Genomic DNA, 49,200 nt, shown 5'->3' on the forward strand with positions numbered 1-49,200 from the left:
AAGACTTGAATATTCGCCAATTGGTAAAAAATAAACGATTATCCAAATCTGTTTCTGATGCCGGTTGGGGAATGTTTCGAAATATGCTTTCCTATAAATGTGAAAGAAATGGCGGATTACTAATCAAAGTCAATCCAGAATTCACATCACAGGATTGTTCGAATTGCGGGACTCGTGTAAAAAAATCCCTATCGATTCGCACCCATATTTGTAAAAGCTGTGGAACGATTCTCGACCGTGACTATAACGCCAGCTTGAATATTCTTCGGAGGGGACTGGAACAATTGGACGAGTTGCAAGTAAAAATCTAGTATCCGGATGACTGTAGGGCAAGGTTGTGTCCGATCAGTATAAACAAAGCCTGCGGAGACTGTGTAAGACTTCTTGGAGACCCCGGGATGCACTGGTCTGTGAAACAGGAAGCCCCATCTTCAAGCATTTGAAGAATGGTAAGGTGGGGTCATTCACTGAACTAGAGGATGATGTATCGTTTATTGAATTTGATGAAGATGTCATTAAGACAATCGAAGCTGCCAAGGAAAAGTATGGCGGTAAAGTGATTGATAAAAAAATTAATACATTTATTCGTGAAATGCTTTCACTGCTGGATTTGGAAGAGGAGTCATAAAGGGATTAGATAGAATTTGCACAAATTTAATTCGCACTTCACAAAATGTGACTATTTATTTACTAATAATTTAGATTGCAAGAAAGTTAATGAAACTTTTCATGTTTCGATTCGTATAAATAATTAGAACCAGAATTATTTTAGGATGCTGTTATATTGGATTTTACCTGCAAACTGTTTAAGGAATCCTTAAATCTTCTGAAAGGGGGATTATCGTTTTGCCTATATGGGTTTTCATTTTAATCGTATTCGGTGGATTGCTTTTAATCGGCATCATTGTTGACATCATCATGAAATTTAGGGGCAAGAAAATAAATCCAGAACGGAAAAATAGGAAAGTCACTGAATCCGAAAGAATTTATGCAGAGAGTTTTAAAGAGCAGGTCAGGAATAACATGCATGATAATTTCTTCTAAAAGGCTGTTTTTTTAGCCTTTTTTCGTATAAATAATGATATTGGAATTCTAACAAAAAGAAGGAGAATTCTTATGCCAACATGCCAGAATTGCAGCCATATATGGACCTGGAAAGAAACAGTCAAAAAATCATTTACATTGGATACGGGAATGAACTGTCCGAACTGCTGGAAAAAACAATACGTCACTTCACGATCAAGAAAAAAGACCGCCATGTTCAGTTTTTTAGCACCAGCATTATTACTTATGAATCTATTTTTTGGTTCTTCAGTTGTAATTTTAATACTATTGATCGCTTCTATTCCATTTTTCTTCGGGATTTATCCTTTTTTCCTTGAACTATCCAATGAAGAAGAGGCGCTTTGGTAGGTTAATTCTATTTATAATTCCGTTATTCCATATTGATAAACGGGCCATCAAATTCAAGCTCTCCTTTAATTCGTTTGATATTGGTATTATTTCCTTCAAGCCATTTGGTAAAATCAAAGATCACCGGCTTGCGATCTGGACCAATCACAAACCATGCTTTCATTTCTTTGGGAAAGTAAACAGAGGTGTGTATCGTTCCGGCAGCGGCGTCGTATTTTTTTGAAAATATGTGATGTGCAGGATTGTTCATAACTTTAAAAGCCTGAAAGGGATTTGCTGCATATCTTTGCTGGTCCTCGATGTTTTTCTCGCGATTCCGGGTTTCTTCAATCCGATAGCGGTTTTCTTCATCAAGCAAGTGAAAATGGTTCGTGCATACATTGGATTTCCGCGCCACAACTTTTCTTGGTGAAGCCTCCACTACAAAGCTTTCTCCAGATGGGTCCAATAGAACATAGCTGAACGAATGACGATGCGGAATTTCTTTCAGCAGAGAAACTGCCTCACCCACACTTGCACAGGTTTCTAAAATCAGGCGGCCAATCATATTACACAGAAATCCATCTGATGACTTTCGGCTGTGCGTAAAATTATACCCCATGACAAGACCCTTCTCATTCATTCCATCAATCCTGCCAGTAATCTGCATGGAAGGTCCGATGATGGCATAGCCTTGATCGGTTGGCTTATAAAATATATATCGCCCTTCATATCCCCGTGGATGGCTGTCATAATTGCGTACCATGAAGTTCGGATCTGTATAAATGGAACAGCCGCTGCGGGTGAATTCCAGATAATAGCCGCCAAACAGCTGGAATGCTTTTTTCATTTCCATTTGAAGAGCATCTGCCAGGCCTTGGATTTCATCGAGAATTGCTGGCGCAAATGTATTCATGATGCTTTTATATTCTTCTGGATTGACCAAAAAATGGCGGTCTTTCTTTGGTCCCCATTGCTTCTCGCGATTAGGTAAAATTGGAGAATTTTTCAGAAGCTGCCCCTGGAAATAACCGAAGTCATAATGACTGCCTCTGAATTGGAACACATCACTGTAAAATTGTTTCATTTCTTTCATTCCTTTTCAGTCTTCAGCTACTGTCAGTGTACGATATCATCATGCAAATGGAAATTTTTATGCTTTTGTATTTTCAACTCTCTTCCATAATAAAAAGGAAATCGTACCAAATTGTCGAAATTAGGAAAGTATTATATTCCAATTGTAAAAAAATATAGTTGATAAATGGAAACGTTTTATAAGATGCAGCGTCAAATCCTATAAAAGGGTGAGATTATGAGGGGAATTACTGTAATTATCATTTGGTTAGCGGTTTTTATTTTAGTAGGCTGTAACGAAGAGGCAGAGGATGTTTTGTCAGGGGACCGTCCACCTGATGCCTATATTGATATTGATAATGAAAAATACCCTGCGAAATTAGGCAGCTACTGCTGGCAGTTAGATGGAAAAGGAGAATGTGTCGATATGGCTGGTCCAGTTGAACTTTTAAAAGGAAAAGAACCAGTAGAAGTGGAAGCAGGTGAAACTGTGACGTTTGGAATGGACTTTCATCCAAAGCCAAATGAAGTTTATGTCCTTCAGATAGAAAATGGCAAGGAATCTGAATTGGATGTAAATGGCAATAGCTTCAGGGCACCTAAAAAAGAAGGAATTTATTATTATTCCTATGGTGTATGGTGGATGGATGAAAAAGAAAAAAATGTTTCAAACGGGGATGCATTTTACTTTTTTGCATTAGATGTGCAACAGTCTGAGAAGCAGGAGTGATTATGGATGAAACAAAATAAATATGATGATATAAATTTCTTTTCGTCATATGAAAAAATGGCACGTTCCGTTAAAGGATTGGAAGGTGCTGGTGAATGGCCTGTGTTAAAAGCATTGCTGCCTGAGCTCAAGGGTAAACATGTTCTTGATTTGGGATGCGGTTTTGGCTGGCATTGCCGTTATGCCCGCGAGCAGCAGGCAGAATCGGTGATTGGGGTAGATATTTCTGAAAAGATGCTACAGGGGGCTCGAGAAAAAACGGATGATCCAGCCATTACCTACATGCACATGCCGATAGAAGATGTCAGTTTTTCAGAAGCGCAATTTGATCTGGTTTTCAGTTCATTGGCTTTTCATTATATCGAGGCATTTAAAACAGTCCTCCGTAAAATTTACGACTATTTAAAGCCTGGCGGATCATACGTTTTTTCAGTTGAGCACCCAATTTTCACATCTCGTAATGAACAGGATTGGCATTACGATGGAGATTGCAATCGCCTCCATTGGCCAGTGGATAACTATTCATCAGAAGGCAGGCGGGAAACCACGTTTCTCACTGAAGGTGTAATCAAATACCATCGTGCGTTTTCCACCTATATCAATGACCTGATTCATGCAGGCTTTACGATTAAAGCTGTCAAGGAACCGATGCCGACAGCAGAAATGACAGATAAAATCCCAGAAATGAAAGATGAAAACCGCCGGCCGATGTTTTTGATTATAGCAGCAGAAAAGCAGGAGTGAATTAACGATAAAAGAAAAATGGCTTTGTACAAGAAATTATTTTGGATTTTCTAGCTTTCGGAAGCCCAGTTTCGCTTAGCAACGTGGAATCTCGACATAAATAAGACCCGTCCAACACAACCCAGTAGATGGGTCTTTCGGTAAAAATGCAGTCTTAATAATCAATTTTTTAACTATAAGATCCATGCCAGAAGAACGACTGCTGTCAAGGTGAGGGAACGGAATGGATATCGATGAATGCATGCAGTGTATTTTCAGAGAAAATTGCTAGCAAAGGATCCGAAATGTCAGCAGGGAACATTAATAAGTGCTGGAAAGAACATGACACTGCGTAAGGTGTTTGAATAAAGTGAGGCATTTCTTGAGATAAAAAGGATTCACTAATTGAAGGTGAAGAAATCATGGAGAGAAGGGTTATTTTAGTAAGGTATATTTGAAAACTTCTCGAAAAATGACATTGACCATTTTTGAATAACCACTTATAATTACTATTGTAAATTCAAATCTTAAGGAGGATTATTAAAAAATGACACACGCAATGAGACTTCGTTTCCCAGCTTTGAACCAGTAATTGAATAGGGTCAAAGGCTCTGCTTGTCGAGCAGAGTAAATGGGATTAGTCTGTCCTTTTTTAATAAACTTCATTTCAAATACAATGATTCGATGTGAAGGAAGGCAAAATTTTGTCTTTCTTTCTTTATTTATTGTGAACCCTTTTTGTTCAAATAAAGGGGTTTATTCGTGGAAAGAATTTCAGCTTTTCACTTAATCGAAATGAATAGGGCATTTTCCCTTTACTCACAAATCACAGGCAGCCGGTCTGTGTTTTTTTATTGTCTAAAAATATGTAATCATCTTTATGCAGTAATAGCATGGAAAGCAAAATAAGGGGAGGATATCATGCAATTCTTATTATTTTTCTGATGCGGGCCTGAATTCAAAAGCCCGTATCGATCCAGCTATCGATACGAAATCAATTTATTTCGGGAGGTAGCAATAATGGAACAAATAAATTTTGAATTAGAAAACGTAGAAGTATCTTATTTAGATAAAGAGATATTAAAAATAGAACGATTAGCGGTACATCAGTTTGACCGCATTGGCATTGTTGGAAAAAATGGAGCAGGAAAAAGCACGTTATTAAAATTACTTGCAGGAGCCATTCAGCCAACAAAGGGTAAAGTAAACCGCCATGCAGAATTCGGCTATTTTGAACAAATGGAAGCACCTGGTTCCAGCAATGCAGACCCTAAGCTGCTTGGAAAATTGCATGTGTCAGATTTTGAGAATGGGCTTAGCGGCGGGGAGCAGACAAGACTGAAGCTTGCACAATTGTTTACGCACTATCATGAAGCCCTGTTAATTGATGAGCCTACAACACATCTCGATAAAGATGGCATTTCTTTTCTGCTTGATGAACTTAAATATTACTATGGTGCACTTGTGCTTATCAGTCATGACCGCGCAGTACTGGATGAACTTGTTACAACGATCTGGGAAGTAAATGAAGGTATTGTAAACGTATATTCAGGGAATTACAGTGACTACATGGACCAAAAGCAGCTAGAACGTGAACAGCAGGCCCAGGCACATGAACAATTTTTGAAAGAAAAGAGCCGGCTTGAAAAAGCAGCTGAGGAGAAAATGAAAAAAGCTGACAAAATAGCCAAAGCTGCTTCGATGTCAAAAAAAGAAACGAAGGCAAAAGCGAACCGGATGTTTGAAACGAAATCCAAGGGCACAAGTCAAAAGGCAGTCCAGCGTGCGGCAAAAGCGATTGAACACCGGATGGGAAAATTAGAAGAGGTGGAAGCCGTCCAAACGGAAAGGAAAATTGCATTCAGGCAGTCAAAAGCATTGGAATTGCATAATAAATTTCCAATTATGGCAGACAGACTAACACTAAAGATGGATGAAAAGCTTCTATTGGATGAGGTAAGCTTTCAGATCCCGCTTGGCATGAAAATTGCGATTACCGGCAGTAATGGCAGTGGGAAAAGTACACTGCTTCACCACATCATGAATCAAGGTGAAGGATTGACAATTTCACCAAAAGCAAAGCTTGGCTGCTATCGGCAAATGAGTTATCAGTTTGACAGTGATGAAACGGTGCTGCAATTCTTGAAAAACCGGTCGGAGTATGATGAAGGATTTCTGCGAAGTGTCTTGCATTCCATGATGTTTACTGGAACAGATATACAAAAAAGCTTGAAGTCATTAAGCGGTGGAGAAGCGATACGCCTCCATCTCTGCCAACTGTTTCTGGGAGAGTATAATATTCTGCTGCTTGACGAGCCAACGAATTTTCTTGATATCCATGCCATTGAAGCATTGGAAAGTTTTATAAATTCGTATGAAGGAACAATACTACTTGTATCACATGATAAGCAGTTTATAGCAAACACTGCAGATTTGGAATTTCAGATAACTGATAAAAAAATCGTGCGAAAGTGATATACTATTAAACCACCTGTGCCAAAGGGATGTAAAACCTTTTATTATGATAAGCCACTATGACACCTTTCACCAAAAATCTATTTTTCATTTAGTGAATGGAGGAAAGTAAACGGCTTATCATAATAAAGGTATCCCTGTACATATCTTATTCTTTTACAAAAGGGGGAAAGTAAAGTGAATCAGACGATAAATATTTTAGTAGTTGAAGACGACAATGATATTAATGAATTATTATGCAAAGTTATAAAAAAGAGTCAATACCATCCACAGCCTGCTTATTCCGGCACCGAAGCATTAATATATTTGGAAAAGCAGAAGTGGGATTTGATTTTACTTGATTTAATGCTTCCAGGAATGGCTGGGGAAGAAATTCTTGCAAAAATAACGGAAAATGAATCTATTCCAGTAATCATTATCTCTGCTAAAAGTGAACAGCAAACAAAAATTGGGAGTTTGCGATCAGGTGCGGATGATTTCATTTCTAAGCCCTTTGATGTTGAGGAGGTGTCGGCTCGGATTGATTCTCTGCTTCGGAGATACAAACATACAAAAGAAATGACTAAACAAGAGTTAAACCATAAAGATATTTACATTGATCTCGAATCAAAGACTGTTCAAGTAAATGGAATAAATATTACCTTGACAGCCAGAGAATACAGTCTTCTCGTACTTCTCATGACATCACCCAAAAAGGTATTTTCCAAGTCGAATGTATTCGAAAGTGTATGGAACGAGCCTTTTCATGGCGATGACAATACAGTTAATGTTCACATGAGTAACTTACGGAATAAACTCAGCAGGGCAAACCCGAATGAAGAATATATTGAAACAATTTGGGGCATGGGTTATCGTCTTAAATCTTAAGGTTTTCTTAAGATTTGTCTTTACCCTTTCTTATGGTTTAGCTTCCATAATAACGTTATAGCAATCAAGGGAGGTAAAACCTGTGAATGAATATATCTTAAGAACACATCAACTTTCTAAAAAATACAGAAATGATATCGCACTTGTAGATATCAATATATCCATTAAAAAGGGAGAAATTTACGGATTCATTGGACAAAATGGTGCTGGTAAGTCAACGATGCTGCGGATCGCGACGGGACTGGTATTTCCATCAAACGGATCCATTGAATTATTTGGGAATGACAATCCAAATAAGTTAACAGAGGCACAGAAAAGAATTGGGGCGATTATTGAAAGTCCTGCACTATTCCCGAATATGACGGCCCGTGAAAATTTAGAAGTCCATCGCCTGCATAAAGGAATTCCAGGAAAAGACTGTATCAGGAAAACACTGGAGCTTGTTGGGCTTAGTGATACAGGAAAGAAAAAAGCGAAAAACTTTTCGCTTGGAATGAAGCAGCGGCTGGGTCTTGCTATTTCCTTATTAAGTGACCCGGAATTCCTGATTCTTGATGAGCCGACAAATGGATTGGATCCAATGGGGATTGTTGAACTAAGAAAATTAATTAAAAAATTGAATCGTGAAAAAGGACTGACTGTTCTAATATCAAGTCATATTTTAAGTGAACTGCATCAGCTGGCAAATCATTATGGCATTATCCATAAAGGAGAACTTTTAGAGGAAATCTCTGCAAAAGAGCTGGATGAAAAATGCAGGCAGCATTTGCGGATTAAAGTCGATCAGCCGGCTAAGGGTGCCACAGTACTCGAAACCAGTCTTTCCACTGCCAATTTTGAGGTGATGCCTGATGGCACAATGAAACTTTACAGCCATCTGGATGAGGTACGAAAAGTTTCAAAGGCTTTAACAGAAAATGGCCTTATTATTGAACATCTTGCACAAAATGGTGATAGTCTTGAAAGCTATTTTTCAAAGCTGGTTGGGGGTGAGGAGCATGCGTAATCAGATTAGGGCAGAATTGTTTAAATTACAAAGGAATAAGACATTTTGGGTGCTCCTATTAACCATGACAGGCTTAAGTGCATTGCTGCATTATTTAGTGATCATTGAGTGGTGGCAAGTGAGTGGTACTGCTTTTGATAGCGCTGGTTTAAGTGAACTTAATGCCATATCCACATTTACAATACCATTATTTTTTAACTTAATAGTCAGTACGTTAGCCGGTTTCTTTATCTCAAATGAATACTCACCAAGTGGTGTCATCAAAAATCAAATAATAAGCGGCAGCAAAAGAAGCCATATATTCCTGTCCAAGTACCTTGTTTTTACCCTGGGGTCAATCATAATTACGATACTCATTCCCCTGATGACAGGTATTATCGAGATTATATTTTTTGGAAATGCAGAGATATTGAATCCTTCTAATATGCTTTATTTAGGTAGAGCATTTGGTTTATTTGCACTTCAATTTTTAGGGTATACAGCAATTATCCTTTTGTTAGCTATTGTGACAGAAGATAGTGGGAAAACAATTATATTATCTATTCTGTTTACGATCGTAATGTTTGCGATTGAAAAACTTCCTGATTTACCTATTTTAGGTGTGATTTATAAGTGTTCAATCTTTTATCAATTCAGCGCAGTTTTCGAGTTCTCCATGACTTATGGCGAAATACTCAAATCTATTTCAATTGCGCTTATAACACTGATTATCGTAACCATCTGTGGAATAGCTATTTTTAACAAAAAAGAAATAAAATAACGTATAAATAAGCGGGTGTAAAAATGTTGCCATATCTATTTATAATTGTAATCCTTATAGCTGTTTTCTTGTGTATTCGTTTATTTTCTTTCCGGAAAGAAGTGAAGAAAATAGGAAGGCAGCTGCAAAAATACAATCATCAAAAAACAAATAAAAAAATAGATATGGCACTCCTGAATCGTAATATTGAGGGGTTGGGAACAGAGATAAATCACCTTATTGATATGCATGTAAAAGAGAAAAGAGAAAGAATCCGTTTTGAAAATGAACTGAAACAGGCCGTTGCAAATATGTCACATGATTTGCGGACTCCATTGACTTCTATTTTAGGATATATCCAGATGGCTGAATCAAATGATATTACTGCAAAAGAGCAAAAGGAATATATATCCATTGCCAAAGATCGAGCAAAAAGATTGGAAACATTATTAAATGATTTCTTTGAGCTGTCTGTTATTGAATCCGCAGATTTTCAATTAAAGTCTGAACCAATCAATTTAAAGCCTTTAACTATAGATATGCTAATGAGTTTTTTCGATCGTTTTAACGATAAAAACATGGAACCAATCATTAACATGCCAGAAAGGGATGTATTTATTAAATCGGACGAGTCAGCGGTATCCAGAATCATTGAAAATCTCATTTCCAATGCCATTACGCATTCAGATGGAAATATAAGAATAACGCTTGAGGAAATAGATGCAACAGTCAGATTGATCGTTCAAAACAATACACATGCTCTAACTGATAATGATGTCGATCACCTTTTTGATCGATTTTATATGGCAGACGGGTCTCGTTCAGGCAAAAGTACAGGGCTGGGATTGTCAATTGTGAAAAGCTTCATGCAAAAAATGGATGGGAATATCACTGGTAAATTAAATGATGGTCAGTTGTCGATTATATGTGAATGGAAATCCTCAGGGAAATAACTGTAGTTAAAATTGATTGGAGATTAACCTATGGGTAAGAAACCGGGAATTATTATACCATTAACTACTAACAATCAGTGGGGATGGAAGAAAACCCCACTGATTGAAGTTTCACTTTATTATCGATTAACTGTAAATAAAAATGATTATATAGGAAGTTAAGGGCTAATCTTACCACCTTTAATTAAATGGCCCAGTTGGTTTGTAAACTTCAACAAATCAGAATCGAGAATAGGATTAGGATTCGGATGTAAAGAACAATTTAAAGTGTTTCTTTTTGAAAGAATTTATTTACTCAAGAATGAAATAAGGAGTTGCTGTCATAGTGGCTCCTGTTTTTTATGCAAAATTATTGAGAGAGACATAGCTTTTTATCTAAACAAAATTAAATATTGTGATAAAATTAAAAATGATAAAGAAATGATGAGGGTGTTTTGCAAGTGAAAAAGTGCATATATCTAAGTATAGTACCTTTGCTATTTTTGCTTTTAATACAATCTGGCTGTAACAATCAAGAAACTGCGTACAACTATTATTTGGCACTGAAGGGTGAAAGTGACAACTGGAATTTGAACGGGTATGAAATCGAGATGACGCAAGAAAAGTTCAAAGCAGGAAATGGAACGTTAAAAATGAAAAGTGAAAATGAATATAAAACAGATTCTTTTCATTTCAATACACATGCAGTTATTAATAATGAAGATATAACAATTCATTCAGGTTCAGATACTGGGCTGGGAATAGACATAGCAGAAGAAACGACTGGAACAATAGAAGCTGCAACATATCTGAATAAAAATGGAGATCCAATCACACTTGATGAGATAAGTGATATCTACATAATCGTTGAGTGGTGGGATAGGAACAAAAGCAAAAATGTTAAAGAAAGAATAAATCTGTATAGAAAAACTGATATGGAACTGAATTCGTAAAGAGGCGAGTTGATTTTTAGATCATGAGAGCTGCTTTCTTGCTGACACGATAACTTAATACGTTTGAACAGGGTGCTATTCTTATACGGAGCGCCCTTTTTACATTATAAAAATTAATTTTAGGGAACCGATATGATATTGCCTTCGTCTAATTGGATGAAAGAAAGGGGGGAGATCCTATGCAGGAAGAATATGAGCACCAAAAAGACCAATCTAATAGGGAACTGTTAGTAGAATTAATGGAAAAGTACGGCGACATGGTACTTCGTGTGGCATTTACATATGTAAAAGAAAGACAGCTGGCAGAAGATCTTTCACAGGAAGTATTTATCCGATGTTACCAGTCTCTTGATGCATTTGAAAATTGCTCTTCCTACCAGACGTGGCTCTATAGAATTACAGTGAATTATTGCAAGGATTATGTGAAAAGCTGGTCTTTTCGTAATTTAATTCCTTACTCACTAATTAAAAGGAACGGTCAGGAGTTTGATTCCGTGGCTTCCATGGTCATGAAGAAAGAGGATAATGATGCACTTTTTCTGCAAGTGTTAAAACTTTCGGTAAAACTAAGAGAAGTACTGGTTTTGTATTATTACGAGGATTTAGCCGTTGAAGAGATTGCGGATGTTCTGGACCTGAATCCGAACACAGTGAAAAGCAGATTGCACCGTGCACGGAAAAGCTTGAAATATCATATGGAAGGAGGAGTGATCCTTGAAAAATAAATGGAAATACCCAGTGAAAGTAGAGCAGATGCGTTTTACGGAGAAAAATCAGCAAACAGTGCTTAATGAACTTGACACACCTCTCCAGAGAAATAAGTCCAGAAAGCCTATTCGCAATGGATTAACAGCTGCAGCAATTGTATTATTGTTGCTTGGTGGTGCTTTATTTGTGCCGTCAATTGAAAATGTTGTTGCAAAGATTCCGTACATTAGTCAGTTTATAAAACAAGAAGAACAGCGCATGAATCAGATGGATAGCATTTTAGATGAAGTTAACGCTGTTGCTGAGGAGAACGGAATGAAACTTAGGGATTTGCGGATGGACAGTAAAGAAATGGAAGTTCATTTAATTGGACTATCCGGAAACAATGAAAGTATTACTGAACAGATCCAGTCGAAGCTGGATGAAGCGGGATTTACTGGATATGACGTAAAAGTAGTTGCATATGAGGAAGAGGAACAAGAGATAGAAACCGAACGAAGTAAAGAGGAGATAGAGCAGGATTCCCGGGATAGTGAAGCACTTAAGGCTGCATTAAAAGAGCGCCTGGAGGCACAAGGATATGAACTGATGTTTCCAGTTTCAGTACGTATAAATAATGTAGAAGGTATATACATGAATGTCATTGTACCTGAATCAGAAGAACGTTTGGAGCAGCTAAAGGAAATAATGAAAGAAGAGGCAAAGGTTTATGGAGATGACTATAAGCTGGATGTAAGACAAGTGCAGAAAATCGCAAGGGAGCAGGAAATACGCTGGCAAAAAACAGGTGCAATCAGCAATATCGGAAGAGCGTTAATGGAGGCTGACAACTTGCACGTTAATGGTTTTTCTTACTCATTCCACCCATATCCACTTGAAATCAATGTTAAAACTTCCCTGGAGCTTGATAATCCAGAAGCTGTGGAAATCGCTAAAGAAATTCACTCAGAAATTGATTCGTTTATCCAATCAGATGAAGAGACAAAAACGATTCGTGATGATCAGTACAATGTGAAAGTACTAAGTAAGGATAAAAAAGAAATAGGAGTCGAATAATGTTTGACAGTCGCATGCCCGGTTGCATGCGGCTGTTCTATGTGAACTGATAATAGCCATATTTCAGGAAGGAAGTGTGGCTGTTTTTATAGAAGTAAAGACTATGGAATAGAAAAGCGGGAGTGACTAACTAAAAGGAGAAAATACATGAACTTAAGACTTGAATTGTTCGTAGAAAGTTTAGAAAAATCTGTGGAATTTTATAGTAATGTTTTAGAATTTAATTTACCTGAAGAAATTAATAAAAGTTACGTCTCTATCAGCAATGGTGATGTTGTTTTGGGTTTAGGTGAGATGAAAAACCTCCCTGAAAGTCACCCACTTAAAGTTTCTCATGAACAGCAAATTGGATTAGGAGTAGAAATTGTTATGGAAGTTGATGATGTAAAAGAATTTTATGACAAAGTAGTTGCAATAAGGTATCCAATCCAGACTGAATTGACAAAAAGACCATGGGGGTTGGAAGATTTCAGAATCATTGATCCAGATGGATATTATATAAGGATAACAAGCAGTCGAGGGATAGGAACAGATAGTGATAAGAAGGAATAAGCACTTTAATTGTCGAATTAACAAAAGTAGAATTGTTAATTTTTGTGGAACATGAAATTGATAGGAAAAAGGAATATATAATTCTATCTCAATTTAATAAAAGGGATGCGGAGATATGAAGTTTAAAATTGTTCATGTGCTATTAATAATCAGCCTGGGAGTAAACTTATATTTTCTTGGGAAATGGTTTCTGATTGATCAATGGTATGAACCCTCAGAGGAGGAACAGGTTATATTAAGTGAAATGGTTCAGAAAACAGTTGAAAGTGAAGGTTATAAAAATCTGGCTGAAAAAGAAAATATTATCGCCATCGACTCAAGTATGGATAAGAATAAAGGCGGAGTGTTTCCATATTATTTCGAAGTGAGTGTCCGTACGGATAAACAGACTTATCTTTTTTATTGCAGTGATGCCAATTGCTCGGAAATGGAAAATGAAGGATGGACATACTCCATTTATCAGGATGAAAATCCACGGCTTCCATTTTGAAATCATGATACTATCATTTTTATAAAACAAAGGAGACAGGATCCGATGAAATTAGGCACCCCGGTGGCAAAGGGTAATACGGCACAAATCTATCATTATGATAACAAGATTATTAAAGTCTTCAATGATAATTTACCCAAGACCGAATCTCATTATGAAGCAACTATACAAAAGTATGCTCACTCATGCGGTCTTTCTGTGCCAGAAGTAATCGATGTCACAGAAATAGATGGGAAACAGGCTATAATAATGGAATTTATTAAAGGCAGAACAATAGGTGATATTCTATCGGAAAACCTGAATCAGGCAGAATATTATATGACCATTTCCATAGATATACAACAAGGAATTCATAGCATAGTTACTGATTCTCTTGTACCAATGTCTGTGAAATTAAGACGTCAAATTAAAGCAGCTCAACAACTGGATACAAGACAAAAATCAGTTTTACTGAAAAAATTAGATGCAATGACACATGAAAAAAGGTTATGTCACGGTGATTTCCATTTGTTTAATTTAATAAAGTCAGACAATGACAAGGTTACAATTATTGATTGGGTGGATGCGAGTGCAGGGGATCCGCGTGCAGATGTCTATCGAACTTACCTTTTGTATGAACAGTTTTCAATGGAATTAGCAGATATGTATTTACATCTTAATTGTAATAAAAGTGGTTTATCCAAAGATGAGATTTTTCAATGGGCTCCAATTATCGCAGGAGCGCGATTATCCGAAAATGTTTCATCAGAAAGTAACGAACGTCTGATGAGGATAGTTGAAAACTACTGTACATTATAATTAAACATTAAAGCAGAAACATTCATGGAGGAGTTGAGAAACATGAATAATTCCTGGAACAAACGAATATATAAAATTTGGTCGCCTGTTTACGATAAAATTTTTAATTCAGGCATTTTTCTAAATGCCCGACAGCAATTATTTCAGGCGATACCTTTCCAAAAACAACAAAGAATACTTTTCGTAGGTGTAGGTACGGGAGCTGACTTGGCGCTAATAAATCATCATGACTTGGATATCACAGCAATTGATTTTTCACCTGATATGCTTAGGAAGGCGAAAGTGAAATTTAGGAATTCTCTTATAAAATTCTCAGAAATGGATGCACAAAATATGGCATTTACCAATAATTCTTTCGACTATGTTGTAGGAAGTTTAGTCCTTTCAGTTGTTCCGAATGCAGATAAATGTTTTCAGGAAATGGTAAGGGTTTTAAATTGTAACGGGAAAATAATCATTTTTGATAAATTTGCTCCTGAAACTACTAAGCTCCCATTATCCAAAAGACTTCTAAGACCATTTATAAGAGTTTTAGGTACAGACATTGGCTTGAATTTTGAAGAGCTATATCTCAGAAATAATAAAAATTTAAGGATAGATGAAGATAAACCTGTAATGATGAATGGGATGTACAGGAAAATAATTATTAGTAAAGATTAGGAAATTTTACAAAAAAGCTGAATGAGTGAAGAAGGTTCTTTAGGTGGTAGGAAATGAAAAAATGGTTTATGATTTTTACTCTAATAATCTTAATAGTAATTTCAACCAAAATCTATTTTGATACCAATGACTTTATAGTAAATAAAGTTCAGTATCAAAGTGACAAAATTCCAGAGGGAAACGAATTTACAGTTTTACAAATTAGTGACTTGCATAATAAAAGCTTTGAAAAAAACAATGAAAAGTTAATCAATACCGCTGAAAATTTAAGCCCTGATATTATTGTTATTACAGGTGATCTCATAGATAGAAGCACAGATGATTTTACCAATGTTTTCTCTTTTATAAAAAAAATAGTGACAATCAATAAAGAGATCTATTTTGTAACGGGCAATCATGAGTGGGAAAATGCTAATACCGAAGATTTTTTGGAGGGTCTACGTGAAAGAAATGTTAAGATATTAAGCAATCAAAGTACTCAAATTACTGCTGAAAATGTAACATTCAGCTTATCAGGAATCGATGATGCTTCAACAAATCATGAGGATATCACAGGAGCATTTCAAAATGTTGATCAAGATCTGTATACCATATTGCTGTCACACACCCCAAGTGTTACAGAGAAATACGAGGACATACCAGCTGACCTAATTTTAAGCGGGCATACACATGGCGGACAGGTGAGATTACCGTTCATAGGTGCATTGGTTGCTCCTGACCAGGGATTTTTGCCAAAGTTTGATAAGGGTACCTTCAAAATTGGCCAGGACCAATATCTTTATATTGACAGCGGACTTGGTACAAGTGTTGCGCCTATCCGATTTTTAAATAAAAGCCAATTGAGTTTAATCAAAATTACTGGCAGCAGCGGTTAAAAATGGGAATTGACACCTCAGAAGCAGGACGAGCGTTAGTTGAAAAGTTAAATGAGAAGTCTTCAAGCAATGGGTCGAATAAAAATAAATAATACTAGCAAAAACGGTTGGTAACTTGTAAAAAGTGCTAAACGTTTTTTTATTTCTTTAACAATTAATTCAAATTATATAGAAATTGGAAAAATTCAGTGATATTATGGGATAAAAACAGAGGGAGAGGAATTTAAATGGATTTTAAAATAAGAAAAATGGTAAAGAAAGATATACCGCAAGTTCAACACGTTGCAAAAACAAGCTGGAATGCTACATATGAAGGGATAATACCCCGAAATATTCAAGACAGTTTCCTCAGTAATGCTTATAACGATCAATCGATGGAACGTCGCCTGGATGGTTCCCATATTTTTGTGGCAGAAACAGATGGTGAAATCGTCGGCTTCGCTAATTATTCTCCTGTTTCAGAGGACGGGAAAGCTGAGCTTGGTGCACTTTATTTGCGTCCTGAATACCAGGGGAAGGGTGCTGGGACTGCTTTTCTGGAAGAAGGAAAAGAAAAATTGGATGATGTTAAGGAAATATTTATCAACGTAGAGAAAGATAATGAGATAGGTAAAAACTTTTATAAAGCAAAAGGATTTGAGGTCGTCTCAGAGTTTGACGATAACTTTGATGGTTATATTTTAAAAACTTTGCGTATGGTATTAAAAGTAAAGGAATAGATTACTATGAAATCTGATGTACAAAGGTTGTTCGGATGAGGATAGGGTGGGGTAATTGGAAATCTATAATTTCAATAAATTTTCCGGAAAGAAAATCACAAAATTCAATTCTGATTTTGTGATGTCTCGGATTGTTAATACGGGTTCAGCAGTCCATGTTGGCTGTATGTATTTAGAGACGAATGGAGTTGTTGGTTATCATCAAGCAGTTGTTTCCCAATTACTTCTTATTCTGGAAGGTGAGGGAATAGTAAAAGGCGATCATAATAAAACTGTGCATGTGAAAAAAGGTGATGCAGTATTCTGGGAAAAGGGAGAATGGCATGAAACTGTATCAGAACTGGGATTAACCGCGATTGTAATTGAAGGTGAAGAACTTGTACCTTTGTTATATAAGTCAGAAGCTGAAGATAATTAAATATTGTTTTGTTAGAAATTAAATCGACAAGGGGAATTTCTATATGAAAATCAGAAAGGCTTCACAAAGAGACGCAGTAAAAATAGCAAAAGTACATGTGGACAGCTGGAAATCTACATATAAGGACATTCTTCCTGATAAACTTTTAAATAGCCTAACGTATGAACAGCGAACAAAATTATGGGAGAACAATCTGAAAGAACAACAGGTGTATATAGCTGAAAATAGTGGTGATGAGATTATAGGATTTTCTGTCGGCGGGAAAGAAAGAACGGAAAAGTATGACGATTATAATGGTGAATTATTTGCCATATATATTTTGGAAGTGTACCAGGGAAAAGGTATTGGAAAACTCCTGTTGCGACCTGTAATTGATGAGCTAAAACAAATGGGAATTAATTCTATGATAGTACTGGTGTTAGAAGATAATCCTGCAAAGTACTTTTATGAATCTCTAGGTGCTAAAAAGATAGATACACTAAAAATTAAGATAGCAGGAGTGGAATTTAAAGAATTAGTTTATGGCTGGGAAAATTTAGAGGATGTTAATCTTATTGAAGGATGAATAATTATGCAAATAAATATCAGGAAATACGAGAGTCAAGATGAAGTTCAGTTAAAACATTTAATAAAATTATGTTATGAGAATGAGAATCTGATTACTATTTCAAAGAGTCCAAAGATGAAGGTTGCATATTCAGCTTTTGATCAGAATAAACTAGTAGGCGCGGTTTTTGCCTGGAAGAATGATTTTCATCCTTTTTGTACTTATTTTCGATTACTTATCAGCCCGGAGTACAAGAAAGAAAAAATAGCGGGATTACTATTATCAAAGCTGCAAGAACAAGATGAAGTAAATCTTCCTCTCCAAACATCCATCTGGGAGACGAATGCCAGTCTATGTGAATTTTATAAAGCTACCGGGTTTGAAACGGTTAGAAAAACCTATCTGCCCAGATTACCAGTATCAGATTTGGAAATATTCCTATCCATAAAAAACAATTACATAGATTATTCGTTGAAAACATTAGCCGAAATTACCACAGATAATCACATGATGGAAAAGCTGACTCAATTGGTTAAAAGAGCATATGAACAAACACACATGGCAAATCCGGTTGCTGAAATAGGTTTGGAAAAATGGAAAAGACTCATTTTGAGTGAGGATACTTTAACAAATGGAAGTTATGTTTACGTTGATTCAACATCCAGCGAGATTTTGGCATTTTCACTTCTTCATGAATCAGATAGCTCAGATACAGTAGAATTGGGTTGGAGTGGTTCGACAAATCACACGTCAATAAAGTTAATTCCACAGCTTATATTACAGCAGATAATTTTTGCCGAGGAAAAAGAATATAAATATATGGAAGGTGAATTTGACACAACCAGTAAGTTTGCAATGGAAGTATTAAGGACAATTCCATTTCCGTCGTCTGCTGCTTGGGTCACATTTCAAAAGCATAAAAAATAGGAGGGACCGGTATGGACGAGAATGAAAGGTATGAAAGAGCCAGGAAAAGGGTTGAAAATCTAAAGGCATTTTACACCCATTTTACAGTTTTTATACTTGTCAACATCATGCTCTTTACGATTAACATGTTAAATGATCCTGGGCATTGGTGGTTTATCTATCCGCTTGGCGGCTGGGGAATTGGATTAGTCGCACATGGATTGTCTGTTTTTTCTTTCGGCTTTTTTGGACCGGAATGGGAGGAAAGGAAAATCAAAGAATATATGGAGAAGGACAAAAGAGATTTATAAAGATTCAATGTTCAGAGGCCAGTAACGGCTTCTTTTTTTATCAGAAAGATATGCAGGAAAAAAGTATTAATTTGTCGAATTATTAAGTGAGGCTATATTCCAATGTTTTAGGGAGGAATTTGAATGACACATAAGATGGGTTTATTTGATCAGCCGTTCCAGTCAATCAAATCTGGAAGAAAAACTGTAGAGGTACGATTAAATGATGAAAAGAGAAGGAAGGTCTCCATAGGTAATATTATTGAATTTGCAAAGGTTCCTCAACAAGGTGAAACGTTAAAGGTCGAAGTTCTGGATTTAAAAAGATATGACTCATTCAAAGAAATGTATGAGGATATTACTGCCGAAGATATGGGTGCTGAAGGGCGATCGGTCGATGAGATGGTAAAGAATACATATAAAATTTATTCACCGGAACAGGAAAAAGTGTGGGGTACTTTGGCAATCACTATAAAATTGGTTAACTAAAAACAGTCGAAAGGAAATGGGCTAATGATCTTACATACAACTATAACAGGGGAAGGAGAGCCAATTGTACTTCTCCATATAGGCTTGCAAACAGGAGAAATTGATTTCCAGGCACATCAGGAGTATTTCAAAGAAAATTACCAGGTGATTTCACCGGATCTGCGTGGGCATGGCAAATCTGTGTCGAATGAGTTTTCAAACTTTTTACAGGACTCCGTACAGGACTTAAAAGATACTTTAGTTAATTTAGGGGTTGAAACTTCTCACCTAATAGGCTGTTCACTCGGTGCACTTGTCGGGTTGATGTTTGCGAAACAGTTTCCGGAAAATGTAAAAAGTTTAACGATTTCTGGTATTATTCCAGAAAAACCTGCAGATTGGGAAGAGCTGTCTGCTGAAGATGTAAAGCAGCAAGCACAAATTTTGGAAAATAAAGAAGCCGTTGCGTATTTTGATTCCATACATAAAAGTAATTGGAGAGAGATATTGGAAATATCAAATCACACTGATTGGTATCCATTCCATGAGACAGAAGATTTGTCTACGCTGAATATGCCTGTTTTATTTATAGTGGGTGAAGGAAGTTCAATTGAAACCACAGGGGCTATTACATATCCGAAGTCAAATAAAAACATTCATGTATCGATTATTCCATTTGCTGGTCACAACGTGCACCTTGAACAGCCAGAGATCCATAACAAAATAGTGGAGAACTTTTTGAGTGAAATTGAAGCGTAAATGTTTCGGTTTGAAAAACATAGGATCACTTCAATAGTAGAAAAAGGGTTGATAACATGAAGTACTTTTCAATAGTAATATTAATTATTTTATCGTTATTAACCGCATGTTCTAATGAAGAAAAGGGCGATGCGGTTATAAAGGAAGCGGAACTGACAGATTTTGAAAAAAGCCTCATGGAGGTTGCTGGTGAGGAATCTTTTGCTTTTGATATTGAATTGAATAATGAGGATGTTAAGGAAGTGCACACTAAAATAGATTATTACGAAAACGGAGAGTTTATCGATAGTTTATCGGAGTTTAGCAGCGCACTATCCGAATCAGATCTAAAGGAAACGATTCGGGCAGTTTTTATAAGACAGGGAATAACTGATCAAGAGGAACAATGGATTTCCTCTGTCATTACGGCAGATGGCTCTGGCAGTTCAACCATAAAAAATAAGATAGCTGATTCGGAGGAAATGAGCTCAGCCTGGGGCGGAATACCATCATCAGCTTCATTAAACATAGGGGAGAAAAGGATTATTGCTTCCATTGTACATTCAAATAAGAATCAGGTTTCTGTGCTGAACAGTATTGAAACAGAAGCAGACATCAAAAGGGCGACAGATTATGAGCGGGCTTATCTGATTTCTGTTGAGCTTAAATAGTGGTACTGGAGAAAGCATGAAACTGCTTAATCTCTCTAATCTCAGGTGATGCATTTTATTCCCGTACAAAGGAATATGAACAGAACGAAGAAGAAACAAATCGGAGAATTAGAGAAATTGCTTTATATTTAGCTGGTTCGGAGTGAGGTGTACATATGACAACAGCCTATGTAAATTGGGGAGAATCAAAAGTTAAACTGACATGGATTGCTGACAATCGGCTTCCACAGAGGAACCTGATCACAAGCGTTCATGGATTTTGTTTTTATAATAGGGAGTTATTAATGGTAGATTTAAAAGATCGAGGCTGGGATTTTCCGGGTGGACATATTGAGAAAGGTGAAACGCCGGAAGAATGCTTCAAACGCGAATCGATGGAAGAAGGGTATGTTTCGGGAGCATGCCATTTGCTTGGGTATATGGAAGTTAACCATCATGATAATCCTGTATGGAATGAAAATAGTCCTTATCCTAAAATTGGCTATCAAATCTTCTACCGGATGGATATTGAAGAATTACATGCTTTTGAAGGGAATTATGAATCTGCAAGAAGAATCTTCATTAATCCAAGGGATGGAGCTGATTATTACCAGGATTGGCATGAAATCTATCAATCTATATTGGATAGTGCCTGCAGTTTTGCTGAAATGAGGGAAGGTAAATGAGAGTATTTTTGGAGTTATTTCGGATTATTTTAATTTTAGCGGTGCTTGGAGGGCTGGGTTGGTTTATTTTAAGTCAGGTGTATTCCAATAATTTGGCTGCAGAAGATTATCAGTGGCTTGGAGCAGTTGGTATTTATCTCATCCTATTTGTGTTTTACCGAAATAAACTGCAATTTACCGGATGGTATAAAGGAAAGGGAAGAACTAAACTTTCCATGAAGGTTTCACTATTAATGTTTATAGCAGCAATAGTGCTGATCGCTGCACCATTCTTTTTATAGATTTTATTGGGTAAATTAAAGCAACAGTAATACTTGTTTAATATCCTCTGAATAAAGGAATAATAAAAATAACCAAATTCCTACACGATGGAGGATCAAATAATGGGAAGATTAATAAGAAAACTTATAAGATATGGACCAATCATCTATCCGATTGTGAAGAAGTTTTTAAATAAAAGGAAGAGAAAAAAAGAGTATAATCAATAATACTGCACATGGGAAACCTTCACAGGATTCTCATGTGTTTTTCTGTGGAGCTCGGAAGGGAGGATAATCGAAATTTTTCCAGAATATAAAGTAATGAAAACAGAAAAATACTTTTAAAAATGGAGAAAAGATATGCGATTATACGTTAAAAACATGACTGAAAAATTTGCAGCAGAAATTCTAAGCTGGAAATACACGAAACCCTATGACTTTTACAATAGTGAATTGACGAGTGAAGCGCTCAGCGAAATGCTTGAGGAATCATACTTTGCTTTAGTTGATAGTGATGATGAGCTGGTTGGATTTTTTTGCATAGGAGAGTCTGCCCAAGTGCCAGCCGGAAATCCCTTCGGTGCTTATAATAAGGGCTGTGTTGATATTGGAATTGGAATGAAGCCTGTGCTTACTGGAAAAGGATGCGGTTATGAATTCTTAACATTTATCTTGAGTTATGTTCAGCAAAACTTCCCAGACCAAGCTATTCGCTTAACTGTAGCAACTTTCAACAAAAGAGCCATACATATTTATGAAAAAGTTGGTTTTACAAAGGAAAAGGCATTTCACACAGAAGCAGCAGAATTTATTACTATGGTTAAACAGGTTAACTAGATGTCAAGGGGGAATTTAAATTGGAAGTAAAACTACTAAATTCAGCAGATGCAGCTGCATACTGGGAGCTGCGGCTGGAAGCGTTAAAAGAAAATCCTGAAAGCTTCGCAACCAGCTATGAAGATGTGTTAAAAAGGAAGCAGCCTGTTGAGCAGGTTGCGGAAAACTTTAAAATGGATGGAAATTTCACATTTGGCGCATTTGATAATAAGCAATTAATTGGTGTGGTTACATTACTTCAGGAAAAACCACAAAAATTAAACCATCGGGCAAATATTTTTGCAATGTATGTCACTCCTCTAAAACGAGAATCAGGTATTGGAAAAGCTTTATTAACAGCTGCGATAAAAAAAGCGCAAACAATGGAGGAAATTGAGAAAATAAATCTAACAGTGGTCACGAGTAATAAAGAAGCAAAAAGGCTTTACTCCAAACTAGGCTTCAACGTATTCGGAATGGAAGAAAAAGCAATTAAATTGAATAATTGCTATTACGATGAGGAACATATGGTTTTGTTTATGAATTAGCACGTCTAAAAACTGAAGCTCTTACTAGATTATTCTTATCAAAAAAGTTATAGAGTTGTTAATTAGTATTATGCTTGCCATATGCCCTTTTCCCTATTCTGGGGATGGGGTATTTTTAAAGTTATGGTACAAAAAAAACAAATATTTCTAATGATTTGCTTCAGTTGTAAAACAAACAGGAAAGAAAAGCATCAGTAAAGATAGTGGATACCCCAGAATTCCGGATGCATTTAAACCAACATCAATATAAGTTGGCTTATAGATACGAAAGAATATTGAGCTAATTTGTTGATAATAAATATAAATGAGAATATCCTTTTTATGAAGTTCTTAAAAGATTATTGATGGTGCACTGGCAGTGGACTTCATCGCTATGCTATGAAGGTGGGGATTCAAACTCTCTCGTTAACATCTTCTCTTAGCTGGAGAAGTATTCAAGCCTATGTAAGGGGATGCACTCGAAATGAATTAGTGCGAGCAATTATTATGGTGGTTCGAATTCCAACTTCTTCATCATGAACTATACATATTAAAAAAGTCGCTCTATCACAAAGCGACTTTAAAATTAAGGGGGATGAAATGAAGAAAGCTGTAATCATTATTTGTATTTTATTGTTTATTGGAGCAATCGGTTGGGGAGCCTATTCCTTATTTGGGAGTGATCAGACGGGCAATGAATCAGATAAAGATAAGGACTCTGAAATGAGTGAAGAAGACAAAGCTGAAGCGGCCAAACTCCAAGAAGATAGAGAAGAAATAAAAGGTGTCATTACAGAAAAGGACTTGGAAACATTTGAAGCGGAAGGACTTAATCCTTTTGGGGAGGAAAAAACAATAAGCGAATTAACTGATGCTGCATACCAGGAATACATACACGGGATGTCTCATCAAAAAGTTAAAGCAGAAAAAAAGTGGGGATTTTACGAAATTCATCCACAGCGGGTTCAATGGCTTTTAAATGGATTAGATCAGGTTGATTTAAAACATGAAAATACATATCAGGATATATTAGCAAAATGGAAAAATGGTAATTTTAGTACTGCAGATGATGATCATAATGTAATCTGGAATATACAGGGCGGTACCGTTGGAAAGGCAACCGGCATATTAAGTCCGGAGGAAGAACAGGAATATGTGGAAAGTGAAAATGATTAAATACAAAAAGCCGCTTTTATCACAAAGCGGCTTAAAATTATAATCCTAACTCTTCAATTTGATCCATAAGACTTGTTATGTTTTCAATGGTCTGATATATTTCTGAGTCCTGAAGTTTTTCAATTGCAACTTTGCCATTTTGCAAAACATTATTTGTAATGTCGAGCAGTTCTTGGTTCTTTTCCGTTAAATTTTTATGAATACCTTCAGCAATTGCCGGAGCTTCAATATCATTAAAATCTGTAATTGTATCCTGTAATGATGTCAATCTGGACTCCAATTCAGATTTGGCCTCGGGGTTATTCGCAGCTTCACTTACCAGGGAAGAAGTATCTTCAGCAAATGAGCTTAAATCATTAATATATTCTGTTGCCTCAGTAGCATAATTAATGGAGTCATTTGCCTCTTCAAGAAATGAACATCCGCTCAGTATTAAAAATGCCGAGATAAATAGAATGCTGGCATATTTTTTCATATGATTCTCCTTTCATTTTTTTAATTATAACATACCACGGAAACTGTTATGTAATTTGAAACAAATGCTAGTTTCAAGCCCTTTTCGTAAATTTTGTTGTTTTTAAAACTGCGTATTTGATGTAAACTGCGAACTGCACTCATCAAGGTAATGAGTGCTCGAATGCAGGAAAAAACTATTCATTCGCACACTCATCGAGGTAATGAGTGCTCGAATGCGGGAGAAAACTATTCATTCGTATACTCATCGGGGTAATGAGTGCTCGAATGCGGGAGAAAACTATCCATTCGTACACTCATCAAGGTAATGAGTGCACGAATGCAGGAAAAAACTATTCATTCGTACACTCATCAAAGTAATGAGTGCTCGAATGCGGAAGAAAACTATTCATTCGTACACTCATCAAGATAATGAGTGCACGAATGCAGGAAAAAACTATTCATTCGTAAAGTCATTGAAGTTATGAGGGACAAATCATGATGATATGCATAGAAAAGGTCACATTGAGGCTGGCTTTTCAGCAGTTGCTTTTCCAGCATCGGTAGTTCCATAACTATTTAAAGTTAAGTTGCAGTCTACAGATTTTGTGTCTAAACAACAAATCTTTTCGGGGGGCGAGCAGCGTGCAGTCCCGTTTTTTAGAAGAACAGCCTAGTTTTTAAAATCAACTTAGCTATGTGGGAGAAATCACATTTCTTGATAACCTCCCACATATTTGATAAAAATAAGTATATTACCCAACTAGAAAAACGGAGGAATCAATATAATGAAAGTAGTAGCAATGGTTGGCAGTAACCGAAAAGATTCATACAATATGAAACTCACTGCATTTATGCAAAAAAGATATCAGGAAAAAATAGAAATTGAGATTTTGCCGATTGGACAGCTTCCTTTCTATAATCAGGACGATGAACTTAACCCACCGGCAATTGTCGAGGACATAAGAGAAAAAATTAAAAACAGTGATGGAATCTTGTTTGCAACACCAGAGTATAATGCATCCATTTCCGGCATGTTGAAAAATGCAATTGACTGGTTTTCGCGTGTCGATAAAGTGATGGTAAACAAACCGGCAATGATCGTCGGTGCTTCCATGGGCAGGTTGGGTACAGTAAAAGCTCAATTGCAGCTCCGTCAGATATTAAATGCACCGGGTGTTGGTACAATAACATTGCCTGGAAATGAAGTGTATGTCGGAAGTGTACACGAAAAAATAGACGAGAATGGAAACTTAACCGATGAACAAACGGTCCAATTCATCGATTCAGTCATGGATAACTTTGTAAATTGGGTAGAGAAAACAGGAGTACTCAGTAAATAATATTATGAAGCAGCTATCAATGGTTTAAAACCTGTCCTGAGATAAAATATCTTAAGGACAGGTTTTTGTTTTACCGCAGGATTAACCAAATTTAGTAATAATTTAGACAATTATTGCTAATTATCGTATAATTGGCTGTAAAATTCAGTGTACTTAGGGAGATAGAAAAAATGGATGAAATTATAGATATGCTAAACGTTTCATGGAAAAGACAAAAGAAAACAATTTTATCGCAGGTGGATTGGCAAGTGGCCAAAGGGCAGCATTGGGCAGTACTTGGATTGAATGGATCAGGCAAAACAACACTGCTCAATATCATAAATGGTTATATATGGCCTTCCACTGGTGAAGTCAGGGTGCTTGAAAAACAATTTGGAAAAACAGATCTTAGAGAATTAAGAAAATCAATCGGATGGGTCAGCTCTTCACTTCAGGAAAGGATTAAAGAAACTGACATCACTGAAAATATAGTTTTGAGTGGAAAATATGCTTCCATTGGATTGTATGAACATCCCACCGAAGCAGATTTTCACAAAGCATCCGAAATTTTGAAACAACTTGGCTGCAGTAATTTGACTGGAAGAGCGTATCAAACATGCTCACAGGGAGAAAAACAAAGAATCTTGATTGCACGAGGATTAATGAGTTCACCAAAGTTGCTGATATTGGATGAACCATGTAATGGTCTTGACTTTATTGCAAGGGAGGATCTATTGACTGCAATAAACGATTTGGCAAACCAGGAAGATGCTCCAACAATTATATTTGTCACACATCATATTGAAGAAATACTGCCTATTTTTACACATACGCTTCTATTGCGGGATGGAAAAGTATTTAATAAAGGAGAGAGTGAAACCGTGTTAACAAGTTCTGGCTTATCCAATTTTTTAAACAAAGCTGTTCAAATAAAATGGCAGAATAAGCGACCTTGGATGACACTCCTGGCTGAGTCCTAAAGAGCTGCCTTACATAATAAAAGCTGTTCAATCGTATAGGATTGGACAGCTTTTATAGAGCTTATCTTTTGTATTCTTTCTCCGTACCACTTGAGAACTCAATATCAAGTTCAACATTTGTGGCATCATCAGGAATTCCGAATGCTTCTGATACGGCTTTTAGCACGTCTTCATTTGCAGTATTTTCATCAAAATCAAACGCTGAAAATAATTTATCAAGTTCTTCCATTGCTGCGTCACCTTGCAGGTTGATGTTTTGTGATTTATTTTCATAGGAAGCTTCTGTCTCATCGTTTTCATGATCATAGTCAACATCTAACGTGTCATTTGTCTCATTAAAATCTGCCTCTAAATCAAATCCGGTAAACGAATAGTCTAAGGCTGCATTTGAATCTGTATTGTCATTATCATTATTAGCGTCGGAATTACTATCAGAATTACTGTCATCATTATTCGTATCTTGCTGCTGTGTATCGTCCGTTTCGTTTTGTGGTGGGTTTTCTACTTCATCATCATTCCCGCATGCCCCGAGAATTAATGCAGCAAACAAAAGGGGACAGAGCCGCTTCATTATAATTGTCATTTCAATCTCTCCAATCATGGATTATATTACTAACATTTCCTTAAATAGCAAATTTAAACCTAGGCACACTTTGAGGAATTAGGGTAAAGCTAAGAGAACACTTTCTTATATAATATTGTTATAAAATGCTAGAATGGATAAATCATACAAATGAGGTGTTATTATGAAAAACTTGAAATTGGGAAAGAGCCAGCTGGAAGTATCTAATATATCTTTAGGGTGTATGCGAATGAGTGATTTGTCAAAAACTGAAGCTGAAACTGTAATCCGTAATGCAATGGAATTGGGGATTGACTTTTTCGACCATGCAGATATTTATGGCGGAGGGAAATCCGAAGAGATCTTTGCAAACGCAATTGAAATGAATCCGACAATACGGGAAAAAATGATGTTACAAACGAAAGCAGGAATTCGTAAAGGCTATTTTGATTTTTCGAAAGAACATATTTTAAATGTAGTTGATGGGAGCCTTAAACGTTTAAAAACCGAATATATTGATGTTCTGCTGCTTCATCGGCCGGATGCACTGATGGAGCCGGAAGAGGTTGCGGAAGCTTTCTCAAGCTTAAAAGAAAGTGGAAAAGTCCGTCATTTTGGGGTCAGTAATCATAATCCAATTCAAATTGAATTATTAAAAAAATATGTTGAACAGGATTTGATTGTGAATCAATTACAACTAAGTATTATGCATACAGGGATGATTGATGCAGGACTGCAGGTAAATACGAAACATGATAATGCCATAAACAGAGATGGAAGTATCCTTGATTACAGCCGGCTGAATGATATGACAATCCAAGCTTGGTCACCATTTCAATATGGCTATTTCGAGGGTGTTTTCATTGACAATGAGAAATTTCCTGAGCTTAATGCGAAGCTTCAGGAAATTGCAAATCAAAAAGGAGCAGATAAATCCGCAATAGCTATCGCATGGATTCTTCGTCATCCAGCTAAAATCCAAACGGTTGTCGGAACAATGAATCCAAAACGGTTAGCCAGTATTGCAAAAGCTTCGGATATTGATTTGACACGGAAAGAGTGGTATGAAATTTATCGAGCAGCGGGAAATGAACTGCCTTAATTACTTTTGTAATGGGTCACATTATACTTTCCAAGTAGAAATGTTAGTGGTAAGATTACTTATTGTCGCTATATCACAGAATAAGGAATAAAATTACAATCCTGCAGCAAGACCTAAAAATAAACTGCAGGGAAGAAATATCGTAATGGCTTGATAAGAAAGAAGGAATATTATGAATAATCAAGTCCAGCCCCCAACGGAGGCACAGGAAATTAATAAAGTGCCGCTTATTATTGTTTTGATTTCTGGTGCATTTGTCGCTATTTTAAATCAGACACTTTTAGGAACTGCACTGCCTCATATTATGAGGGATTTAAATGTAGATGAAAATACAGTTCAATGGCTACAGTCCATATTCATGCTGGTTAATGGAATTATGATTCCCATTACTGCCTTTTTCATTGAGCGATTTACTACAAGAGGTTTATTTCTTACAGCAATGAGTCTTTTTGGGGTAGGTACAATAATTTGTGCTGTGGCCCCTGATTTCAGCTTTTTATTAGCGGGTAGAGTCCTGCAGGCTGCCGGCGCCGGAATCATCATGCCATTAATGCAAACCATTCTATTTCTGATATTTCCGATTGAAAAGCGTGGATCTGCAATGGGCATGTTCGGTTTGGTCATTGCCTTTGCACCAGCTATAGGACCAACCTTATCTGGATGGCTTGTGGAGCATTACCCATGGAGAAGTTTATTTTATGTCATCCTGCCAATTGTTATTATTGATATTGCTGTGGCTTATTTCATATTAAAAAATATTACAAAAAGAACGTTTCCTAAGGTTGATGTTCTTTCAATTGTCTTATCTACCCTAGGGTTTGGCGGTTTGCTTTATGGCTTTAGTGCAGCCGGAAGCAGTGGCTGGGCAAGTGGCGCTGTTGTCATATCCCTGATTGTTGGTTCGATTACACTGGCATGGTTTATATTAAGACAGCTGAATTTAAAACAGCCAATCCTCGAATTTCGGGTATTTAAATATTTTATTTTCACATTGACCACAGCTCTTGGTATGACTGTGTTTATGGCCATGATTGGAACAGCTGTCATCATCCCAATTTTTATGCAAAATATGCTGGGATTTTCCGCCGTGGAATCCGGATTAGCATTAATGCCTGGAGCAGTTATAATGGGGCTGATGAACCCTGTTACTGGAAGATTGTTTGATAAATTTGGTGCCAGATGGCTATCAATTATCGGAATTTCGATTTTAGTTGTAACAACATTTATGTTTGCCGTATTTACACCGGACACAACGTTTATGTACATTGCTGTGGTTAATGCTTTTAGAATGCTTGGTATTGCAATGGTTATGATGCCAGTTACAACAGCTGGTTTGAATCAGCTGCCGACCAATTTAATACCACATGGAACAGCAATGAATAACACCATGCGTCAGATGGCAGGCGCTGTTGGAACGGCTCTGTTAGTAACATTGATGACAAATAATGCTGTACCGAGTGAAGGGGTTGAAGGAGCAATTCATGGTGTGAACGTATCCTTCTTTGTTGCAGGTGTATTTTCTGTAATTGCACTTGTGATGGCTTTCTTCATTAAAAATTCCCGTCCAGGAATCGGGGATGTTCACTAATCTCTATATTTATGATAAGATCTTCAATCGATTGGTTGAAGGTCTTTTTTGACTTTCGAGGAACATTTGTTATAAGTGCGTGTTCAAAAAGTTGCCAAATCAGAAGCAAGCATTCGTGCGAGATTCGACGCTTATCATTTGGTGACTTTTTGAACAACCTCTATAAATAGGATCTTGTCACGGGTCAACCCTGTTTTGCCATATGTTATCAAGAGTTTAATTAAAAACGGGAGGAAACAGTATGTATTCAAATTATCCATATATGCAAAATGCGAACAGGTTTGTAAATTATCCTTATTGGCAGTATCCATATGGTCAACAGTATCATAATAATTCAATGCCTTCTGAAGTCTTTGAACGTCAGCAAACTGTTAACGGTCAAGTAACATGGACGGAGGGAGGACAGGTTACACAATGCGGAATTCCGTGGTCAGATAATCAGTATATGACAGCAGCCGTGGGTACGAATTCTCCTTATCAATGTGGACAGACACTTAAAGTAAGGAATCTATCCATACCGGGACAAAGAGAGGTGCTGGTAACTGTAGTTGATAAAGTTCCAGGCTATCCGGCAAATAAAATTAATCTTCATAGAAGAGCCTTTGAAGCACTTGGCACCAACCCAAATGTGGGGGTTATAAATGTCACGATTACTCCCTCCCCAGAGTTAGAGGAAGAGAAGTGGGGAAAATACTTGCTTGAAATCGCCCAAACAGCTTATCCGAACTATAATATTACGGAGTATGATAAAGTTGCTGAAAATCAAGTATCCCCAACACAAACACAGGAAGTATATGAATATTTACTGCAGTCCCCACAGGGAAATATTAGAGTCAGAGGAACTGTTATTTATGATACGGAAACAGATCGGGTAATTTCGTTTGATCTAAGAGAAGTGTAAATATAAAGGAACGGTACAGCTCAATCAAATAGAGCAATGTAGCCGTTCTTTTTAATTTGTAAAAATGAAATTTACTATAGAAAAAGGATTTTCAGGATAAAAATAGAAGTTAAAACTATAATAGATAATTAACGTTACTATATTGGAGGCTCTAATGATGGCAACAATTGAAGATTTTATGAAGCTGGATATTCGTATTGGTACCGTTCTGAACGCAGAACCATTCCCGGAAGCAAGAAAGCCGGCAATTAAACTGGAAATCGATTTTGGCGAGGTTGGAATTAAAAAATCTTCCGCCCAAATAACGAAAAGATATAATCCTGAGCAATTGATCGGACTTCAAGTGGCTGCTGTTGTAAACTTTCCGCCAATGCGAGTTGCAGGTTTTAAATCGGAAGTGCTTGTTATAGGCGGTGTAGAGAAGGAAGGGGATGTCGTCCTTTTACGGCCGGATGAACCTGTTGAAAATGGCACACCTGTCTCGTGAAATGGTCCTGTATCTATGTAATCCACTACAATGCACGGTTTAGTGAACTATCAATTCGGGAATAGAATAATAAAGATATGCTATAATCCAGCTTGTAAAAGGAGCTTGTTAATGGTTAGAAAAATCCTTGTAGCTTATGATAGTTCTGATTTAAGCAAAAAGGCTGTGCAGGAGGCGAAAAATCAGGGGACGCAGGCACCAGGAACTGAGGTCTGTGTAATAGCGGTTGTTAACCCAAACGGGCCATATACCAATGTGATTATGCAACAAGAAATAGGGGACGAACTGGCAAAAGACTTTCGGCCGGAGGTTCTGAAACTGAAAGAACAATTTGAAGCTGAGGGTATCCCTGTACATGCCGAAGTACTAGTAGGAGAGGTCAATGGTAATCCTGGAAAAAGGATTTGTGAATATGCGGAAGAAAAAGATATTGATTTGATCATAGTTGGCAGTCGCGGACTCGGTAATGTCAAAAAGTTATTTCTTGGAAGTGTCAGTAACAATGTCGTACAAAACGCGAAATGCCCAATTTTGGTAATGAAATAATGGCTTTTTGAGAAAGAACAATTATGTGCAAGCGAAAAAACGAGATCGACAACGAGAACATGACACCAGAAGAAATGGATCATGTTCTTTTTGTGTTTAAAAAAGGAGCAGTTAAATGAACAGCCCAATCCAAAATAAGATTAATACAATTTTTGTTCATGTTAGTGATTTACCACGCTCAGTAAAATGGTATTCCGAGTTACTGGGACAGGATTATGATCTGGATGAAGTGAAAAAGCCTGTATACAATCTGAAGATAGACCATCATACTGGCTTGACTTTAGACGCAGGTCCAATTGGAGTTGAAAAGAAAAATGGGGCATCCTCGCATCCTCTATTCAATTTTCATACGGAAGATATCAGTCTGGCCTATAATTATGTGGAAAAATTAGGTTATAAAATTGAAGAGGAAATTACAGCATTTGATGATTTTTCCTTCTTTATCATAAATGATCCAGACCATAATATTATTATGATTTGTACAGGATAAGAGTTTATCCTGAGATTAGCCCATATTAATAAAACAATATGATAGAATTATTATATTGATAGAATTATTAAACAAATTTTGCCTGAGAAGCTAAGGAGCTGAATCTATGAGTCTATATGAAGAACTGGAAAAAGCGCTATCACCAGAGCGCGTAACAAAAAACGAAACAATTCTTGCATTACATAGTAAGGATGAATCCTATCATACACCACATTTACCAGATGTTGTCGTATTTCCTGAGAATAGTGATGAAGTAAGTGAGGTTATGAAACTTGCAAATAAATACGAAACATCTGTTGTTCCGTTTGGTCTTGGTTCCAGCCTTGAGGGTAATATGATTCCATATGAAAAAGGAATTATGATTGACTTTTCAATGATGAATAAAATACTGGAGGTGAGGGCGGAGGATTTTCTTGTGAAAGTCCAGCCAGGGGTTACGCGGACACAGTTGGAAAAAGAACTGAAAAAACATGGATTATTTTTTTCAGTGGATCCGGGAGCTGATGCGACGCTTGGTGGGATGGCTGCCACAAATGCGAGTGGCACAACATCTGTAAAATATGGTATTATGCGTGATAATGTTCGTGATTTAGAGGTTGTTCTTGCAGATGGGACAGTTATTCATACCGGAGGCTTGGCTGCTAAATCCTCTTCTGGTTTTCATCTAAATGGAATTTTTATTGGATCTGAAGGAACATTAGGTTGTTTTACGGAACTAACCTTAAAGGTGCATGGAATACCTGAACATGTGATGGCAGGAAGAGCGGCGTTTGATACAGTGGAGGATGCAGTGGATGCTGTTATAGGTATTTTGCAGGCTGGCATTCCTGTTGCCCGAGTCGAACTGGTTGATGAGCAATCAATGAAACAAATTAATACGTATAGTGAAACTGATTATAAAGAAGTGCCTACATTGTTTCTCGAATTTCATGGGAATGAAGCAGGATTAGAGCAGGATGTTGGGTTCACGAAAGAAATAGTAAGTGATTTTAATTGCAAAGAACTGACTTTTGAAACAAACACTGCTGCCAGAAACCGATTATGGGAAGCCCGCCACAATGCAGCATATGCTTATATACATGGGAATCCAGGGAAAAGGCAAATGGTAACAGATGTCTGTCTGCCAATTTCTGAATTGGCTGGGGCCATTAAAGATGCACGAGCTGCTGTTGAAGCTTCAGGTCTTGTTGGCGGAATCGTTGGTCATGTTGGTGATGGCAACTATCATATCCTATTAATGATTGATGTAAATAATCCATCAGATATTGATAAAGCTAATCAGGTTAATGAGCATATTGTTGGTTATGCACTTGCAAGGGGAGGTACATGCACTGGTGAGCACGGTGTTGGTGTAGGCAAACAGAAATATCAGGAGCAAGAACATGGAGCTGCGCTTGATGTGATGCGAAAGATTAAATCAGCCTTGGACCCTGCTAGGCTTCTTAACCCTGGAAAAGTTGTTGATATGGCTATGTCAAAAAGCAGCAGGAAGCCTTGACATATAGGCCAATAACAGCCAGGAGGTAACATATGAGAGAAATCATCATCATATTGGCAGAGATCGTGAATACAATTCATGATATATTGATAGATATATTTGGCCTGCATCTGACAGACAAGCAGCTTCATTTCTGGGTGATAGGCATTATTGGTATTGTAACCTTTTTCTTTGTTTATATTTTCTTTAAAATTGTAGAAATGCTTAAATGGAATATTACCATCCTGGCATTTATCTATACATTTACTGTTATGGTTGTCCTGGTCTTTGCAATCGAACTGCAGCAGGCAATTACGAACAGGGGGAATATGGAATTTGCTGATGCCGTTATGGGTTTATGGGGATTTCTGGTGTTCTTTATAATTTATGCAGTTGCTGCTTTCATCATTTATTTGATTGTAAAATCCTTTAAAAGGGATAAATAAAAAGGAGGAGAAACATATGAATGTTTTTCAAGCGATAGAGGCACGGCGTGAAATTACAAAATACTTAGATGAACCGATTCCTGCTGATACGTTAAAGAAAGTAGCGGATGCGGGATTTTTTGCACCTTCCGGAAATAACTTGCCTTCCAAAAATTTGATTGTTGTACAAAATAGGGAATCATTGGATCGATTAGCCGAAACGACTCCATATATGAAATGGCTGAAAGAGGCACCAGCAGCGATTGTAGTCAGCGGGAAGCCGAAAGCAAGCAAATATTGGCTTCAGGATGCTTCGATAGCCTCTGCATTTATCTGGCTGGAAGCGGTAGAAGTTGGTTTAGGCGCGGCATTCGGGGCAGTTTATCATTCAGAAGACGAACAGGAATCAATTGATCGTGAAAATCATGTGAGAAATCTTTTGGACATCCCTGGGGAATATCGTATTGTGGCAGTTTTAGGCCTCGGATATCCTGAAGAAACACCAAATCCAAAAAAACATTTACCAAGGGAAGATGTCGTCCATAATGAAAAATTTAATGGTGAAGGTTAATATTTTTATATAAATTGTATAATCCAATCTTATACTATAATAAGAATAATAAGGCACCGAGTAACGGGAAACTACAGACCGCATAAAAATCGGATGACCAAAATCATGTTGTCTTACTGGAAGAAGTAATCGCTAACCTGGTCTGGCAGGCGGTTACTTCTTTTAATTTTAAAATGAAATCATAAGATAAATAAGAACGACAAAACTGATTACTTCAACAGACTCTAATGCAGCAAGTCTGACTAACTCCCTTATTAAGGGTCTTTTATTTCCGTTTTCTGCTTCCTTCCAAAGAAAATCATCCGTGAAGATGTGCATCATTTCCCTGTATCCAATAAAAATCCCCCATAATAATGTAAAGATACCAATACCTAGTGCTGTAAGCCAAGTATTTCCATAATCTGTGTTCCACAGCATATTCCATGAATGAATCGGTCCGAGAACGGTACCAAGTATTATTCCTGTTAGAACAACGAAGAAACCTGCCAATGTCAGAAAGTGATGGGACCATTTCATTAGCGTGATAAGAAATTGTCTTTGAATGGATAATGACAGTTTCATTGATGCAGGATAGACGCCCCAGCCAATAAACATGATTCCGCCAGCCCAAACAATAGCAAGAAGTATATGAATTAAAAGAATAATTTCACGCATCCAAATCACCCTTTCATCTCCTCATATTCAGTGTAATACTGCTATTCCTCATTAAATGTGATTATTATCACGTTTCCTTATTAAAAACCTTCAAAAATGTGAACAAAAAATATTTTTATTGTTTTATTAATTAGAAAAGTTTGATATAATATTTGTGAATATATTCACAAATTATGTTGTTCTGTTTTAATTTGCACTAAACATCCCTAGCGATTGAAGTTTCATATTATAATAGAAATGAGTTGATGATATGAAAAAGAAAGTGGTTTTAGCAGGTGGAACTGGCTTTATTGGAAAATACTTTGCGAAAAGACTTCATAATTTGGGATATGAAGTGATAATAATTTCTAGAAAGTCTCCTTATATAACTTGGGATAATTCAAAGGAAATCGTTGAATCCCTGGAAAACGCTGAGATGCTGATTAATCTTGCTGGGAAGTCAGTAAACTGTCGCTATAATTCCAAAAATAAAGAAGAAATCCTAATGTCCAGAATACATACAACCGAAACACTTGGTAATGCAATAAAGGATTGTGAAAATCCACCATCATTATGGATAAATTCAAGTACAGCCACAATTTACAGGCATGCAGAAGATAGACCGATGACGGAAGAAGAAGGTGAAATTGGATCAGGCTTCTCGGTTGAGGTAGCGAAGAAATGGGAGCGGTCATTTTTTTCTTTTCAAGTCCCAGATACGAGACAAGCTGCTTTACGGACTGCGATCGTATTAGGTGAAGATGGGGGAGTGATAACCCCATACAAGTACTTGGTCAGATTTGGACTTGGAGGAGTTCAAGGGCCAGGACATCAAAAATTCAGCTGGATTCATGTAGAAGACTTATTTAATATTATCCTTTTTCTAAGAGAGAAAGAGGAATTGAGTGGCGTATTCAACTGCGCATCTCCAAATCCCATTACGAATCGGAATTTAATGGAACATTTGAGAAAAACAATGAATAGAAGAATCGGATTGCGCTCACCAAAATGGCTGCTGAAAATAGGAGCATTCTTTATTGGCACGGAAACGGAGCTGATTCTAAAAAGTCGCTGGGTTATCCCAGAGAAATTGGAAAGTGAAGGATTTACGTTCACATTTAATGATATTGGAGAGACACTCCAACAAATACTTAATAAACAATAACGCTAAATGAAAAGGGGAGTAACAATGCTGAAAGCTATTATTTTTGATTTGGATGATACCCTGCTGTGGGATAATAAAAGTGTTAAAGAAGCATTTGTTTTGACGTGCAAGCTTGCTGAAGAAAAGTATGGTTTAAACACTGAAGAATTAGAGGGAAAAGTAAAAGAAAATGCAAGGAAGTTATATGCTTCCTATGATACATATGAATTCACACAAATGATTGGAATTAATCCATTTGAAGGGCTATGGGGGAACTTTTCCGATGCAGGAGAGTCTTTTCATAGATTGAAAGAAATTGTACCTTCCTACCGCAAAGACACTTGGACAAGAAGTTTACAGGATATGGGGATTGATGATCCTGAGTTTGGATATGTACTTGCCGAGACCTTTCCAGTGAAGCGGAAGGAGAATGCATTTGTATATGAGGATTCCTTTAGCGTTTTGGATCAGCTGAAAGGAAAGTATCAATTGCTGCTGCTTACAAATGGCTCCCCTGATTTGCAGCAAACCAAGCTCAGGCTCACTCCTGAATTCACCCCATATTTTGAACACATCGTAGTTTCAGGAGCATTTGGAAAAGGGAAACCAGATCCTGCTATTTTTGAACATGCGCTCGAACTTCTCTCTGTTGAAAAAGAGGAAGTATTAATGGTGGGTGATAATTTAAATACAGATATTCTCGGAGCCAATAGTGCAGGGATTGATTCAGTATGGGTTAATCGACATCAAAGGAAAAGCAGTGATATAACACCAACCTATGAGATTAATCATTTAGAAGATCTATTGCCGCTTATCAAAAATAGGTAAATTCTTTTAGAGATAAAAAACAAAAGATCACTTTTGAAATCGTCAGCAATTTCAGAAGTGATCTTTACTAATTTCAACCCTAAAAGAAAACTATTACAGTTAAGGTAGTATTTACAGGTCAATTGCGAATACTTCTTTGATCTCTTCAATAGATTTTAAAATAGCCAGTTCTTCGTTTTCCATATGCTTATCGACTGAGAGGATCATAATAGCATTTCCGCCAATATCGGATCGGTCTACCTGCATTGTCGCAATATTAATGTCATGCTGTGCTAAAAGGCTTCCCATTTTCCCAATTACCCCTGGCTGGTCTTTATGATGAATAACAACAATATGGCCCTTCGGTGTGAAATCAACACTATATTCTTCTACTTTAACGAACCTTGGCCCCAGACCATTCAGAAGTGTACCTGAAACACTGCGTTTCTCTGACTTTGTTTTTATTTCTACTTTTAGCAAATTAGTAAATCCTTTTGCTGTAGAGGTTTTATTTTCATGAATTGTAATTCCTCTTCGCTCAGCAAGATAAAGGGCATTCACATCGTTTACATGATTTCCCAGGTGACGCTTCAGTAATCCTTTTACTGTATTTCTGGTCAATGGTGAAACTTCAAATGCAGACAACTCCCCAGAGTAATAGACATTTATTTCTTCTACTACTTCTTCTGTTAAATGTATAAGGAATTCTCCTAATTTTTCTGCCATATGAAAATAGGGTTCGATTTTACTTAATACATCTCTTGGTACAGATGGAAGGTTAACCGGATTTTTTACAGAATCCACAGTTAAAAAGCTGATTACATCCTCGCAGACATCGATTGCGACACTCTCCTGGGCTTCGATGGTGCTTGCACCTAAATGTGGTGTAGCAATTACTTCCGGCAATTCCAATAGTTTATTATCCAGAAACGGTTCTTCCTCAAAAACATCCAATGCGGCACCAGCAACTTTTTTGGAAACGATAGCTTCATATAAAGCGTCCTCGTCAATAATTCCTCCACGTGCACAATTTACAATTTGGACTCCGGGTTTCATAAGTTGAAATGCTTCCGTATTCAGCAGGTGCCTTGTGTCTTTCAATAATGGTGTATGTATCGTTATGAAATCGGCAGCCTGCAATACTTCCTGCAAAGTACCAGAGCCGATTCCCATATTATCAGCTTTTTCCTTGGTTAAAAACGGATCATATGCGATAATGTCCATTCGCTGTCCTTTTGCTCTGTGAGCAACTTCGGCACCGATTCTTCCAAGCCCGACAATTCCCAGGGTTTTATTTTTTAATTCAACACCAATGTATTTTTTCCGGTCCCATTTCCGGTTCTTTAATGAATTATAGGCCTGTGGGATTTTTCGGGAAAGGGCCATAATCATTGCCATCGTGTGCTCGGCAGCAGAGTTTGTATTTCCATTTGGAGCATTGACAACAATGATTCCATGCTCAGTTGCCGCATCTAAATCGATATTATCCACACCAACACCGGCGCGTCCAATGATTTTTAATTTGGAAGCTTTGCTTAGCAGGTTTCGCGTTACTTGTGTTTGACTTCTGACGAGCAATGCATCAAATTCTCCGATCTTTTCTTCCAGTTCCTGTGGCGTCAGATTTGTATCAATTACAATATTCATATTATCTGCGTTTCGAAGTGGCTGAATTCCATCCTCACTAAGTGGATCAGCAATCAGTATATTAAACATCCGTTGAACCTCCTGTAAAGTTGTTCCATATGAAAATTTCAAGCAAATTTATCCAGGTCCTATCCCAGATATATCTCTTGAGCGGCACGAGTTCCTTTTCCGAGTTCGATATTTCCTCCAGCTTTTTTAATTCCGATTTCTATTATACTGATAACCTGAAGTACATCAGCAGGTGAACAGTAACCCATATGGCCAATCCGGAAAATCTCACCCTTCATATGCTGCTGCCCTCCGGCTACACTTAAATTGAAGTCTTTTTTAAGTAACCTTCTTAAATCTTCAGCCCGAAAATCGCCAGGCTTGATAGCTGTAACAGTAGGGGAGGCAGCCGTATCATTTGTCAGTAAAGGAATCTGTAATGCGCGAAATGCTGATCTGGTCATTTCCTTCATTAATTGATGTCTTTTGTATACCTCTTCAAGTCCTTCTTCCTGCATTAATTTTAGTACCTGCTTCAACCCAAATAATAAGGACAATGCAGGGGTAAACGGGGTGGAATCTTTTGCGAGGTTATCCCGGTATTTTTTGAGATCTAAATAGAATCTGGACTGCTTATTTTCTTCAATGGTCTTCCAGGCCCGTTGACTTACTGCCAAAAATGTTAATCCCGCTGGAAGCATCATTGCCTTTTGTGAGCCAGTAACCAGGATATCGATACCCCAATCATCCATTTTTGTTTTCACTCCGCCTACACAGGAAACGCCATCAACAATGAATAATGCATCTGAGTATGTATGTACAATTTTTGCAATTTCATCAACCGGGTTTAATACGCCAGTGGAGGTTTCGCAATAAGTCGCAAATACTGCTTTAATCCCGGAATGACTTTTAAGATAGTCTTTAATAACATCCGGATTTACAGCTTCACCCCATGCAGTATCAATCCGATGGACATTGGTTTTATATTCATTGCAAATTTTAGCGAAACGATCTCCAAAAGCACCTGTTACGATTACCAGAACTTCATCTCCAGACGAAACTGTATTTACTACTGCCGCCTCGAGGCCCGCAGTTCCACTCCCAGCAATCAAAAGTATATCCTGTTTTGTGCCAAATACGGTTTTTAGTTCCGGTTTGATTTGCTGAAGCAATTCTTTGGTTTCCAGTCCCCTGTGTCCAATCATTGGCTGACTCATTGCCCGCTGGACGCTTGGGGGAATCGGACTTGGACCAGGGATACGTAATATTTGCTGATCGGCTAGCATACTTCATGCCCCTCCCTATGCTGAAAATATTTATTAAATAATTTTCAGCATAGCAGAACTTTACTAATTGTCAATATAGTGCATCAATTGTAATTATTAGTTTATTGCTTATAAATTCAGCACTTTAGCGAATGAAAGCGGTTAAACTGAATAATAAGGAAATTTTCTGATCAAGCGATTTTGAAAGAAAAGCTTTTTTCATTTTCCTTTTTAAAATTACCTTTTTCATATGTCCGTTCAATAAATGTCACGTGATTATTCCTGTCAATTAGTAATACTGTGGAGGAGCGGGTTCCATAATCTGGAGTTTTTATGAATAACGGGGATAGTTTTCGTTCAAGTTCCAACCCGATACCGGTCTCTGGCAATTCTTGATCCTGTGCATATTCAGCATCGGCAATAATTTCAAATAAGACATCTTCATCAATGATTTCGTGTTCCATAGCATATTTTTTTAATCGATTCTTTCCTTTTACTACTTTCGGCCACGGTGTGTTTAAAAAATGATTACTCAGACCATGAGTTCCGTTACTGACCTCTGTAACTTTATTTTCCACATTTGAATAATAGAATAGCTGATCGGGATCTCCTGCAATAACATTAAAGCCGGTATAATTTTTCCTTTTTAATTTAAGGGAAGACAGGTAATCGAATGGAGGGGTATCATTTGCTAAAAAGTTTGCGACAATTTCGCCACGGGAATATTCTCCTGTTCCCATATGGTCAGGGTGACGGAAATTGGTTAGGGCTGCGAATCTGCCGTGCTTTGTTATGCCAAGCCATGTTCCCATTTGCGATAAATCTCTGCCTGCCAGTGTCTCCGGCTGGTTTTCCCAAAAATGAGCAGGTGCTGTTGGCCGGTTATATGCCTCATCCCGGTTTGCTGCAACAATTAATTTATATTTAGGATGTTCCTGAAATTGAAAATTGATCAAGCACATGTACAATGCCCCCTTTTATATAAGTATACTTGGAAGAGAGCCAGTATATCAAAATAAAAAGCTGTGATGCAAAAAATTCATGTGGCATGATCCACATGAAAGTGCTATACTTATCAGGCGATGAGCTGATTTGTGTAAGACGAAGAATAAAGCAGTACATGTGCATGTGAACCACATGATTCTTCGCCACAAATATTTCGTTAAAAACGTCTATTTAGGCGTTTTTTTGATTTAAAAAATTGCCGGGCAGCATCTATTGCTGTCCGGCAATTTTTATTAATTACGTTTTATTGTATCTACAGACAGTGTTACATCATCACTGACTGAATCGTGCCCCATCCGCAGTTCATCATCTGCCAGAACAAGAATTTTCCCAGCTTCAATATCCTCCACATATTTTTCCGCCTGTTTATCAGAAATACCGGCATAGTTTAATTTTTCATGTAAGTAGGGATGAGAACCTGAATCATTCATAAATATTTTTTTTAACTTATCGGCGAAACTTGACTCGGATTCTGTTTCGACTATACTGCTTTCCACATTTACGTCTGTCCGTTTTGCTAATTCTCCTGTATTGTCATCATTTGCAAAGATTAAAATATTCTTTGCTTTGTACCCTTTTAATTCCAAACTGTTCACAATATTAATAGCCTCATCCTTCGTATCAAAAGACCCAAAAATTTGCCTGGTCATTTTAATTGCCTCCTTATAGGATAAGTTTTTTTCTTCCTAGGTGTATTCCCTAGATTGTATGGTTTAAAACAATAGATAAGACTTGCATATATTCTGCAGGAGGTAAGAATTCTCAAAATTACGTATTGATAAAATAATTCTTATATGATAGGATGAGTTAAATTTAAAAAAGGATTTCATTTTTATAGGTATAAATAAAAAGGATTAACTTTATTTTCGAATATAACAACCTGGAGGATTGTAATGGAACATATTTTTCAGAAGGTATACGAGCAGCAGGATAATTTTTCTTGGAGTTTACAGAAGGTTTCCGCATATTTTTTAAATGAACCTAATATTTTTGCTATTCATTCTGCAGCACAAGCAGGAAGGGAAATAGATGTTAGTGAAACTACCATCATCCGTTTCTGTAAAAAGCTTGGGTACAATGGATATAGTGCGCTTCAGCAGGAAGTCCAAAGTAATCTCTTTAAAAAAAGCAGTTTAACAGATTATATCGAGGATAAAACAGTAGACGAGGAAATGGATAATCCTATTAAAAGCCTAATGGCCAATGATTTGAATAACATAAAAAAAACGATGAAACAAATTTCTGAAGAGAGCCTGGAAATTGCTGTTTCGAAATTAGCAGAGGCTGATCGCATACTAGTATCAGGTGTTCGTTCCTCCCATGCAATGGCTAGCTGGTTTGCTTTTTCCCTGGATTTAGTTGTAGGGAATACCCGCCTTTTTCATGCAAATACGGATGATATATTATTGCGGATCAGCGAACTCAGCAGCAGCAGTGTATGCATTGCTTTCTCTTTTCATCGCTATGCATTAGATACCATACAGATCGCAAAGCTTGCTAAGCAGCAAGGGGCATTTGTCATTGCAATCACGGATTCGCCAGTCTCGCCAATTACAGCATATTCAAGTATCACTTTGCCAATACAATTAAATGTGAAATCAACACTTGACGCAGCTCCCGCAGTTTTATCATTAACAAATAGCATCATTTCGAGTATCTCATTAAGAAATCAGGAAAAATTTCAAAAACGAGCGGATTTATTTGATTCGATTGATGCAAAGAACTTTTTTGCATAGTAATAAGTAAAAGTAAAAGTGAATGAAGGAGTTTTGATATGAATTTGATCATTGAAAAGCTAATCCCTAATTTAAATAAAGTTTTTAAACATTTACATGAAAACCCGGAGGTAAGCTGGGAGGAAACGAAAACAACAGATTATATTAAAAAACTATTTGAACAAGAAAATTGCCGGATTACAACGTTTGATAACACAACCGGTATGGTGATTGAAGTTGGAAAAGGTAAACCGGTTATTGCACTGCGGGCAGATATTGATGCATTATGGCAGGAGGTTAAGGGGAAGTTTCAAGCAAACCATTCATGCGGTCATGATGCACATATGACCATCGTCATCGGCACATTACTGACTATTCTTGAGAATGGACCACCGGAAAATGCTGCATTTAAGTTTATCTTTCAGCCAGCAGAAGAAAAGGGGACAGGTGCTTTAGCCTATGTGGAAAAAGGTGTCGCAGATGATGTGGACTATTTATATGGCATGCATTTACGGCCGAATGAAGAATTGAAAAACGGACAGTTTGCTCCTGCGATACAGCACGGAGCTGCTAAGTTTATTCAAGGAACGATACAAGGGGAAGATGCACATGGTGCGCGTCCGCATCTCAATGCCAATGCCATTCAGATTGGATTAGAGTTATTCCAGCATTTAAATAATATACAGATCAACCCGATGATTCCTCATTCTATTAAAATGACTTCATTTCATGCAGGAGGAAAAAGTGCCAATATTATACCTGGAAATGCTGACTTCTCCATAGATATTCGGGCACAAACAAATGAAGTGATGGATGAACTGACAGAAAAGGTAAATCAGATTTTCGAAATGCTTGCTAAGTATCATCAGGTCAGTATTACTTCCAGCACAAATGCAAATGTTGCTGCAGCAGTGCTTGATGATAGTACAATCAATGTAATGCGTGAAGCAATTTCTGATAGTTTTGGAGAAGAAAGTCTGGCACCTGTCATTACAACAACAGGCGGGGATGACTTTCATTTCTATACAATTAAACGGCCACATATTAAAGCAACCATGCTGGCGATCGGCTGTGACTTAAAGCCAGGCTTGCATCATCCACACATGACCTTTAATCATGAAGCCATTCCAAAAGCAGTGGAAATCCTAACAAAAGCACTTTATAAAACAGCTAACTTAAATTAATGAAGCTGTTTTTAAGAAGGAGAAAAATTTATTAGCAGTTTCTATAGACTGCGACGTAGTGAAAGTTCACTCGCGTCGTGCCAAAGCTTGAGTGCTAAAACTCGCTCCGGAAATACACTTCGCTTTCCCGCAGGAGTTATTATGAACGAAACTAGCCCCTGATCGTAATCTCGTAGGTTAATTTGGGTATAGAATAAATAAGCATATCCAAAATCAGAGCTATCATACGAAAGGAGCTAGTTATAATGAATAATACCACAAAGTATGTCGGTTTAGACGTATCGAAAGAAAAAATTGCGGTGGCGGTTGCGGACGAAGGGCGTTCAAAGCCAAGGTATATCGGTATGATTAGCTATACAGTAGAAGCAATAAGAAAATTAATTAAAAAGTTAGGTGACCCCGAACAACTTCGAGTTTGTTACGAGGCTGGGCCAACTGGATATGGACTATATCGACTTTTAAAGAGCATGGATATTGAATGTGAAGTCATTGCACCATCGTTGGTGCCAAACAAACCAGGAAATCGCGTAAAGACGGATAAGCGTGATGCATTAAATCTAGCTAGTCTTTATCGAGCTGGAGAGTTAACCCCTATTTATGTGCCAACAGAAGATGACGAAGCATTACGTGATTTAGTTCGAGCTCGTGAAGCTATAAAAGAAGATGAACAAAGGTCAAAACACAGGCTAACCAAATTCCTATTAAGGAATGAAATCAGAGAGCCTGAAGGAGTAAAAAGATGGTCAGCAAGATATTGGGATTGGTTAGATCGTTTAACCTTTAAACGCTCTGCATCAAAAGTTACCTTTCGGGAATATTTACAACAACTAAAAGAACATCAACAGCGATTAAAAGTTTTAGAACAGGAAATTGAGGAGCAGTCTAAAGATGGCGTTCACGCACCAATGATTCAAGCTTTAATGACATTACGGGGTGTAGCGCTTATTACAGCTACGAGCTTGGTAGCGGAAATTGGTTCCTTTACGAGATTTCCCACAGCTCAACATTTTATGGCATACAATGGCCTCGTTCCAAGTGAAAGTTCAAGTGGTCTGTCGCGTAAATTAGGAAATATCACTAAAACAGGGAATCAACATATACGCAAGCTATTAGTTGAGTCTGCCTGGGGTTACAGGTATCAACCCGCCGTTAAACGTGGGTTGGAAAAAAGACAGAAAGGACAGCCGACGGATATATTAGCAATATCATGGAAAGCCCAAACCCGATTGCATAAAAGGTTCTATCAACTAGTCGCTCGTGGAAAAGAAAAACCAAAGGCAATTACAGCTATTGCCAGGGAATTAGCAGGTTTCATCTGGGCAATAGGGACGGAATTAGAAAAAGCAGCTATGAAATAAAAACAGAACAGAAGACCAAGCCAAGGAAGATATCAGGATCCAAAAAGGGAATGAATATAGGGCTCGGAGGCAAAGATGAAAACCGTAAAGGATAACGCACGACAGAGACTTGTGCTAGCTTATTATAAGTGAACGCACGCCAGGAGTTCGTGACAGATCCTTAGACGGAAAGATAAAATGTGAGAACCCACGGATATCAGTATGCTCATCAGAGTAGAGATTTTTGCCTTCGTGCCGTGTATTTATCCACTTTATAACATATAGAAAGGAGTCAAATATAAAACGAAAAAACAAATAACTCTTACAATAAAAGAGCCCTCAAGGACTCTCAATTTAAAGTTGCCCAAAATACTAAAATAAAAAAAGTTTGCGGAGGGATTTGACAGTTTCGTTCATATCAGTCTCAGTGTATTTCCTACGCTGATATTCTGATTACTGCCGATGAAGTGAACTAGTGAGCTATATACAAAACATCGAACCGTCTCACCAGTTCGGGTGAGCGAAGGGCGGTGACTCCTGCGGGAATAGCACGTGTCCGAAGACCCCGCAGAGTGGTTTTCTCGAGGAGGCTGAGGCCGTGCCCGCGGAAAGCATCCGCCCGCAGCGATCCCGAACGGCGATTATAGCAGATACCAATTATGTCGCAATTTACATCAACTGCGGTGTTATACAAGAAATAAAAAATGAAAAAAGTCCTAACGAAAGAAGGAATTTAATGATGGAAAATATAACAATCCGTTCCATTACTGCTATGGATGAATTAATTCACATGCAGGAAGTAGAGGAATCTGTTTGGCATATGCCGCCAACGCCAGTCCATCAAACATATACAGCATTAAATAATGGAGGAATTATTTTAGGGGCTTATGATGGAGGCGAAATGATTGGATTCTTATACAGCTTTGCTGGTTTTGACAGAGGAAACCCTTATTTATGCTCACACATGCTCGGGATTTTACCTGGTTATCGAAAAAGCGGTCTTGGTGTGAAAATGAAGCAGAAACAAGCTGAACTTGCCAGAGAAAAAGGTTATGAAATGATTACATGGACATTTGATCCACTTGAAAGTTTAAATGCCTATCTGAATTTGCACAAGCTTGGTGCAAGGGGAGCCATTTACAAAGAAAATCATTATGGATCAATGAATGATGGACTGAATCAAGGTCTGCCAACGGATCGTATTCAAATCAAGTGGGATATCAATAATCGCCGTAAAGCAGATAGGATAAAATTTGATGAAGAAAGAGTTTTGCTTTCAAAAACTGCAGATGGCAGTCCGATGATTACAGATAATTTTCATACAACCTATCATAAAGAAAATGATTTTTGGCTAATGGCTGTACCAACCAATTTTCAAGCAGTTAAACAAGAAAAACTGGAACTTGCGAAGCTTTGGCGTATGAAGACACGAAAGGTTTTTCAAACACTTTTTGCAGATGGATATCAGGCAAGAGATATCATTCGCAATGATTCGAATCAATTAAGCTATTATGTTTTTACTAAGTAAGTTTTCCACTAAAAATAGGAGGTTTTGAATTTGACTATTCCAATGAAACAAATTAAACTGCGAAAATTACAGATGCGGTTAAAAGATCCATTTACAACAAGTTTTGGAACAATGCAGGACAAGGAGTTTTATATAACGGAAATAATTGATGGAGAAGGAAACTGCGGCTTTGGTGAATCCGTGGCATTTACAAGCCCATGGTACAGCGAAGAAACAGTAAAAACCAATTTACATATTATGGAGGATTTTTTAATAAAAATTTTGCAGGAAAATAAAATCTCACACCCTGACGAAGTGTCTGAGCTATTTAAACCAATCAAAGGGCACAATATGGCGAAGTCTGCACTGGAGGGAGCCATATGGGATTTATATGCAAAACGTAAAAATATAACGTTAGCGAAAGCACTTGGCGGTGAAAAGAAAGAAATTGAAGTTGGAATCAGTATTGGAATTCATCCATCAGTCAAAGACTTGCTTCAGACGATTGAATATTATGTTCAAGAAGGATATAAGCGAATGAAAATCAAAATTAAGCCAGGCTGGGATGTAGATGTTTTACGAGAAGTTCGTGCACATTTCCCAGATACACCAATTATGGCAGATGCCAATTCAGCCTACACACTGGATGACTTGGAGCATTTGCGAGAATTGGACGACCTGAATCTTACAATGATTGAACAGCCTTTGGGTCATGATGATATTGTAGATCATGCAAAGCTTCAGGCTGTTATGAATACACCTATTTGTTTAGATGAAAGCATTCATTCACTGGAAGATACGAGAAAAGCTATTCAATTAGGCAGCTGTAAAATTATTAATATAAAGATTGGCCGTGTTGGTGGTCTAACAGAAGCGAAGAAAATTCATGATTACTGTCAAAAACATGACATTGCAGTCTGGTGTGGCGGAATGCTTGAAGCAGGGGTCGGACGTGCACATAATATTGCTTTAACTGCATTAAATCAATTTATTTTGCCAGGTGATACAGCTGGTTCATCAAGGTATTGGGAAAAAGACATTATTAAGCCTGAGGTCATTGTTCGAGATGGTCTTATTACTGTTCCAAGTAAGCCAGGAATTGGTTATGACATTGATGAAGCAGCCCTGGAAGAATTTACAGTAGATGAAAAGATATTTAATTTTTAAACTCAACAAAAGGTGAGAGCTAGCCCGATATTAATGCGAACAGCGATGCTGTTCGCATTAATAATGATATGAACCTATGATATTATAAAGTAAACTGTTGCAGAGTGAGGTTTTTCAACCATGGAGAATTCGGTAATTTACAAAAACTCGGAGAAATTCTTAACATCTTTTAATAGAATAGAAAAGCTATTAAAATCTTTATTGTTTAAAAGAAAAGAAGCAGGTTTTTCAAAAGCAGTTAAGATTCTGCGCAATTCGAACGCAATTGTTAAGCGTTATAGTGATGATCTGCTGGAGTTTGCAGAACTCAGAAATGCAATTGTACATAATAAAGTTGATATGGCCTATCTGACTACTCCCACCCCTAAAGGAGTTGGGTTCTCATGTACTTGTAGAAGCCTCTCGAAGTTCTCCACAGGTCGCTATAACTACTTAGAAAAAAGGCTATCTTTTTTTCTTTTTCATTGAAGCGAATGTCTGTGTACAACATCCTCGATTTATCTTCTGTTCCATGAGACTTTATATTCCATACAACCAAAGTTGTATTAGCGAATACTTTTTACGGAGGCAGGTAGCTCTACCTACAAAGGAATCACTTCTTAATTTGCTTTTTTAATGCCCATACTGCTTGGAAAAGCTTCTGTTTGTTGCTTTAAACCATCTATA

The 49,200-nt window shown here is 37.2% G+C and carries 60 protein-coding genes; 52 read left to right on the forward strand and 8 right to left on the reverse strand.

Translation table 11 applies throughout. The features are described from left to right. From CIL03_RS18175 to CIL03_RS18185, 4 genes are all read left to right on the forward strand, one after another. A partial coding sequence (locus CIL03_RS18175) for an RNA-guided endonuclease InsQ/TnpB family protein (RefSeq protein WP_133087845.1) occupies positions 1-311 on the forward strand: 311 nt, incomplete at its 5' end. 143 nt (positions 312-454) lie between these two features. Then, on the forward strand, positions 455-628 hold the full coding sequence (locus CIL03_RS19950) for a hypothetical protein (protein WP_165768004.1): 174 nt from the start codon (positions 455-457) through the stop codon (positions 626-628). A 218-nt stretch (positions 629-846) separates the two neighbouring features. Beyond that, positions 847-1,044, forward strand: a complete 198-nt coding sequence (locus CIL03_RS18180; protein ID WP_094887303.1) for a hypothetical protein — start codon at positions 847-849, stop codon at positions 1,042-1,044. 72 nt (positions 1,045-1,116) lie between these two features. Beyond that, entirely contained in the window at positions 1,117-1,413 is a 297-nt protein-coding gene (locus CIL03_RS18185) for a TIGR04104 family putative zinc finger protein (RefSeq protein ID WP_094887304.1), read from the forward strand. Between the two features lie 22 nt (positions 1,414-1,435). Here the strand turns inward: CIL03_RS18185 and CIL03_RS18190 are convergent, their stop codons facing one another. After that, positions 1,436-2,479, reverse strand: a complete 1,044-nt coding sequence (locus CIL03_RS18190) for a C45 family autoproteolytic acyltransferase/hydrolase (protein ID WP_094887305.1) — start codon at positions 2,477-2,479, stop codon at positions 1,436-1,438. A gap of 225 nt (positions 2,480-2,704) precedes the next feature. Between CIL03_RS18190 and CIL03_RS18195 the strand changes: the two genes are divergently transcribed. The 30 genes from CIL03_RS18195 (at position 2,705) to CIL03_RS18330 (ending at position 24,231) form a co-directional block, all read left to right on the forward strand. Further along, a complete protein-coding gene (locus CIL03_RS18195; RefSeq protein ID WP_094887306.1) occupies positions 2,705-3,196 on the forward strand; it encodes a hypothetical protein in 492 nt (163 codons plus the stop codon). 6 nt (positions 3,197-3,202) lie between these two features. Beyond that, a complete protein-coding gene (locus CIL03_RS18200; RefSeq protein ID WP_094887307.1) occupies positions 3,203-3,940 on the forward strand; it encodes a class I SAM-dependent methyltransferase in 738 nt (245 codons plus the stop codon). Between the two features lie 526 nt (positions 3,941-4,466). Then, positions 4,467-4,511, forward strand: coding sequence for an erythromycin resistance leader peptide (locus tag CIL03_RS20425; protein WP_108721263.1), 45 nt, complete (start codon positions 4,467-4,469; stop codon positions 4,509-4,511). A 428-nt stretch (positions 4,512-4,939) separates the two neighbouring features. Further along, entirely contained in the window at positions 4,940-6,394 is a 1,455-nt protein-coding gene (locus CIL03_RS18205) for an Msr family ABC-F type ribosomal protection protein (RefSeq protein WP_094887308.1), read from the forward strand. Between the two features lie 177 nt (positions 6,395-6,571). Further along, positions 6,572-7,261 (forward strand): response regulator transcription factor, encoded by a 690-nt coding sequence (locus CIL03_RS18210; protein WP_094887309.1) that lies wholly within the window; start codon positions 6,572-6,574, stop codon positions 7,259-7,261. A gap of 82 nt (positions 7,262-7,343) precedes the next feature. Beyond that, positions 7,344-8,267 carry an ABC transporter ATP-binding protein gene (locus CIL03_RS18215; RefSeq protein ID WP_094887310.1) on the forward strand — a complete coding sequence of 308 codons (924 nt, stop codon included), beginning with the start codon at positions 7,344-7,346 and terminating at the stop codon, positions 8,265-8,267. Continuing rightward, positions 8,260-9,027 carry an ABC transporter permease gene (locus tag CIL03_RS18220; RefSeq protein WP_094887311.1) on the forward strand — a complete coding sequence of 256 codons (768 nt, stop codon included), beginning with the start codon at positions 8,260-8,262 and terminating at the stop codon, positions 9,025-9,027. The genes CIL03_RS18215 and CIL03_RS18220 overlap by 8 nt, the downstream gene beginning before the upstream one ends. Positions 9,028-9,050: 23 nt before the next feature. Then, the gene (locus CIL03_RS18225; protein WP_240508149.1) at positions 9,051-9,959 is read left to right on the forward strand and encodes a sensor histidine kinase; all 909 of its coding nucleotides are present in this window, start codon (positions 9,051-9,053) and stop codon (positions 9,957-9,959) included. A gap of 30 nt (positions 9,960-9,989) precedes the next feature. Beyond that, complete coding sequence (locus CIL03_RS20310) at positions 9,990-10,121, forward strand: hypothetical protein (RefSeq protein WP_276282971.1); 132 nt, start codon at positions 9,990-9,992, stop codon at positions 10,119-10,121. A gap of 278 nt (positions 10,122-10,399) precedes the next feature. After that, positions 10,400-10,891: a hypothetical protein gene (locus CIL03_RS18230; RefSeq protein ID WP_094887312.1), complete on the forward strand. Its 492-nt coding sequence runs from the start codon at positions 10,400-10,402 to the stop codon at positions 10,889-10,891. 179 nt (positions 10,892-11,070) lie between these two features. After that, the gene (locus CIL03_RS18235) at positions 11,071-11,616 is read left to right on the forward strand and encodes a sigma-70 family RNA polymerase sigma factor (protein ID WP_240508152.1); all 546 of its coding nucleotides are present in this window, start codon (positions 11,071-11,073) and stop codon (positions 11,614-11,616) included. Beyond that, positions 11,606-12,655: a DUF4030 domain-containing protein gene (locus tag CIL03_RS18240; protein WP_094887313.1), complete on the forward strand. Its 1,050-nt coding sequence runs from the start codon at positions 11,606-11,608 to the stop codon at positions 12,653-12,655. The genes CIL03_RS18235 and CIL03_RS18240 overlap by 11 nt, the downstream gene beginning before the upstream one ends. Positions 12,656-12,802: 147 nt before the next feature. Beyond that, on the forward strand, positions 12,803-13,207 hold the full coding sequence (locus tag CIL03_RS18245) for a VOC family protein (protein WP_094887314.1): 405 nt from the start codon (positions 12,803-12,805) through the stop codon (positions 13,205-13,207). A gap of 115 nt (positions 13,208-13,322) precedes the next feature. Next, positions 13,323-13,697 carry a hypothetical protein gene (locus tag CIL03_RS18250; RefSeq protein WP_094887315.1) on the forward strand — a complete coding sequence of 125 codons (375 nt, stop codon included), beginning with the start codon at positions 13,323-13,325 and terminating at the stop codon, positions 13,695-13,697. A gap of 45 nt (positions 13,698-13,742) precedes the next feature. Then, positions 13,743-14,495: an aminoglycoside phosphotransferase family protein gene (locus CIL03_RS18255; RefSeq protein WP_094887316.1), complete on the forward strand. Its 753-nt coding sequence runs from the start codon at positions 13,743-13,745 to the stop codon at positions 14,493-14,495. 42 nt (positions 14,496-14,537) lie between these two features. Then, a complete protein-coding gene (locus CIL03_RS18260; protein ID WP_094887317.1) occupies positions 14,538-15,155 on the forward strand; it encodes a class I SAM-dependent methyltransferase in 618 nt (205 codons plus the stop codon). A gap of 53 nt (positions 15,156-15,208) precedes the next feature. After that, entirely contained in the window at positions 15,209-16,030 is an 822-nt protein-coding gene (locus tag CIL03_RS18265) for a metallophosphoesterase (RefSeq protein ID WP_094887318.1), read from the forward strand. Positions 16,031-16,257: 227 nt separating this feature from the next. Then, a complete protein-coding gene (locus CIL03_RS18270; RefSeq protein WP_094887319.1) occupies positions 16,258-16,749 on the forward strand; it encodes a GNAT family N-acetyltransferase in 492 nt (163 codons plus the stop codon). Between the two features lie 55 nt (positions 16,750-16,804). Then, positions 16,805-17,167, forward strand: a complete 363-nt coding sequence (locus tag CIL03_RS18275; protein ID WP_094887320.1) for a cupin domain-containing protein — start codon at positions 16,805-16,807, stop codon at positions 17,165-17,167. Positions 17,168-17,210: 43 nt separating this feature from the next. Continuing rightward, positions 17,211-17,732 (forward strand): GNAT family N-acetyltransferase, encoded by a 522-nt coding sequence (locus tag CIL03_RS18280; protein WP_206207721.1) that lies wholly within the window; start codon positions 17,211-17,213, stop codon positions 17,730-17,732. A gap of 6 nt (positions 17,733-17,738) precedes the next feature. Next, the gene (locus CIL03_RS18285) at positions 17,739-18,641 is read left to right on the forward strand and encodes a GNAT family N-acetyltransferase (RefSeq protein WP_094887322.1); all 903 of its coding nucleotides are present in this window, start codon (positions 17,739-17,741) and stop codon (positions 18,639-18,641) included. Positions 18,642-18,652: 11 nt separating this feature from the next. After that, a complete protein-coding gene (locus CIL03_RS18290) occupies positions 18,653-18,931 on the forward strand; it encodes a 2TM domain-containing protein (protein WP_094887323.1) in 279 nt (92 codons plus the stop codon). 123 nt (positions 18,932-19,054) lie between these two features. Continuing rightward, on the forward strand, positions 19,055-19,399 hold the full coding sequence (locus tag CIL03_RS18295) for an ASCH domain-containing protein (RefSeq protein ID WP_094887324.1): 345 nt from the start codon (positions 19,055-19,057) through the stop codon (positions 19,397-19,399). A 24-nt stretch (positions 19,400-19,423) separates the two neighbouring features. After that, on the forward strand, positions 19,424-20,137 hold the full coding sequence (locus tag CIL03_RS18300) for an alpha/beta fold hydrolase (RefSeq protein WP_094887325.1): 714 nt from the start codon (positions 19,424-19,426) through the stop codon (positions 20,135-20,137). Positions 20,138-20,193: 56 nt separating this feature from the next. After that, positions 20,194-20,787 (forward strand): hypothetical protein, encoded by a 594-nt coding sequence (locus tag CIL03_RS18305; RefSeq protein WP_094887326.1) that lies wholly within the window; start codon positions 20,194-20,196, stop codon positions 20,785-20,787. Positions 20,788-20,942: 155 nt separating this feature from the next. Further along, on the forward strand, positions 20,943-21,452 hold the full coding sequence (locus CIL03_RS18310) for an NUDIX hydrolase (RefSeq protein WP_094887327.1): 510 nt from the start codon (positions 20,943-20,945) through the stop codon (positions 21,450-21,452). Continuing rightward, positions 21,449-21,733, forward strand: a complete 285-nt coding sequence (locus CIL03_RS18315; protein WP_094887328.1) for a hypothetical protein — start codon at positions 21,449-21,451, stop codon at positions 21,731-21,733. The genes CIL03_RS18310 and CIL03_RS18315 overlap by 4 nt, the downstream gene beginning before the upstream one ends. A gap of 339 nt (positions 21,734-22,072) precedes the next feature. Further along, positions 22,073-22,549, forward strand: coding sequence for a GNAT family N-acetyltransferase (locus CIL03_RS18320; RefSeq protein WP_094887329.1), 477 nt, complete (start codon positions 22,073-22,075; stop codon positions 22,547-22,549). A gap of 20 nt (positions 22,550-22,569) precedes the next feature. Beyond that, a complete protein-coding gene (locus tag CIL03_RS18325; RefSeq protein WP_094887330.1) occupies positions 22,570-23,076 on the forward strand; it encodes a GNAT family N-acetyltransferase in 507 nt (168 codons plus the stop codon). A gap of 579 nt (positions 23,077-23,655) precedes the next feature. Then, entirely contained in the window at positions 23,656-24,231 is a 576-nt protein-coding gene (locus CIL03_RS18330) for a DUF6241 domain-containing protein (RefSeq protein WP_094887331.1), read from the forward strand. A gap of 37 nt (positions 24,232-24,268) precedes the next feature. On the opposite strand, the gene CIL03_RS18335 is transcribed toward CIL03_RS18330, so the two are convergent. Continuing rightward, on the reverse strand, positions 24,269-24,706 hold the full coding sequence (locus CIL03_RS18335; protein ID WP_094887332.1) for a DUF6376 family protein: 438 nt from the start codon (positions 24,704-24,706) through the stop codon (positions 24,269-24,271). A 766-nt stretch (positions 24,707-25,472) separates the two neighbouring features. On the opposite strand from CIL03_RS18335, the gene CIL03_RS18340 reads away from it, so the two are divergent. Together CIL03_RS18340 and CIL03_RS18345 are read left to right on the forward strand one after the other, a co-directional pair. Further along, positions 25,473-26,027 carry an NADPH-dependent FMN reductase gene (locus CIL03_RS18340; RefSeq protein WP_094887333.1) on the forward strand — a complete coding sequence of 185 codons (555 nt, stop codon included), beginning with the start codon at positions 25,473-25,475 and terminating at the stop codon, positions 26,025-26,027. Between the two features lie 170 nt (positions 26,028-26,197). After that, positions 26,198-26,986, forward strand: coding sequence for an ABC transporter ATP-binding protein (locus tag CIL03_RS18345; protein WP_094887334.1), 789 nt, complete (start codon positions 26,198-26,200; stop codon positions 26,984-26,986). 61 nt (positions 26,987-27,047) lie between these two features. Here the strand turns inward: CIL03_RS18345 and CIL03_RS18350 are convergent, their stop codons facing one another. Further along, positions 27,048-27,569, reverse strand: a complete 522-nt coding sequence (locus tag CIL03_RS18350) for a YusW family protein (RefSeq protein ID WP_165768005.1) — start codon at positions 27,567-27,569, stop codon at positions 27,048-27,050. 163 nt (positions 27,570-27,732) lie between these two features. On the opposite strand from CIL03_RS18350, the gene CIL03_RS18355 reads away from it, so the two are divergent. From CIL03_RS18355 to CIL03_RS18395, 9 genes are all read left to right on the forward strand, one after another. Next, the gene (locus CIL03_RS18355; RefSeq protein WP_094887336.1) at positions 27,733-28,650 is read left to right on the forward strand and encodes an aldo/keto reductase; all 918 of its coding nucleotides are present in this window, start codon (positions 27,733-27,735) and stop codon (positions 28,648-28,650) included. A gap of 172 nt (positions 28,651-28,822) precedes the next feature. Beyond that, entirely contained in the window at positions 28,823-30,238 is a 1,416-nt protein-coding gene (locus CIL03_RS18360; protein WP_094887337.1) for an MDR family MFS transporter, read from the forward strand. Positions 30,239-30,479: 241 nt separating this feature from the next. Next, positions 30,480-31,139 (forward strand): DUF3889 domain-containing protein, encoded by a 660-nt coding sequence (locus CIL03_RS18365; protein ID WP_094887338.1) that lies wholly within the window; start codon positions 30,480-30,482, stop codon positions 31,137-31,139. A 157-nt stretch (positions 31,140-31,296) separates the two neighbouring features. Beyond that, the gene (gene csaA / locus CIL03_RS18370) at positions 31,297-31,626 is read left to right on the forward strand and encodes a chaperone CsaA (protein ID WP_094887339.1); all 330 of its coding nucleotides are present in this window, start codon (positions 31,297-31,299) and stop codon (positions 31,624-31,626) included. A gap of 111 nt (positions 31,627-31,737) precedes the next feature. Beyond that, positions 31,738-32,172, forward strand: a complete 435-nt coding sequence (locus CIL03_RS18375; RefSeq protein ID WP_094887340.1) for a universal stress protein — start codon at positions 31,738-31,740, stop codon at positions 32,170-32,172. Between the two features lie 115 nt (positions 32,173-32,287). Next, a complete protein-coding gene (locus CIL03_RS18380) occupies positions 32,288-32,662 on the forward strand; it encodes a VOC family protein (protein ID WP_094887341.1) in 375 nt (124 codons plus the stop codon). Positions 32,663-32,768: 106 nt separating this feature from the next. Continuing rightward, positions 32,769-34,160 carry an FAD-binding oxidoreductase gene (locus CIL03_RS18385; protein ID WP_094887342.1) on the forward strand — a complete coding sequence of 464 codons (1,392 nt, stop codon included), beginning with the start codon at positions 32,769-32,771 and terminating at the stop codon, positions 34,158-34,160. Positions 34,161-34,192: 32 nt separating this feature from the next. Continuing rightward, positions 34,193-34,585: a hypothetical protein gene (locus CIL03_RS18390; protein WP_094887343.1), complete on the forward strand. Its 393-nt coding sequence runs from the start codon at positions 34,193-34,195 to the stop codon at positions 34,583-34,585. A 16-nt stretch (positions 34,586-34,601) separates the two neighbouring features. Further along, on the forward strand, positions 34,602-35,135 hold the full coding sequence (locus CIL03_RS18395; RefSeq protein WP_094887344.1) for a nitroreductase family protein: 534 nt from the start codon (positions 34,602-34,604) through the stop codon (positions 35,133-35,135). Between the two features lie 168 nt (positions 35,136-35,303). Here the strand turns inward: CIL03_RS18395 and CIL03_RS18400 are convergent, their stop codons facing one another. Next, positions 35,304-35,789 carry a hypothetical protein gene (locus tag CIL03_RS18400; RefSeq protein WP_094887358.1) on the reverse strand — a complete coding sequence of 162 codons (486 nt, stop codon included), beginning with the start codon at positions 35,787-35,789 and terminating at the stop codon, positions 35,304-35,306. A gap of 250 nt (positions 35,790-36,039) precedes the next feature. On the opposite strand from CIL03_RS18400, the gene CIL03_RS18405 reads away from it, so the two are divergent. Beyond that, complete coding sequence (locus CIL03_RS18405) at positions 36,040-36,933, forward strand: TIGR01777 family oxidoreductase (protein ID WP_094887345.1); 894 nt, start codon at positions 36,040-36,042, stop codon at positions 36,931-36,933. A gap of 24 nt (positions 36,934-36,957) precedes the next feature. After that, complete coding sequence (locus CIL03_RS18410) at positions 36,958-37,740, forward strand: HAD family hydrolase (protein ID WP_094887346.1); 783 nt, start codon at positions 36,958-36,960, stop codon at positions 37,738-37,740. A 111-nt stretch (positions 37,741-37,851) separates the two neighbouring features. On the opposite strand, the gene serA is transcribed toward CIL03_RS18410, so the two are convergent. The 4 genes from serA to CIL03_RS18430 all read right to left on the reverse strand — a co-directional run bounded on the left by serA (position 37,852) and on the right by CIL03_RS18430 (position 42,274). Then, positions 37,852-39,435: a phosphoglycerate dehydrogenase gene (gene serA / locus CIL03_RS18415; protein WP_094887347.1), complete on the reverse strand. Its 1,584-nt coding sequence runs from the start codon at positions 39,433-39,435 to the stop codon at positions 37,852-37,854. A gap of 59 nt (positions 39,436-39,494) precedes the next feature. Continuing rightward, positions 39,495-40,640 (reverse strand): pyridoxal-phosphate-dependent aminotransferase family protein, encoded by a 1,146-nt coding sequence (locus tag CIL03_RS18420; RefSeq protein ID WP_094887348.1) that lies wholly within the window; start codon positions 40,638-40,640, stop codon positions 39,495-39,497. Positions 40,641-40,810: 170 nt separating this feature from the next. Further along, positions 40,811-41,581, reverse strand: a complete 771-nt coding sequence (locus tag CIL03_RS18425) for an NRDE family protein (RefSeq protein WP_094887349.1) — start codon at positions 41,579-41,581, stop codon at positions 40,811-40,813. A 276-nt stretch (positions 41,582-41,857) separates the two neighbouring features. After that, positions 41,858-42,274 carry a YflT domain-containing protein gene (locus CIL03_RS18430; RefSeq protein WP_094887350.1) on the reverse strand — a complete coding sequence of 139 codons (417 nt, stop codon included), beginning with the start codon at positions 42,272-42,274 and terminating at the stop codon, positions 41,858-41,860. 243 nt (positions 42,275-42,517) lie between these two features. Between CIL03_RS18430 and CIL03_RS18435 the strand changes: the two genes are divergently transcribed. The 5 genes from CIL03_RS18435 (at position 42,518) to menC (ending at position 48,534) form a co-directional block, all read left to right on the forward strand. Next, positions 42,518-43,360, forward strand: a complete 843-nt coding sequence (locus CIL03_RS18435) for a MurR/RpiR family transcriptional regulator (protein WP_094887351.1) — start codon at positions 42,518-42,520, stop codon at positions 43,358-43,360. A gap of 38 nt (positions 43,361-43,398) precedes the next feature. Continuing rightward, on the forward strand, positions 43,399-44,523 hold the full coding sequence (locus CIL03_RS18440) for a M20 peptidase aminoacylase family protein (protein ID WP_094887352.1): 1,125 nt from the start codon (positions 43,399-43,401) through the stop codon (positions 44,521-44,523). 245 nt (positions 44,524-44,768) lie between these two features. Next, complete coding sequence (locus tag CIL03_RS18445; RefSeq protein ID WP_094887353.1) at positions 44,769-45,881, forward strand: IS110 family RNA-guided transposase; 1,113 nt, start codon at positions 44,769-44,771, stop codon at positions 45,879-45,881. Positions 45,882-46,458: 577 nt separating this feature from the next. After that, positions 46,459-47,388, forward strand: a complete 930-nt coding sequence (locus tag CIL03_RS18450; protein WP_094887354.1) for a GNAT family N-acetyltransferase — start codon at positions 46,459-46,461, stop codon at positions 47,386-47,388. 42 nt (positions 47,389-47,430) lie between these two features. Beyond that, complete coding sequence (gene menC, locus CIL03_RS18455; protein ID WP_206207722.1) at positions 47,431-48,534, forward strand: o-succinylbenzoate synthase; 1,104 nt, start codon at positions 47,431-47,433, stop codon at positions 48,532-48,534. The last annotated feature ends 666 nt before the right edge of the window (positions 48,535-49,200 follow it).

Origin of the sequence: Virgibacillus indicus (genome assembly GCF_002266285.1) — a bacterium.
GTDB classification, from domain to species: domain Bacteria; phylum Bacillota; class Bacilli; order Bacillales; family Amphibacillaceae; genus Virgibacillus_K; species Virgibacillus_K indicus.

Bases quoted from the DNA above. Each gene is read 5' to 3' on its own strand.
- CIL03_RS18445 (WP_094887353.1), top strand. From the start codon at position 44,769: ATGAATAATACCACAAAGTATGTCGGTTTAGACGTATCGAAAGAAAAA.
- CIL03_RS18425 (WP_094887349.1), bottom strand. From the start codon at position 41,581: ATGTGCTTGATCAATTTTCAATTTCAGGAACATCCTAAATATAAATTA.
- CIL03_RS18405 (WP_094887345.1), top strand. From the start codon at position 36,040: ATGAAAAAGAAAGTGGTTTTAGCAGGTGGAACTGGCTTTATTGGAAAA.
- CIL03_RS18320 (WP_094887329.1), top strand. From the start codon at position 22,073: ATGCGATTATACGTTAAAAACATGACTGAAAAATTTGCAGCAGAAATT.
- CIL03_RS18245 (WP_094887314.1), top strand. From the start codon at position 12,803: ATGAACTTAAGACTTGAATTGTTCGTAGAAAGTTTAGAAAAATCTGTG.
- CIL03_RS18430 (WP_094887350.1), bottom strand. From the start codon at position 42,274: ATGACCAGGCAAATTTTTGGGTCTTTTGATACGAAGGATGAGGCTATT.
- CIL03_RS18355 (WP_094887336.1), top strand. From the start codon at position 27,733: ATGAAAAACTTGAAATTGGGAAAGAGCCAGCTGGAAGTATCTAATATA.
- CIL03_RS18290 (WP_094887323.1), top strand. From the start codon at position 18,653: ATGGACGAGAATGAAAGGTATGAAAGAGCCAGGAAAAGGGTTGAAAAT.
- CIL03_RS18255 (WP_094887316.1), top strand. From the start codon at position 13,743: ATGAAATTAGGCACCCCGGTGGCAAAGGGTAATACGGCACAAATCTAT.
- CIL03_RS18305 (WP_094887326.1), top strand. From the start codon at position 20,194: ATGAAGTACTTTTCAATAGTAATATTAATTATTTTATCGTTATTAACC.
- CIL03_RS18395 (WP_094887344.1), top strand. From the start codon at position 34,602: ATGAATGTTTTTCAAGCGATAGAGGCACGGCGTGAAATTACAAAATAC.
- CIL03_RS18205 (WP_094887308.1), top strand. From the start codon at position 4,940: ATGGAACAAATAAATTTTGAATTAGAAAACGTAGAAGTATCTTATTTA.
- CIL03_RS18380 (WP_094887341.1), top strand. From the start codon at position 32,288: ATGAACAGCCCAATCCAAAATAAGATTAATACAATTTTTGTTCATGTT.
- CIL03_RS18295 (WP_094887324.1), top strand. From the start codon at position 19,055: ATGACACATAAGATGGGTTTATTTGATCAGCCGTTCCAGTCAATCAAA.
- CIL03_RS18270 (WP_094887319.1), top strand. From the start codon at position 16,258: ATGGATTTTAAAATAAGAAAAATGGTAAAGAAAGATATACCGCAAGTT.
- CIL03_RS18300 (WP_094887325.1), top strand. From the start codon at position 19,424: ATGATCTTACATACAACTATAACAGGGGAAGGAGAGCCAATTGTACTT.
- CIL03_RS18260 (WP_094887317.1), top strand. From the start codon at position 14,538: ATGAATAATTCCTGGAACAAACGAATATATAAAATTTGGTCGCCTGTT.
- CIL03_RS18315 (WP_094887328.1), top strand. From the start codon at position 21,449: ATGAGAGTATTTTTGGAGTTATTTCGGATTATTTTAATTTTAGCGGTG.
- CIL03_RS18235 (WP_240508152.1), top strand. From the start codon at position 11,071: ATGCAGGAAGAATATGAGCACCAAAAAGACCAATCTAATAGGGAACTG.
- CIL03_RS18250 (WP_094887315.1), top strand. From the start codon at position 13,323: ATGAAGTTTAAAATTGTTCATGTGCTATTAATAATCAGCCTGGGAGTA.
- CIL03_RS18285 (WP_094887322.1), top strand. From the start codon at position 17,739: ATGCAAATAAATATCAGGAAATACGAGAGTCAAGATGAAGTTCAGTTA.
- serA (WP_094887347.1), bottom strand. From the start codon at position 39,435: ATGTTTAATATACTGATTGCTGATCCACTTAGTGAGGATGGAATTCAG.
- CIL03_RS18420 (WP_094887348.1), bottom strand. From the start codon at position 40,640: ATGCTAGCCGATCAGCAAATATTACGTATCCCTGGTCCAAGTCCGATT.
- csaA (WP_094887339.1), top strand. From the start codon at position 31,297: ATGGCAACAATTGAAGATTTTATGAAGCTGGATATTCGTATTGGTACC.
- CIL03_RS18190 (WP_094887305.1), bottom strand. From the start codon at position 2,479: ATGAAACAATTTTACAGTGATGTGTTCCAATTCAGAGGCAGTCATTAT.
- CIL03_RS18280 (WP_206207721.1), top strand. From the start codon at position 17,211: ATGAAAATCAGAAAGGCTTCACAAAGAGACGCAGTAAAAATAGCAAAA.
- CIL03_RS18225 (WP_240508149.1), top strand. From the start codon at position 9,051: ATGTTGCCATATCTATTTATAATTGTAATCCTTATAGCTGTTTTCTTG.
- CIL03_RS18340 (WP_094887333.1), top strand. From the start codon at position 25,473: ATGAAAGTAGTAGCAATGGTTGGCAGTAACCGAAAAGATTCATACAAT.
- CIL03_RS18440 (WP_094887352.1), top strand. From the start codon at position 43,399: ATGAATTTGATCATTGAAAAGCTAATCCCTAATTTAAATAAAGTTTTT.
- CIL03_RS18435 (WP_094887351.1), top strand. From the start codon at position 42,518: ATGGAACATATTTTTCAGAAGGTATACGAGCAGCAGGATAATTTTTCT.
- CIL03_RS18195 (WP_094887306.1), top strand. From the start codon at position 2,705: ATGAGGGGAATTACTGTAATTATCATTTGGTTAGCGGTTTTTATTTTA.
- CIL03_RS18365 (WP_094887338.1), top strand. From the start codon at position 30,480: ATGTATTCAAATTATCCATATATGCAAAATGCGAACAGGTTTGTAAAT.
- CIL03_RS18350 (WP_165768005.1), bottom strand. From the start codon at position 27,569: ATGACAATTATAATGAAGCGGCTCTGTCCCCTTTTGTTTGCTGCATTA.
- menC (WP_206207722.1), top strand. From the start codon at position 47,431: ATGAAACAAATTAAACTGCGAAAATTACAGATGCGGTTAAAAGATCCA.
- CIL03_RS18220 (WP_094887311.1), top strand. From the start codon at position 8,260: ATGCGTAATCAGATTAGGGCAGAATTGTTTAAATTACAAAGGAATAAG.
- CIL03_RS18200 (WP_094887307.1), top strand. From the start codon at position 3,203: ATGAAACAAAATAAATATGATGATATAAATTTCTTTTCGTCATATGAA.
- CIL03_RS20310 (WP_276282971.1), top strand. From the start codon at position 9,990: ATGGGTAAGAAACCGGGAATTATTATACCATTAACTACTAACAATCAG.
- CIL03_RS18185 (WP_094887304.1), top strand. From the start codon at position 1,117: ATGCCAACATGCCAGAATTGCAGCCATATATGGACCTGGAAAGAAACA.
- CIL03_RS18330 (WP_094887331.1), top strand. From the start codon at position 23,656: ATGAAGAAAGCTGTAATCATTATTTGTATTTTATTGTTTATTGGAGCA.
- CIL03_RS18375 (WP_094887340.1), top strand. From the start codon at position 31,738: ATGGTTAGAAAAATCCTTGTAGCTTATGATAGTTCTGATTTAAGCAAA.
- CIL03_RS18335 (WP_094887332.1), bottom strand. From the start codon at position 24,706: ATGAAAAAATATGCCAGCATTCTATTTATCTCGGCATTTTTAATACTG.
- CIL03_RS18360 (WP_094887337.1), top strand. From the start codon at position 28,823: ATGAATAATCAAGTCCAGCCCCCAACGGAGGCACAGGAAATTAATAAA.
- CIL03_RS18410 (WP_094887346.1), top strand. From the start codon at position 36,958: ATGCTGAAAGCTATTATTTTTGATTTGGATGATACCCTGCTGTGGGAT.
- CIL03_RS18385 (WP_094887342.1), top strand. From the start codon at position 32,769: ATGAGTCTATATGAAGAACTGGAAAAAGCGCTATCACCAGAGCGCGTA.
- CIL03_RS18310 (WP_094887327.1), top strand. From the start codon at position 20,943: ATGACAACAGCCTATGTAAATTGGGGAGAATCAAAAGTTAAACTGACA.
- CIL03_RS18345 (WP_094887334.1), top strand. From the start codon at position 26,198: ATGGATGAAATTATAGATATGCTAAACGTTTCATGGAAAAGACAAAAG.
- CIL03_RS18265 (WP_094887318.1), top strand. From the start codon at position 15,209: ATGAAAAAATGGTTTATGATTTTTACTCTAATAATCTTAATAGTAATT.
- CIL03_RS18400 (WP_094887358.1), bottom strand. From the start codon at position 35,789: ATGCGTGAAATTATTCTTTTAATTCATATACTTCTTGCTATTGTTTGG.
- CIL03_RS18390 (WP_094887343.1), top strand. From the start codon at position 34,193: ATGAGAGAAATCATCATCATATTGGCAGAGATCGTGAATACAATTCAT.